The organism is Streptomyces sp. NPDC058683 (genome assembly GCF_042716195.1).
Taxonomy (GTDB): Bacteria; Actinomycetota; Actinomycetes; order Streptomycetales; family Streptomycetaceae; genus Streptomyces.
On the sequence record NZ_JBHXSK010000078.1, the window covers coordinates 1 to 41887 of the forward strand.

Sequence of the window (41887 nt, forward strand, 5' to 3'; positions counted from 1 at the left end):
GTGGTCGCCGGTGACGTCTTCGCCTCCGAGGACCGGCTCGGCACCTGGCGTCATCTGCTGGTGGCGGTCCGCTCACCCGCGCGGATCTTCGTCGCGAAGGCACTGGCCAGCCTCACCGTCATCCTGCTGCTGGTGGCCGGACTGGCCGTCTCCAGCGCGGTCGGCGGACTGGCGGCGGTCGGCAACCAGCCCCTGGTGGGACTGGACGGGCATCTGCTGACGCCCGGGGACGCGGCCGTCCATGTCCTGCTCGCCTGGATCGCGGCCCTCGCACCGACCCTCGCCCTCGCCGCGATCGGACTGCTCGGGTCGGTCGCGCTGGGCCGCTCCCCGATGGGGCTGCTGCTGCCCCCGATCGTCGCGCTCGCGATGTCGGTCGTCCAGATGCTGCCGCTGCCCGTCGCCGTGCGCCTGGCCCTGCCCACCTACGCCTTCATCTCCTGGAACGGCCTGTTCACCAGCCCGGCCCAGCTCGCCCCGCTCCTGACCGCCGTCGCGGTCAGCCTGGTGTGGGCAGTACTTGCGACCGCACTGGCCTATGTGCTGTTCGTGCGGCGCGACTTCACCAACCCGGCCTACGACGGTTCCGGGCGCCGCGCGATCACCCTCGGCGTGCTGCCGCTGGCCGCGCTGACCGCCGTCACCGTCGCAGCGGTCGCCGTGGCCACGCCGTCGACGGGCTCCGGGATCGGGCAGGACAAGGTCCAGCGGTCCCTGGCCACGGTGTTCGCGCATCTCTACCGCCTGCAGACGCAGGAACTTCATCGACCCGCCGTCACCGAGGCCCAGTTGCGGGCCACGGCGGCGTGCACCAAGAGCGACGGCCAGGCCGCCCAGGAGGGCGCGGGGAACGACTGGCGTTGCGTTGTGAGCTGGCATCTGCCCGGAGTCGCGGTCACGGGGACGGCGATCTACCAGCTCGACATCACCTCGGACGGGCGGTTCGTGGCGGACGGCGACGGTCCCAAGGAAGTCAACGGTTACTTCCTGGTGCGGACCCCGACCGGTGACGCCCCGAATCCGCTGTGGCAGTTCGACGGCAACGTCGAACTGCTTGACACCCACTGAAGGGAACAGTTCCGTGCAGGTAACCCGCCAGCGTCGGATCAACGAGAACAGACAGATCAACTTCCTCGGCCGGCGCGTCGGCCGCCGGGCGCTGCTGGTGACGGCCGGTATCACCGTCGCCCTCGGCGTCACGGGCACCGCGGTCGCCTCGACGTACCAGTTCGGTACGCAGCAGGTCGGCCAGACCACCGCCAACGGCCAGGTCGTCTCCGCCGACCAGTACATCAACCCCTACGGCAGCCGTACCGTCATCAACGACGGCAAGATCATGTCGTCGACGGTCAGCCCGGACGGCACCCACCTCGCGGCCTCGGTCACCGACGGTGACGCGGCCCTGGTGATCGTGGACCTGGCCACCGGGCAGGTGAAGCAGAAGGTCGGCACCAACGCGGCGGACGACCTGCGCATCAGCAGCGGCGCGGTCGGCCAGGAGGGCCCCACCTACTCGCCCGACGGCAAGCAGCTGTGGCTGGGCCAGGCGAACGGCTACACGAAGTTCGCCGTCAACGCGGACGGCACCCTCGCGAGCCCCACGGCCGTACCGATCGCGGCCGACGGCTCCAAGCAGGCGCTGGTGGGCGCGGCCGTGTTCTCCGCGGACGGCTCCACCGTGTACTCCGCGGTCAACGGCCAGAACAAGGTGGTCGCGATAGACGCGGCGACCGGCACGGTCAAGCAGACCTGGGCCGTCGGCAACGCCCCGCGCGGTCTCGCCCTGGTCGGCGGCAAGCTCTACGTCAGCAACGAGGGCGGGCGTCCGGCCAAGGCCGGCGACACCACCATCAACTCCTACGGCACCGACGTGGTCGCCAACCCGAAGACCGGCGCCTCCACCACCGGCACGGTCAGCGTCATCGACACCTCCGACCCGGCCGCCGCCGTCGGCACCATCGCCGTCGGCCTGCACCCGACCGCGGTGTACGCGAGCAAGGGCGCGGTGTTCGTCACCAACACCGCCGACAACAACGTGTCGGTCATCGACAGCCGCAAGGACAAGGTCGTCCAGACCATCGCCACCCAGCCGTGGCCCGAGGCGTCCGTCGGCTACGAGCCCAACGCCGTGACGCTCACCGACGACGGCCGGCTCCTTGTCACGCTCGGCCGTGCCAACGCCGTCGCCGTCTACCGCTACACCTCCCCGCAGCAGCCCGCCCGTTACGTCGGTCTGCTCCCGACGGACTACTTCCCGTCGGGGATCACCGCGCTCGGCAAGAAGATCGTCGTCGCCAACACCCGTGGCGTCGACGCCCTGCGACCCGACGCCGCCGGCCACAACACGCACGACACCACGTCGAGCCTCACCCAGTTCACGCTGCCGAGCGACCAGGTCGTCAGGTCCGAGACGGCCAAGGTGTTCAAGCAGAACGGCTGGACGTCCAACTCGGTCAAGACCGCCAAGGGCAACAGCCACAAGAAGGCCGTCCCGGTCCCGAAGCGGATCGGCGACCCGTCGACGATCAAGCACGTCTTCCTGCTCGTCAAGGAGAACCGCACCTACGACCAGGTCTTCGGCGACCTCCCGCAGGGCAACGGAAACTCCGCGCTCACCCAGTTCGGCGCGAACGTGACGCCCAACCAGCACGCGCTGGCCCAGCAGTTCGGGCTGTACGACAACTTCTACGACATCGGCACCAACTCCGCCGAGGGCCACAACTGGCTGATGCAGTCCGACAACCCGGAGTACACCGAGTCGTCGGCCGGCGAGTACACCCGCAGCTACGACACCGAGAACGACGTCCTCGGCCACCAGAAGACCGGGTTCATCTGGACCGGTGCGCAGGCGGCCGGCAAGTCGGTCAAGGACTTCGGCGAGTTCCAGTCGCTGGAGACCAAGCCGGCCGGCGCGAACTGGCAGAACCTGTACTGCGACAGCAAGAACATGGCCGCGACCGGGGCCCAGACCGCCTACCCCATCAAGACGGGCTCGGCGATCCCCTCGCTCAACGACGTGTCGGTGCAGGGCTTCCCGCTGTTCGACCTCGACGTCCCGGACATCTACAAAGAGCAGATCTGGCAGCAGGACTTCGAGAAGAACGGCCCGGCGAACCTGAACATGTTCTGGTTCTCCAACGACCACACCGGCGGCCCGGCCAACGCCGCCGCCGAGGTCGCCGACAACGACCTCGCGGTCGGCCGGATGGTCGACAAGATCACGCACAGCAAGTACTGGAAGGACTCGGCGATCTTCGTCGTCGAGGACGACTCCCAGGCCGGCCTCGACCACGTCGACGGCCACCGCGCCCCGGTCCAGGTCATCAGCCCGTACGCCCAGCACGGCACGGTCGACGACCACTACTACTCGCAGATCACCATGGTCCGCACCATCGAGCAGATCCTCGGGATGCACCCGATGAACCAGCTCGACAGCGCGGCCACCCCGATGTACGGGGCCTTCACCCACAAGGCGGACGACACGCCGTTCACGGCCGTCCCCAACCGGACGTCCCTGACCCTCGGCGTGAACCCCCAGCCGTCCTGCGGCTCGGACACCCCGGCGGCCCAGGACACCAAGGCGGCGGCCGCGCCGACGACGGTCTCGGTGCCGGCGGCCGAGAAGACGCTCGCGGCGCAGTGGAAGACCTGGGCGTCGCACCAGCGGCTGACCGGCCCGAACGCCGTGCCCGACTACGCCAATCCCACCCAGATGAACCGCTACACCTGGTACCAGACCCACAACTGGACCAAGCCGTACCCCGGCGACAAGAAGATCTACACGCCGGACGACGTACCGGGCGCCTACCTCCCGTCCTCGGAGAACGACGGCTGACAGCCCCCGCGGTCATGTGCGGGGCCCCCGGCGGGCCCCGCACGCCCCCTCGCCGGTCCCGTGACGGCTGCCGCGCGCAGGCTGCCGCGCCATGCGCCAAGCTTGCTGCGGAACGTACGCGGAACGTACGACGAGAGGGAGACGTCATGACCGACAAGCCGACCGTGGCCTTGCTGGGCACCGGCATCATGGGCGCCGCGATGGGCCGCAACCTCCTGAAGGCCGGACTCGCCGTCCGCGCGTGGAACCGCACCCGCGCCAAGGCGGAACCCCTCGCCGCCGACGGCGCCCAGGTCACCGACACCCCCACCGAGGCCGTCCAGGGCGCCGACGTCGTTCTGACCATGCTGTACGACGGCGACACCGCCCTGGAGGCCGTCCGCGAGGCCGCCGGCGCGCTGCGGCCGGGGGTCGTCTGGGCGCAGTGCACCACCGCCGGACTCGACCAGATCCCCGAACTGGCCGCCTTCGCCCGCGAGCACGGCCTGGTCTTCTACGACGCCCCGGTCCTCGGCACCCGCCAGCCCGCCGAGGCCGGACAGCTCACCGTCCTGGCAGCCGGTCCCGAAGAGGGCCGGGAGACGGTCGCGCCGGTCTTCGACGCCGTCGGCGCCCGCACGCTGTGGACCGGTGACGACGGCTCCTCGGCCGCCGCGACCCGGCTCAAGCTGGTCGCCAACAGCTGGGTCCTCGCGGCCACCGCGGCGACCGGCGAGGTGGTGGCCCTGGCCCAGGGCCTCGGCGTCGACCCGCACAGCTTCTTCGACCTGATCGCGGGCGGGCCGCTCGACATGGGCTATCTGCGGGCCAAGGCCGGGCTGATCCTGGACGGCGGGCTGACCCCGCCGTCCTTCGCGGTGGACACCGCCGGGAAGGACGCCCGGCTGATCGTCGCCGCCGGCGCGAGCCACGGCGTGCGCCTCGACGTCGCCGAGGCGGCCGCCGAACGCTTCGCCCGCGCCGCCGCCCAGGGCCACGCCGACGAGGACATGGCCGCCGCGTACTTCGCGAGCTTCGACGGCAGGTAGCCGGTCACCCGGAGCCCGCGCCGACGTGACGGCCCGGCCCTGTGAGGAGCACCCTGGAAGCAGCGATTGCGGAGGTGGTCCCCATGATGCAAACCGCTGTGGGATGGCACGTCGAGATGGAGTTCCTGGAGGACGACACGCACACGCGCGCGGTGGCCATGGTGCGCCTGCCCGACGGCACCGAGGTACGGGCGCACGGGCATGCGAGCCGTCATGACTCCGACAGCAATCAGCCCAGAGTCGGTGAGGAGATCGCGGGAGCCCGCGCTTTGAACGAACTGGCCATGCAGCTGCTGAGCAAGGCGCACGGCGAGATCGACGCGGACTCCGGACGGCACTCGCACCCGATCAACGTCTGAGGGGCGCGAGGGGCGCGGGCGGCGTGGGCGTGCGCGGTGTGAGCGCGAGGCGCGGGCCTTAAGCGCGAGGCGCGGGCATGGGCGTGTACGCGGGGCGCTGAGGCGTGTGCGTGGGGCGCTGGCGTGGGCGCTGAGGCGCGTACGTGGGCGCTGGGGCGCGTGCGGCGGCTACGACAGCGCCGTGCGCACCGCCCGCACCAGCGCCTGCGCCCGTGGGTCCGCCGTCACGCTCTTGCGGAAGCCGTTGGTGACATAACCGAAGGCGATGCCCGACTCGGGGTCCGCGAAGCCGAGCGCGCCGCCGCGGCCCGGGTGGCCGAAGGAGGTGGAGGAGAGCAGCGGGGACGCGCTCCCGTGCAGCATGTAGCCGAGCCCGAAGCGGGTGGAGATGACCAGCACCCGGTCCGGCCCCGCCGACTGCTCGGCGCGGGCCAGCTCCACGGTCTCCGGCGTGAACAGCCGCGTGCCGCCGTCGACCTCGCCGATGAGGGAGGCGTAGAAGCGGGCCAGGCCGTCGGCGGTGGCGATCCCGTTGGAGGCGGGGAGAGCGGCCGCGCGGTAGGCGGGGTCGTTCTCGTCCGGAAGCGGGCTGATCGCGCCGAACGCCCGGCGGGTCAGCGACCCGGGGTCGGCGTACGCCTCGGAGACGGCCCGCTTGGGCCGGGTCCGCAGCGCGCCGGCGGTCTCGGGGCCCTCGACGGGCCCGACGCGCCCCACGCGCGCGTGCTCCGTCTCCGGCAGCCCGAGCCACAACTCGGCGCCGACCGGCCCGGCGATCTCCTGCGCGATCCACTCGCCGATCGGCCGCCCGGTCACCCGCCGCACCAGCTCACCGGTCAGCCAGCTGTAGGTCTGTGCGTGATAGCCGTGATCGGTGCCCGGCTCCCACACCGGCGCCTGCGCCGCCACCGCGGCCGCGCCCAGAGCGGGGTCGGCGGCCTCCTCGGGCGTGAGCGGCCGGTTCAGCACCGGCACGCCCGCGCGGTGCGCGAGCAGATGCCGTACCAGCGTGCGCTCCTTGCCGGCCGCCTTGAACTCCGGCCAGAGGTCACCCACCGGGGCGTCCAGGTCCAGCTCCCCGCGCTGCCGCAGAAGCAGCAGCACCGCGGCGGCGACGCCCTTGGTCGCCGAGCGCACGATCTGGGCGGTGCCGTGCTCCCAGGAAGCGTCGCCGGCACCCCCGTCGAAGTCCCGGGCGCCGCCCCACAGGTCGACGACCCGGTGCCCGTCCCGGTACACGGCGACCGCCGCGCCCCGGTCCCCGAGCAGCTCGAAGTTCTTCGCGAACGCGTCCCTGACCGGCTCGAAGCCCTCGGCCACAGTGCCGTTCACGTCCACGTCCGCCACGTCCCTCCTGATCGTCTGCACCCTCGGGGGCAACGCCCTCGCGGGGCCCGCGATTCCTCGGTACCGAGGACCTACGGGCGTGAGCTGCGCCTCAGTGGCGGAGGCGTGCGGTCAGCCGAGCACGATCGTCACGTCGATGTTGTCGCGTGTCGCGTTCGAGTACGGGCACACCTCGTGGGCGGCGTCCACCAGCTTCGCCGCGACGTCCGCGTCCAGGACCGGGAGCGAGACACTGAGCGCGACGGCGAGACCGTAGCCGCGTCGCTTGTTGGGGCCGATACCCACCTTCGCGGCGACCGTGGAGCCGGTCAGGTCGTAGCCCTCGCGGTTGCCGACCAGGATCAGCGCGTTGTGGAAGCAGGAGCTGTAGCCCGCGGCGAACAATTGCTCGGGGTTGGTGCCGTTACCGTCGCCGCCCAGCGCCGGAGGCATCGCGACCTTGAGGTCGATCTGGCCGTCCTGGCTGGTCACATACCCGTCCCGGCCGCCGTGCGCGGTCGCCTCGGCGACATACATGATCTTCGTCGGACGGGTGTCGACGGTGGCGCCTTCGGTCACGGCGGGACCTCCCCCAGGGCGGAAACGATGGTGGGCAACACGGTGGTGTGCAAGTACATCGTGCACAAGGTACCGACCGGTAGGAAGCCCCTGGATTACCAGGGGGTGGAAACCGTGGGTAACGGGGGGCAGGGGGTGGTGAGAGCGGAGGTGGGGCGCGCGATGTTGGGGGCGCGCACGGGGCGCGGGCGCCGCTACGCGGGGCGCGAGGCCGCGCCGCTCGCCCGGTCCGCGAGCACCCGCAACTCCTCGCGCAACCGCGCCACGTCCGCGCCGTCGAGCCCCGTCGTCGTGAGCAGGGCGCCGGGCACGAGCGCCGCGCGCTCCCGCAGTTCCTCCGCGCGCCCGGTGCACGCGACGAACACCGAGCGCTCGTCCCGCTCCGAGCGCTCCCTGCGCACCAGACCCGCCGCCTCCAGCCGCTTCAGCAGCGGCGACATCGTGCCGTAGTCGAGACGGAGCGCGCCGGCCAGTTCCTTCACCGTGGTCTCGCCTCGCTCCCACAGGACGAGCAGCACGAGGTACTGCGGGTAGGTGAGCCCGAGGTCGTCGAGGAGCGGGCGGTAGGCGGCGGTCACGGCGCGCTGCGCGGCGTACAGCGCGAAGCACAGCTGGTCGTCCAGCCGTGGCGTCCCCGTGTCCTCTGGATGCGTCACCCGCCCATTGTCGCGGACGCGGGGACGCGCGGGACGGCCGTCACGGAAACGCGTCAGGCGCCCCCGCGTCCCGCCGTCGCCGCGCGCGGGTCGAAGCCGAACGGCAGTTCCAGCCGGTGGGCGTGCATCAGGGCGTCGTCGGAGAGGAGTTCTCCGGTGGGGCCGTCGGCGGCGATCGTGCCGTCGCTCAGGATCAGGGAGCGCGGGCACAGCTCCAGGGCGTAGGGCAGGTCGTGGGTGACCATGAGGACCGTGACGTCCAGGGAGCGCAGGATGTCGGCGAGTTCGCGGCGGGAGGCCGGGTCGAGGTTGGAGGAGGGTTCGTCGAGGACGAGGATCTCCGGTTCCATGGCGAGGACGGTGGCGACGGCGACCCGGCGGCGCTGGCCGAAGGAGAGGTGGTGCGGTGGGCGTTCGGCGAAGTCGGCCATGCCGACCCGTTCCAGGGCGGTACGCACGCGTGCTTCGAGTTCGGCGCCCTTCAGGCCGGCCGCCGCCGGACCGAACGCCACGTCCTCGCGCACCGTCGGCATGAACAGCTGGTCGTCCGGGTCCTGGAAGACGATGCCGACCCGGCGCCGGATCTCTGCCATGTGCCGCTTGCCGACCGGCAGTCCGGCCACCGTCACCGTGCCGGTGCCGCCGCTCAGGATGCCGTTGAGGTGCAGTACGAGGGTGGTTTTGCCGGCGCCGTTCGGCCCGAGCAGCGCGACGCGCTCGCCGCGCGCGACGGTGAAGTCCACGCCGAACAGGGCCTGGTGCCCGTCGGGGTAGGCGAAGGCGAGGCCGGAGACCTCCAGGGAGGCGGGAGCGGTATTCACAGGGCCCATCCCAACACGCAGACGACAAGGGCGGACAAGGGCAGCGCGAGGGCGTGGGACCACTGCGCCCGGGACGCGGTCACCTCGTCGATGACCGGCATCGAGCCGGCGTACCCCCGGCTCACCATGGCCAGGTGGACGCGCTCCCCGCGCTCGTAGGAGCGGATGAACAACGCGCCGGCGGACTTCGCGAGCACGCCCCAGTGGCGCACACCCCGCGCCTCGAAGCCGCGCGACTCCCGTGCGATCCGCATCCGGCGCATCTCGTCGGTGATGACATCGCCGTAGCGGATCATGAAGGAGGCGATCTGGACCAGCAGCGGGGGGAGCCGGAGCCGCTGGAGCCCGAGGAGCAGTTCGCGCAGCTCCGTGGTGGCCGCCAGGAGGACGGAGGCGGCGACGCCCAGGGTGCCCTTGGCGAGTACGTTCCAGGCGCCCCACAGGCCGTTCACGCTGAGCGAGAGGCCGAGGACGTCCACCCGCTCGCCCTCCGCCACGAACGGCATCAGCACCGCGAAGGCGACGAACGGCACCTCGATCAGCAGCCGGCGCAGCACGAAGGAAGCGGGCACGCGCGCGTGGTGCGCGACGCCCGCGAGGAGCACGGCGTACAGGGCGAACGCCCACATCGCCGTACGCGGAGTCGAGACCACGACGACCACGAAGGCGAAGGCGGCGGCGAGCTTGGTGTGCGGGGGGAGCGCGTGCACGGGGGAGTGCGCGTGCCGGTAGAGCCGGTGGGCGTGTCCTGCACCCATGTCAGAGCGCCCGGGACGGTTCTTCGGCGCCCCGGCGCCTGCGCACCGCCCAGAACACCGTGCTGCCCGCGACGACGGTCACACCGACGCCGATGACGCCCGCGAGACCGCCGGAGAGACGGGCGTCGGAGATGTCCCTGACGCCGTAGTCGGCGAGCGGGGAGTCGGCGGCGGCGTGCTCCTCCGTCTTCACGTCGATGCCCTTGTCGTGGGCGACCTTCTCCAGGCCGTCCGGGTCGGCGGAGGCGTAGAAGCTGACGAACCCGGCGAGGACCAGGGAGGCGGCGAGCCCCGTGATCCACAGCGCGCGCCGCGAGGTGCGCGCTGCCACGGGCGCCGTGGGCGCCGGCTGTGACGGGGGCGCGTCCACCAGCACGCCGTTCACACGCAACTTCAGTCCCTGCCGCAGTTCGCGCGCCCCGTACACCAGGTCAGGGCGTACGGCGATGACGGCGCCGACCGTGAGCGCGGTGATCGCGGCCTCGCCGATGCCGATGAGGACGTGCACACCGATCATGGCCGTGGCCACCTTGCCGATGGACACGTCGGTGGTGCCGCCGATCGCGTAGAGGAGCGTGAAGGCGACGGAGGCGGCCGGGACGGAGAGCAGGGCGGCGACGAAGGAGGCGGCGGTCACCGAACGCCGGGTGCGCGGCAGGACCTTCAGCAGGCCCCGGAAGACGGCGTACGCGACGACGGTCGTCACGATCGCCATGTCGGTGATGTTCACGCCGAGCGCGGTCAGGCCGCCGTCCGCGAACAGGATGCCCTGCATCAGCAGGACCACGGACACGCACAGGACGCCGGTGTAGGGGCCGACGAGTATCGCGGCCAGCGCTCCGCCCAGGAGATGGCCGCTTGTTCCGGCCGCGACGGGGAAGTTGAGCATCTGTACGGCGAAGATGAACGCCGCCACCAGGCCGGCGAGCGGTGCCGTGCGCTCGTCGAGTTCACGGCGGGCGCCGCGCAGGCTCACGGCGAGGGCGCCGGCCGCGACCACCGCGGTGACCGCCGAGGTGGGGGCGTCGATGAATCCGTCAGGTACATGCACCGTTCGATTTTAATATGTTGTTGCGAAGCTTTTGCAAGAGCGAGGGAGTCGTGTATCGCGCCCCGGGACGCATCGGGCGCACCGGGAGCCGCCCGGGAGACGGCTGTCCCCGCAAGCACAATCCGGAATATGTGGGACATTGGAGAAGAAGCGGATGCACAGCTTTCGCAAAGGTAACGGAGCGTAAAGGGCAGTCCGATGTCTGTAGTCGAGCAGTATGCGCGAGCCCACATCGTCACGGACGAGGACGCGCGGGAGGACCCGGGTGCGGTGCCCGTCGTCCTGCGCTACGACCCGGAAGCCGATCCGCGATCGGTGCGTGTCGGCCTGCCCGGGACGGACGAGTGGACGTTCGCGCGAGCGCTGCTGGAGCAGGGACTCAGGGCGCCGGCGGAGTGTGGTGACGTACGGGTGTGGCCGCTGGGGCGGGTGCAGGCCGTGGTGGAGTTCCACTCCGACCACGGCACGTCGGTGGTGCAGTTCGAGTCGAAGGCGCTGCTGCGCTTCCTCCGGCGCACCTACATGGCCACCCCCGTGGCCGGTTAGCGCCGCCTACAGCGACGACCCCAGCTTCAGCAGCGCCGCCACGATCGGCCCGGCCGTGTCGCCGCCGTGGCCGCCCGCCTGGACCACGCCCGCGCCCACCAGATCGCCCTTGTACGCCGTGAACCAGCCGTTCGGCTTCTTCTGCCCGTCGACCTCCGCCGAGCCCGTCTTGGCGCCGTAGTCCGGGCCGAGACCGGCCATCGCCTTGGCGGCCGTACCGTACGCCGCCGTGTACTGCATGACCTCCTTCAGCTCGGACTGGGTCTTCGCGGACATCGTGCGCGAGGCCTTGGCGACGGTCCGGTTGTCGACCGAGGGGGCGACCAGGTACGGCTGGTGGAAGACGCCCGTCTCGACGGTGGACGCCACCGACGCCATGTTCAGCGGGTTCATGCGCACCCCGCCCTGCCCGATCAGCGAGGCGCCCATCTGCGCGCCGCTCTGCACCGGGACCGAGCCGTCGAAGGTCGGGACGCCGATGGCCCAGTTGTTCATGCCGAGGCCGTAGACCTGCTGCGCCTCGGTCGTCAGGTCGCTGTTGGACAGCTTGGGCGCGAAGTTGATGAAGGCGTTGTTGCAGGACGCCCCGAAGGCCAGCTTGAACGTGCCCTTCTTGATCTCGGAGTCGTCGTCGTTGTGGAACGTCCACCCGGCCAGCTTGTACGTCTTGGGGCAGGGATGGGAGGCGTCCGGGGTGATGAGCCCCTTCTCGAACAGCATCGTCGAGGTGACGATCTTCATCGTGGAGCCGGGGGCCAGCGAGCCCTGGAAGGCCACGTTGAAGCCGTGGCTGGAGTTGGCCACGGCGTAGATCTCGCCGGTCGACGGGCGCATCACGACGACCGAGGCGTTCTTCTGCGTGGTGACCTGCTTCTCGGCGGCCGCCTGGAGGGTCGGGCTGAGCGTCGTCCTCACCGTGCCCGGCGTGCCCTTGCTGAGCTCCAGGACGGTCTTGTCGGACAGCTTCGCCTTCTCGGACGCCTTGCCGCGCACCACGCGCAGTTCGACGCCAGCCTTGCCGCCGGCCTTCTTGCCGAACTTCTCCCGCAGCCCGTCCAGGACCGTGCCCAGCGACGGGTACTTGGCGGTGGTGATCTCCCCGCCGTCACGGTCCAGGGCCTTGATGGGCGGGGTGCCGGACTCGCCGGTGGCCAGGGTGTCGCCGTCCGCGAGGTCCGGGTGGACGACCGCGGCGTGCCAGTCGACCACCGGCTTGCCGTCGCCGGCGCGCCGGACGACGCTGAACGAGGAGTCGTACGACAGCGGCTTGCTGACGCCCTTGTACGACACCGTCGCCTTCACGGAGAACGGGACCTTGGCGCCGGTGCGCGTGCCCTCGGTGAGCGTGACGTCCTTGACGTGGGCGTTCTTGGCGTAGCCGGTGAGCAGCGTGATGCAGGCCTTGGCGTCGTCCGTGACGGCGGCGGCCCGCGTGACCTTGCCCTGCTGCCAGGACGTCAGGAAGGTCCGCGCCGTCGTCTGCACCTCGGTCGCCGACAACGGCCCGGTCTTGACGGGCTTGGCGGCCGGCGCCTTCGACGCCGCGTCGGCCGCTCCGCCGCCGTAGAGCGCGTAGACGCCGATGCCGGCGCCGCCGACGACGACGGCGATCATCCCGCCGATGACGGCGGGTCTCCTCTTCTTCCGCCGTTCGACGACGCGCCTTCTCTTGCCCACAGCTCAGTCCCTCCGCGCACTTCCCCAGGGCCCCCGCCGCCCCGTAGCCCTCACGCTCCCCAACGACGGCAACAGCCTAGAGTCCCGGCCTGTGCGAGTGACTTCAGCCACCGATCCGTAGCACTCTTGCGACAATAGGACCGGCGGCGTCGATGCCGTGCCCGCCGTCCTGGGTCATGGCCGCGGCCGCGACGTCATCGCGGTAGCCGGCGAACCAGCTGTTCGACTTGGACTGTCCGTCGACCTCCGCCGAGCCCGTCTTGGCGCCGATGCTGCCGCGCAGCCCGCTCATCACCCCGGCCGCGGTGCCGCTGGTGGCGGTGCGGTTCATCATGGAGCGGAGCTGGCCGACCGTATTGGCCGACAGACCCTTGGCGGTGGCCAGTTCACGGCCGTCCAGTTTCGGTGAAACGAGCACCGGCTGCCGGAAGGTTCCCGTCATCGCGGTCGCCGTCACCGACGCCATGTTCAGCGGGCTCAGCTGCACCTGGCCCTGGCCGATGAGGTTGGCCGCGGTGTCCGGGCCGCCGGAGGCGGGGACACGGCCGTCGAAGCTCGGGATGCCGACCTTCCAGTCGTTGCGTCCGAGCCCGAAGCGGTCCTCGGCCTCCTTGGTGAGCGAGTCGACCTGGACGGAGTCCGCGTACTTCACGAACGCCGTGTTGCAGGACCGCGCGAAGCTGTCCGAGAGGGTGGCCTTCAGATCCGGCTGAAGTCCCTTGAGGTTGCTGAAGGTCTGGCTCTGCCAGGTCGCGGTCGGCGGGCAGGGCGCCGGGCCGTTCATAGTGGTGATCCCGTTGTCGATGAGGGTGGCCGCGCTGATGATCTTCATGGTGGAGCCGGGTGCCAGCTCGCCCAGGAAGGCCGCGTTGAAGCCGTCCTCACGGTGGTTGGCGACCGCGAGCACCTCGCCGGTGCTGGGCTTGACGGCCACCACCGACGACTCGGCGTACTTCGTCACGGCCGACTCGGCGGCGGCCTGCACGCGCGCGTCGAGCGTCGTGGGCAGCTTGCCCGCCTTGCCCGCCGCGAGGGTCAGCAGGGTGGTGTCGGCGGACTCCTGGGACGCGTGCTGGATCACCAGCTCCACGCCCGGGGTGCCGCCCGCCTTGTCGCCGTAACGGCTGCGCAGCTCGTCCAGGATCGGTCCCAGGGACGGGTACTTGTCCTTGCTGAGGACCGTGCCGTTGCGGTCCACGGCCTCGATCGGCGGGCTCGCCGCCTCGCCGGTGGCCAGCGTGTCGCCGCGTCTGAGCTGCGGATGGATCACGGACGGCTGCCAGTCGACGAGCGCGCGGTGCGTGGTCTCGCCGCGCACGACCGTCAACGTGCTCTTGTAGGCGAGTGTTTTCGACTTCCCGTCGTAGGACACCGTCCCCTTCACGCTGAACGGCACGGTGGCTCCGGTCGCCTTGCCGGGCGTGATGTGCACGTCCTTGATGTGCGCGGTGGCGCTGAAGGAGGTGAGCACCGGTTCGGCGTCGGCGGAGTTGTTCGTGTACGACGCCGCGGTCACCGACTCGCCCTTCTCCCAGGCCGCGAAGAACTTCCGCGTGGTGTCCCTGACCTCGCCCGTGGTGGGCGGCCCGGTCCGTACGGCCGGTGTGCCGCCGCCGTCGTCGCGCAACGCCGACAGCACGTTGTAGGCGCCGTATCCGGCTCCGCCCACCATCACGGTGCAGACGCCGCCGACTATGGCCGCCTTGACCCCCTTGCGCATGGCGCGAATCCCCTCCCCGTGCACTTTCGCCGCATTTTGTGAACGCGTTCAAAAGCTTGTTTTGATGCGCACTGTAGGCGGTTGTGAGGGCCCTGTGTCAGATGTTGACTAATTGTTGTCTGAACAGAGATCAGGGATGTGGCTCACACCCAGGTATCGAGCCACATACGTGAACGCCAGGAGTCGATCGGAATCGCCGTGCCGGTGTACAGCGGCCAGAAGTAGATGAAGTTCCAGACGATCAGCAGGACGAGTACGCCGGCACCCGACGCGCCGATCAGCCGGCGGGTGTCGCTGGAGCCCGGCGGGCCGATGATCGCGCCGATCATCATCGCCACCGCGAGACACAGGAACGGCACGAAGACGACGGCGTAGAAGAGGAAGATCGTGCGCTCCTGGTACATGAACCAGGGCAGGTAACCGGCCGCGATGCCACAGGCGATGGCACCCGCCCGCCAGTCACGGCGGAACGCCCACCGCCACAGGACGTACAGGATCGCGAAGCAGGCCGCCCACCACAGCAGCGGCGTGCCGAGCGCCAGCACCTCACGCGCGCACTTCTCCCCGGCGTTCGACGGGCAGCCGTCCGCACCGGGGGAGGGCGACTCGTAGAAGTACGACACCGGGCGGCCCAGCACGATCCAGGACCACGGGTTGGACATGTACGTGTGCGGCGACGACAGCCCGACGTGGAAGAGGTACACCTCGTGCTCGTAGTGCCACAGGCTGCGCAGCCAGTCCGGCAGGAACGTCCAGTCGCCGCCCTTGCCGGCGGTGGCCGCCCAGTTGCGGAAGTAGCCGCCGCTGCCGTCGGTCGGGGACAGGATCCAGCCGATCCAGGAGGCCAGGTAGACGGCGATCGCCACCGGGACCGTCGCCAGGAACGCGATCCCCGTGTCGTACTTCAGGACCGCCTTGTACGGGTGCCGGGCACCGGCCACCTTGCGGGCGCCGACGTCCCACAACAGCGCCATCAGGCAGAACGCGGCCAGGATGTAGAGGCCGTTCCACTTGGTGCCGATCGCCAGGCCCAGCAGCACACCCGCCGCCCAGCGCCAGGGGCGCCAGCCGAAGCGGAAACCGTCGGCCACGCGCGCGTCGGGGCGGATCCGGCCGTCCGCGTCGGGTGGCAGCGCGGCCGAGAGTCTCTCCCGTGACCTGTCCCGGTCGATGATCAGACAGCCGAAGGCGGCCAGCACGAAGAACATCAGCACGCCGTCGAGCAGCGAGGTGCGGCTCATCACGAAGTGCAGCCCGTCCACGGCCATCAGGCCGCCCGCCAGGCAGCCCAGGAAGGTGGACCGGAACATCCGGCGCCCGATCCGGCACAGCAGCAGCACGCTCAGCGTGCCCAGCAGCGCCGTCATGAAGCGCCAGCCGAACGGGTTGAAGCCGAAGATCAGCTCCCCGAGCCCGATGACGTACTTGCCGACCGGCGGGTGCACGACGTACGCCGCGTCCGCCGGGACCGTGACATGGCCGTTCGCCTGCAGGATCAGATCGTTGGCGTTCTTGTCCCAGTTGACCTCGAAACCGCGGTGGACGAGCGCCCACGCGTCCTTCGCGTAGTACGTCTCGTCGAATATCACCGCCTTCGGGCTGCCCAGGTTCCAGAACCGCAGCAGGCCCGCCATCAGCGTCACAAGGAGCGGGCCGCCCCAGCCGGACCAGCGCGTGATCCGCTCGGCGAGCGCCGGGGGCACGCCCAGGCCGAGCCACAGCCGGGAGCTGGGCTCGGCGTACGGCGGGACCAAGCGGTCGACGACATCCGCGCCCGCGCCGGCGCCCACGGCGCTTCTGCCGCCGGTGGTGTGCGCCGTGTGCGCCGGGCTCGCCGTGTAGCCGAATCGGCGCAGCCGCTGCTGCCACGTCGGCTGCTCGTCGAGCGCTGCCTGGCCCTGCCGGGTGTCCGTGGAGGACGCGGTACTGGTCACCGCGCCATCGTAGGGAACCGTTCTGTGTGAGTCCCGTGCAATGGGGCTTAGAGGTGGTTTCCTTTGCGATCGACGGCCGCGGTTCCCGGGAAAGTGCACTGTGGGACGGTGCTGTCGGTGGCTGCTGCGAGGATGGAGGCGTGACTGGAACCCTTGTCCTCGCAGGCACCCCCATCGGCGACGTCGCGGACGCACCGCCCCGGCTCGCGGCGGAGCTGACCGGCGCCGACGTGATCGCGGCCGAGGACACCCGGCGGCTGCGGTGGCTCACTCAGGCGCTCGGTGTGACGACCAAGGGGCGCGTGGTGTCGTACTTCGAGGGCAACGAGGCCGCCCGCACGCCCGAGCTGGTCGAGGAGCTCGTCGGCGGCGCGCGCGTGCTGCTCGTGACCGACGCCGGGATGCCCTCCGTCTCCGACCCCGGCTACCGGCTGGTCGCGGCCGCCGTGGAGAAGGAGATCCGCGTCACCGCGGTCCCGGGGCCGTCCGCGGTGCTCACCGCGCTCGCGCTGTCCGGGCTGCCCGTCGATCGGTTCTGCTTCGAGGGGTTCCTGCCGCGCAAGGCGGGCGAGCGCCGCTCCCGGCTCCAGGAGGCCGCCGAGGAACGCCGCACCCTCGTCTACTTCGAGGCACCGCACCGCCTCGACGACACCCTTGCCGCCATGGCCGAGGTCTTCGGCGCCGAGCGCCGGGCCGCCGTCTGCCGTGAGCTGACCAAGACGTACGAGGAGGTACGGCGCGGTCCGCTGGCCGAGCTCGCGGTGTGGGCGGCCGACGGGGTGCGCGGCGAGATCACCGTCGTCGTCGAGGGCGCCCCCGAGCGCGGGCCCGAGGAACTCGACGCGGCCGAACTCGTACGGCGGGTGCGGGTGCGGGAGGAGGCGGGCGAGCGCCGGAAAGAGGCCATCGCGGCGGTGGCGGTGGACGCGGGGATTCCGAAGCGGGTCGTGTTCGACGCGGTGGTGGCGGCGAAGCGCGCTGACGGGTGAGGGCGGTTGCGGCAGCGCCGTCGTGGTTGCTTTTGTGTAGTTGTGTGCAGGCGGGTGGGGGCTGGTCGAGTAGCTCCCCGCGCCCCTGACGGGGTGCCTTCGGACCCGGGGTTGGGAAGGGGGCGCGCCTTGATCCTCGAGCACGTCGCTCTTGTTCTGAGCATGCGCCCCTGACCTGCGGTGATGCGTCCTCTGAGCGGGGCGCGTCTCCTCTGAGCGCGCGCCCCACGCAACGGTAAAGCAAGGGCGGGAAACGCAAAGCCCAGCCCTATGCGACAAGGCCGATTTGGCAAGCAGACTCCAAATCGCCTCCAACACTCGGCAGGTCCGTCGCATTCGCGCCGGTGAAGGCGTCCACTGGTCAGCAGGGACGCACCCGTCCCTCACCTCCATGGGATTCCGGGGGGAATCCCGACAACCGGGGTGCTTGTCCAGCGGACAAGAGGAGCTGGCATGAGTGAGATCGCAGGGCAGACGGGCCTCCGCGGTGCGGCCACAGCCGTCGTTCACGAGTCGTATTCGTTCGCCTGCATGCGATGCGGGCACGGCTGGGAGCAGTCGTACGAGATAGAGCACCACACGGACGCGGAGAACCACGAGTTCGTCATGTATGTGGCGAACGGCCGGGTCGTCCCGTCCCCGCTGAGCCGGCCCGCGTGCCAGAACTGCGACGGCCATGTCCTGCGGATCATGCGCGCGGGGCAGGTCTCGTCGGTGCACAGCGCGGCCCAGCAGGCGTCCCGGCGGCCGGTGCAGGGCGGCCGGGCCGAGGAGGCCGAGACCGGGCCGGCGGCGGCGACGGAGGCCTCCGCGCAGGTCAAGGCGCACCACCACTGGCACCTGTCCGATCTCCTGCATCCGTTCCAGCGCAAGGCGAGCTGACCCGGGCGCGGGTCCGGTGGGGTGTGCCCCTTTCGTAGGATCGGGGCATGCCTTCGAACGCCTCCGCGAACGTGTCCGCCGCGGCCGACAAGAACGCGGCGCCGCCACTCCCGGAACCCCTCCGGGTGCCGGTCGCCGACTCCCACACCCACCTCGACATGCAGTCCGGCACGGTCGAGGAAGGCCTCGCGAAGGCCGCCTCGGTGGGCGTGACGACCGTCGTCCAGGTCGGCTGCGACCTCAAGGGCTCCCGGTGGGCGGCCGAGACGGCGGCCGCGCACGCGAACGTCCACGCGACGGTCGCCCTGCACCCGAACGAGGCCCCGCGCATCGTCCACGGCGACCCCGACGGCTGGTCCCGGCAAGGTGCCCGCACGGCGGGCGGGGACGCGGCCCTGGACGAGGCGCTCGCCGAGATCGACCGGCTGGCCGGGCTGCCCCAGGTGAAGGGCGTCGGCGAGACCGGCCTCGACTACTTCCGCACCGGGCCCGAGGGCAAGGCCGCCCAGGAGCGTTCCTTCCGCGCCCACATCGAGATCGCCAAGCGGCACGGCAAGACCCTCGTCATCCACGACCGCGACGCCCACGCCGACGTGCTGCGCGTCCTCAAGGAGGAGGGCGCCCCCGGGCGGACGGTGTTCCACTGCTACTCCGGGGACGCCGAGATGGCCGAGGTGTGCGCCCGCGAGGGCTACTTCATGTCCTTCGCCGGCAACGTCACCTTCAAGAACGCCCAGAACCTCCGGGACGCGCTCACCGTCGCCCCGCTGGAGCTGGTCCTCGTGGAGACCGACGCGCCCTTCCTGACCCCGGCTCCGTACCGCGGACGGCCCAACGCCCCGTATCTCATTCCGGTCACGGTGCGCGCGATGGCCGCCGTACGGGGCATCGACGAGGACGCGCTGGCGACGGCCCTGGGCGCGAACACGGCCCGCGCCTTCGACTACTGAGGGTGTATCGATCGTAACTGACGTATAACGCTCGCTCGGGCACGGCTTGGGCCCGATCGCGACCGTGCGTAGTCGTGCCGCTTTGGAGAGTGACCAGTGCTCCGCTAGGTTCTGGGGGCCCGATCCGGACCCGTCTGGCCCTCTGGAGCGTGTCGGCGTGAGCACATCGCAGTACGAGACGTTTGAGGCGTACGACCCCTACGGTGCGCCGGGGGCGCACGGTGGAGGTGGCGCGCACGGGGAACAAGGCGCCTACGACGCGCCTGTGGCGACCGGCGTGCACGACGCCGTGACGCAGGGATACGGCGTGGCCGCCTACGGGGGTGACACGTACCGGCCGGCGTACGAGGTTGCGGCGGAGGCGGAGGCGGGGGCGCGGGTCGCGCCGGTGGGGCACGCGCAGGCGCAGGCGTACGCGGGTGAACCGGGTGAGCCGGTGCTTCCGCGACAGAGCGGGCGCGTGCCGGAGAGCGGGGCGCGTGAACCGGGAGTGGGCGCCGTGACGGGGCGGCGTGCCGCGCGCCGGCGGAAAGCGCGGTACACCCAGCGCCCGGATTCCGCCGTGCGCCGTCTGCTGCCCCAGGCGCTGGTCGTCGCCTTCCTCGCCGGCGGCACCACCGCGTTCCTCGCCAAGGACAAGGCCATCGAGCTGACCGTCGACGGCAGGCCGCGCGTCCTGCACACGTTCGCGGACGACGTGACCGAACTGCTCGCCGACGAAGAGGTGCGGGTGGGCGCCCACGACGTGGTGGCGCCCGCCCCCGGCGCGGAGCTGGCCAGCGGCGACGAGGTCGCGGTGCGCTACGGCCGCCCCGTGCGGCTCACCCTGGACGGCCAGCGGCGCGAGGTGTGGACGACGGCGCGCACGGTCGACGGGGCGCTCAGCCAGCTGGGAGTGCGTGCCGAGGGCGCGTACCTGTCGGCCTCGCGCTCCCAGAGCATCGGACGCGCCGGGCTCGCGCTCGACGTACGCACCGAGCGCGCGGTCACGATCCTGGCGGACGGCCGGACCCGCACCATCCGCACCAACGCCGCGACCGTCCGCGAGGCCGTCGAGGAGGCCGGGGTCACCCTGCGCGGCCAGGACACCACCTCCGTGCCGCAGGCCGGCTTCCCGCGCGACGGGCAGACGGTGACCGTGCTGCGCGTCACGGACGGCAAGGAGGTGCGCGAGGAGACCATCCCCTTCGAGGTGCGGCGGACGGCGGACCCCACGGTGTTCAAGGGCACCGAGGTGGTCGAGCGGGCCGGGCGGCCCGGGCTGCGCCGGGTCACCTACCACCTGCGAACCGTCAACGGGGTCCGGCAGAAGCCACGCCGCGAGACGTCCGAGGTGGTCCGCGAGCCGCGCGTGCAGCTCGTGAAGGTCGGTACCAAACCGCACCCGGACTCCGTGAAGGGCGCCGACGGCCTGAACTGGCACGGTCTCGCCGCCTGCGAGTCCGGCGGCCGCCCGGGCGCGGTGGACGCCTCCGGGACGTACGGCGGGCTGTACCAGTTCGACACTCACACCTGGCACAGCCTCGGCGGCAGCGGGCGCCCGCAGGACGCGTCGGCCGAGGAGCAGACGTTCCGTGCGAAGAAGCTCTACACGAAACGCGGCTCCACCCCCTGGCCGCACTGCGGGGCACGGCTGCACGGGTGACCGGCGGGCGGGATCCCGGCGGCCCGTACCCTTGTCCCGTGAGCAGCCCCCTCCCCGACGCCCTCCTCGGCCCGGCCGACATCCGTGAACTCGCGGCAGCGCTCGGTGTACGCCCCACCAAGCAGCGCGGCCAGAACTTCGTGATCGACGCCAACACGGTCCGCCGTATCGTCCGCACCGCCGAGGTCCGCCCGGACGACGTCGTCGTCGAGGTCGGCCCGGGACTCGGGTCCCTCACCCTCGCGCTCCTCGAGGCCGCCGACCGAGTGACCGCGGTGGAGATCGACGACGTCCTGGCGGGCGCGCTGCCCGCGACGGTCACGGCGCGCATGCCGGCGCGCGCGGACCGGTTCGCGCTGGTCCACTCCGACGCGATGCACGTCACCGAACTGCCCGGGCCCCCGCCCACCGCGCTCGTCGCGAATCTCCCCTACAACGTCGCCGTCCCCGTCCTCCTCCACATGCTCGACACCTTCCCGAGCATCGAGCGGACGCTGGTGATGGTGCAGGCCGAAGTCGCCGACCGGCTCGCCGCCCCGCCCGGTTCGAAGGTCTACGGCGTGCCGTCCGTCAAGGCCAACTGGTACGCCGACGTGAAGCGCGCCGGATCCATCGGGCGCACCGTCTTCTGGCCCGCCCCGAACGTCGACAGCGGGCTCGTCTCCCTCGTCCGGCGCGCGGAGCCGCTGAAGACGACGGCGTCGAAGCGCGAGGTCTTCGCGGTCGTCGACGCGGCGTTCGCACAGCGGCGCAAGACCCTGCGGGCGGCGCTCGCCGGCTGGGCCGGGTCCGCGGCGGCCGCCGAGACGGCCCTCGTCGCCGCCGGGGTCTCGCCGCAGGCACGCGGGGAGTCGCTGACGGTGGAGGAGTTCGCGCGGATCGCCGAGGCCGCGTCCCCGCGGGGGACCGAGCACCAGACGCCCGCCGCGCGGCGGGCCGCGTCCCCGACAGAGGAGTCCGGTAAGTGAGCGTCACGGTACGCGTCCCAGCCAAGGTCAACGTCCAGCTCGCGGTGGGCGCCGCCCGCCCCGACGGCTTCCACGACCTCGCCAACGTCTTCCTCGCCGTCGGCCTGTACGACGAGGTCACGGTCACGCCCGCCGACGAGCTGAGCGTCACCTGCGAGGGCACGGACGCCGATCAGGTACCGCTGGACCGCACCAACCTCGCCGCGCGCGCCGCGCTCGCGCTCGCCGCGCGCCGGGGCATCGACCCGGCCGTGCACATCCACATCGCCAAGGACATCCCGGTCGCCGGCGGCATGGCCGGGGGGAGCGCGGACGGGGCGGGCGCGCTGCTCGCCTGCAACGAGCTCTGGCGCACGGGCGCCTCGCGCGCCGAACTCCTCGCCATCTGCGCCGATCTGGGCAGCGACGTGCCCTTCAGCCTGGTCGGCGGCGCCGCCCTCGGTACCGGGCGCGGCGAACGGCTCACCGCCCTGGAGGTCGGCGGCACCTTCCACTGGGTGTTCGCGATGGCCGGGCGCGGGCTGTCCACCCCGGCCGTCTTCCGCGAGTTCGACCGGCTCGCCGAGGGCCTCGACATCCCCGAGCCCGTCGCCTCCCGCGAGCTCCTGGACGCGCTCGCCAAGGGCGACCCCGACGCGCTAGCCGCCGCCGTCTCCAACGACCTCCAGCCCGCCGCGCTCTCGCTCTTCCCGGAGCTCGCGGAGACGCTCGACGCGGGGCGCACGGCCGGTGCCCTCACGGCGCTGGTCTCCGGCTCCGGGCCCACGACGGCGTTCCTCGTCCGCGACACCGCGTCGGCGGAGAAGGTGTCCGAGACGCTCCTCGCCTCCGGTACCTGCCGCACGGTGCGCACGGCGACGGCGCCCGCGCCGGGCGCGCGAGTGATCACCACGGCGCACGACATCGGCGCGCCCGCCGGGGCGTGACATCAGCGCGCACGCCGGCCCGTGACGTACGTCGTCAACGCCTCCCTGACCCTGCTGATTCAAGGTGGTGGCCCGCTTCAGGGGCCTGGACCCGCAGGTGAATGCGGCTCGCGGCGGGACGGCCTCCCCGCGCGCATTACGCTGGGAGGCTGACCGTCCCCCTGCGCAGGAGTGAAATGGCCGTCAACCTGGTCAATGTCGAGAACGTCAGCAAGGTCTACGGCACCCGTGCCCTGCTGGACGGCGTCTCGCTCGGCGTGTCGGAGGGCGACCGCATCGGCGTGGTGGGCCGCAACGGCGACGGCAAGACCACCCTCATCCGGATGCTCGCCAAGCTGGAGGAGGCCGACACCGGGCGCGTCACGCACTCCGGCGGACTGCGCATCGGCGTCCTCACCCAGCACGACTCCCTCGACCCGGCGGCCACCGTCCGGCACGAGGTCATCGGCGACATGGCCGACCACGAGTGGGCGGGCAACGCGAAGGTCAGGGACGTCCTCACCGGCCTCTTCGGCGGCCTGGACCTGCCGGGGTTCCCCAAGGGCCTGGACACCGTCATCGGTCCGCTGTCCGGCGGTGAGCGGCGCCGTATCGCGCTGGCCAAGCTGCTCATCGAGGAGCAGGACCTGCTCGTCCTCGACGAGCCCACCAACCACCTCGACGTCGAGGGCATCGCCTGGCTGGCCAAGCACCTGCGGGAGCGCCGCTCGGCACTGGTGTGCGTCACCCACGACCGCTGGTTCCTCGACCAGGTCTGCACCCGCATGTGGGACGTGCAGCGCGGCGCCGTCTTCGAGTACGAGGGCGGCTACTCCGACTACGTCTTCGCCCGCGCGGAACGCGAGCGGATCGCGGCCACCGAGGAGACCAAGCGGCAGAACCTGGTCCGCAAGGAGCTCGCCTGGCTGCGCCGGGGCGCTCCCGCCCGTACCTCCAAGCCCCGCTTCCGGGTCGAGGCCGCCAACGAGCTGATCGCCGACGTGCCGCCGCCGCGCGACACCTCCGAGCTGATGAAGTTCGCCTCCTCGCGGCTTGGCAAGACCGTGTTCGACCTGGAGGACGTGACCGTCCAGGCCGGTCCCAAGGTGCTGCTCAAGCACGTCACCTGGCAGCTCGGGCCCGGCGACCGCATCGGCCTGGTCGGTGTCAACGGCGCCGGCAAGACCTCGCTGCTGCGTGCCATGGCCGAGGCCGCGCGCACCGAGGGCGAGGAGCAGCCGGCGGCCGGCCGGATCGCCGTCGGCAGGACCGTCAAGCTCGCCTACCTCTCCCAGGAGGTCGCCGAACTCGACCCGAACCTGCGGGTCCTGGAGGCCGTCCAGCGGGTCCGCGAGCGCGTCGACCTCGGCAAGGGGCGCGAGATGACCGCCGGGCAGCTGTGCGAGACGTTCGGCTTCAACAAGGAGAAGCAGTGGACGCCGGTCGGTGACCTCTCCGGCGGTGAGCGCCGCCGCCTCCAGCTTCTCCGGCTGCTCATGGACGAGCCGAACGTCCTCTTCCTCGACGAGCCCACCAACGACCTCGACATCGAGACCCTCACCCAGCTGGAGGACGTCCTCGACGGCTGGCCCGGCTCGATGATCGTCATCTCCCACGACCGGTTCTTCGTGGAGCGCACCACGGACCGCGTCTTCGCCCTCCTCGGCGACGCCACCCTGCGGATGCTGCCGCGCGGCATCGACGAGTACCTGGAGCGGCGTCAGCGCATGGAGGAGGTCGCCGCCGCCACCGCCGTGGCCCCCAAGGCCCCCACGGCCGAGCGGAGCGCCGCCGACCAGCGTGCCGCCAAGAAGGAACTCCAGAAGATCGAGCGTCAGCTGGACCGCGTCTCCGAGAAGGAGACCAAGCTGCACGACCAGATCGCCGCGGACGCCACGGACTTCGCCAAGGTCGCCGAACTCGACACCCAGCTGCGCGACTTGGCCGGGGAGCGCGAGGAACTGGAGATGCGCTGGCTGGAGCTGGCGGAGGACGCGTAGCACGGCGTGCGCGCGGTGCTGGGCGGCGCGCAACTCGGCGTGCGCGCCCTGCTGGAGGGCGTGTAGTCCGGCGTGTGCGCCGTGCCGGTCGGCGCGCGACCCGCATCGGCGCGCCCGCCCCTCACCCACCGGCGTGAATCGGCCGCGCACGCGCGCCACCGCACGGCGCGCACAACCCCCTTGCGTGCGCCCCGTGAAGGGAGCGTGAAGGCGCGTAACGGAGGCATCACGGGGCGGTTCTTCCTTGGGAACAGGGGTTGCTGAGGGTCCGTGGCCTGTCGGTCCCGAGTGGTAGAAAGGTCCGTCTGAGAGCAGTCTGAGAACGGCCTGAGACCCGTCGGGAGCCTCGGGGCGTGGCTAAAAATCAGTAACGGGGGAAGGGCGCTGATGACTCAGCCACCCAGTCAGCCGCCGCAGCAGGGCGGATTCGGAGCACCGCAGGACCAGCCGCCGCCGGGCGGTGGTTTCGGCGCCCCGCAACAGCCGCCCGCACAGGGCGGTTTCGGCGCGCCCCAGGGCACGCCCCAGGGCGCGCCCCCGCCTCCTGCCCAGCCGCCCCAGCCGGGTTACGGCCATCCGCAGCAGCCGGGACCGTACGCGCAGCCCGGCCCTTACGGCCAGGCCCAGCCGCCCGGCCCCTACGGCGGGCCCCAGCAACCGGGGCCGTACGGGCAGCCGCCCCAGCCGGGTTACGGCTATCCGCCGCAGTACCCGGGCGGACCCGGCGTCGCTCCGCCGCCCGGTGGCGGGGGCCGCGGGCCGTTCAGGGGGAAGCCCGGGCTGATCGTCGCGGCGGCCGTGGCGGGGCTGCTGGTCGTCGGCGGCACCGTGTACGCCGTGACCGGTGGCGGGGACGACGGCAAGAAGCCGGTCGCCCAGCAGTCCGACGACCCCAAGGCCTCCGGCACCGACACCCCGGCCGACCCGGGGGACGGCAGCGGCGACGGCGGCACGGACCCGGAGAACCTCAACGAGGGCCGCAAGTCCGGCGAGGCCAAGGTGCTCTGGTACAAGCCGGCACCCGACGCCCCGGCGTCCGGCGCCGACGCACCCGGCATGTGGATCACCGGGAAGACGGCGGTGAAGGCGGCGTACAAGCAGGTCTTCGCCTACGAAGTGGGCAGTGGGGACCCGGCCTGGGACCCGATCACGTTCCCGCAGAAGATCTGCGCGGTGACCCCGGACCAGTCGGCCGACGGCAAGGTCGTCGTGGCGTACATGAACGGCACCAGCGACCGGGCCAAGTGCAACCGGTTGCAGGAGATCGATCTCGACACGGGCCACAAGGGGTGGACCGCGACCGTCGCCGACGGCGGCCTGTTCGACACCGCGATCAGCATCGAGCTGACGATCAGCGGAAAGACAGTGATGGTGGGCCGTTCCCAGTCGGGCACGGCGTACGACCTCGGCAGCGGCGACAAGCTGTACGACAAGAAGAAGTACGGCGCGTCCTGCTTCCCGACGGCGTTCGCGGGCGGCACGAACCGGCTGGTCGAGGTGGCCTCCTGCGGGGTCGGCGGCAGTAACGAGCACGACGAGATCTCGGAGCTGGAGCCGGCCACCGGCGCGGTCAGGTGGACCCGGCCGCTCAAGAAGGGCTGGACGGTCCAGCGGACCTACTCCGTCGACCCGCTCGTGGTCTACATGACCAACGAGGAGAAGAAGGCCTGGAACATCTCGACCCTGGACGCCAAGGGCACGTTCCGGTCCGAGGTGAAGGTCGACGAGAAGTTCGCCCCCGAGTGCGGCTGGGCGGTCCTCGCCCGTGACCTCCAGGGCTGCCAGGGCGTCGCCGCCGACGCGAACACCCTCTATCTGCCGACGGACACGAACAGCGGCGCCAACGAGATCGTCGCGATCAGCCTCGTCGACGGCAAGGCGAAGTGGCGCACGAAGTCCCCGACGGACGAGTCGATGTACCCGGTCAAGGTCGAGGGCGGCAAACTCGTCGCGTATGTACGGCCGTCGTACGACTCGGGCGGCCAGGTCGTGTCGATCCCGACCGCCGGCTCCGCCCACACCACCACCAAGCTGCTGCAGAACCCGCAGCACACCGCCGACATCGAGGACGGCTTCTACGACGGCGCGGTCGACTGGATCGACGGGCGCTTCTACCTCTCGTCCACGCGGCTGTCCGGCAGCGACGACGCGAAGGAGAAGCTGATGATGGCCTTCGGCAACTGAGCGGCCCCGCCTCACTCCGCCCGGCCCCGCCCAGCAGCCCGCGCCGGCCGCCGGCCCCTCACCTGCCGACCGCCGACCGTCTGCCGCCCCGGCCGCCAGCGCCGGCCCACGCGCCGTCCCCAGTCGGCCCACGCGCCGTCCCGAGCCGTCTCCCGCGCCGTCCCCAGAGGTACCCCGTCATGACCCAGCCGCCTCCGCCACCGCCCGACCAGCCCGCGCAGCAGCCCGGTTTCGGCGCCCCCGCCGGCCCGCCGCAGCCACCCGTACCCCCGGCCCCCCAGCCCGGCTACGGCTACCCCGCCCAGCCCCCGGCCGCGAACCCGTACACCCAGCAGCCCCCCACCCCCACCCCCGCCAACCCCTACGCCCAGCAACCCGGTTACGGCTACCCGGGCGGCCGGCCGAGCAGCCCCACCCCCACCCCCACCTCCGCCCCCACCCCCGGCAGGAACAACGCCACGCTGTTCATCGTCGTCGCCGCGGTCGTCGTGATCGCGCTGATCGTCGGCGGTGGCATCTGGTACTCCAAGTCCTCCGACGCCGACGGCAAGAAGGACGACACCGCCGGCTCCAGCACCGGCGGCGCGGGCGACACCGGCGGCAAGGGAGGAGGCAAGGGCAGCGAGAAGGTGCCCGCGGACCCGGCCTCCAGGGTCCTCTTCCAGGTCCCGCTGCCCACGGCGAACGACACCACGGTCACCGCCGGTTCCTGGCTCACCGACAAGGTGTACGCGAAGACCGGCGTCGCCCGGATCGTCGGCTACGAGCCCGACTCGGGCGCCAGGCTGTGGACCGTCCCGCTGCCCGGCCCGGTCTGCTACGCCACCGGGCACGTCAGTACGGACGGCAGGACGGCCGTCGTCTTCCAGCCGAAAATGCCCCCCAAGGGCTCCACGGCCGGCTGCACCCAGGTCGCCGCGATCGATCTGAACGCCGGTAAAAGGCTGTGGACGAAGACGATCAAGTCCGGTGACGTACCGATCAACTTCAATAACGTGACGGTCGCCCAGCAGACGGTCGCGGTCGGCGGCACCAGTGGCGGTGCCGCCTTCGACCTCGCCTCCGGCACGGTCCGCTGGCAGCCGAAGCCGACCGACACCTGCTACGACGCCGGTTACGGCGGCGGCGCCGAACTGGTCGCGGTCCGCAGGTGCGGCAGCGGCTCCACCGCCCAGCTGCACATCCAGACCATCGACCCGGTCTCCGGCAAGGTGGACTCCGAGTACGAGATGACCTCGGGCATCGCCTACGCCAGCGTCGTGTCGACCGACCCCCTGGTCGTGGCCGCCGACGTCAACGACAGCGCGGGCGACGGCAGCGGCTTCTCGGACGTCTTCTCCATCGACAACAAAACCGGGCAGCTGCGCACCCGTATCTCCACGCCGGGCGGCTCGTACGCGGCCCGCTGCGACGGCATCTACCAGCTGGAGAAGTGCCAGGGAGTGGTGGTCGGCAACGACCGGCTGTACCTGGCGACCGAGGCGCACGACGGCGGCGGGGGCCTGGCGAAGACCAACGAGATCGTCGCCTTCGACCTGGCCACCGGCAAGCAGACCGGCCAGCGCGCCGACGCCGGCGACAACTACACGATCACACCGCTGCGCATGGACGGTCCGAATGTGATCGCGTACAAGGATCCGCCGTACGGCAAGGGCGGTCAGATCGTCAGTATCGACGGCGGTTCGTTCAGCGAGACGAAGCTGCTGGAGAACCCGGCGACCGCGGCGGTCAGGGCCGTGGAGACCGCCATGTCCCCGGCGTACGGGGAGGTCCTCTACTCTCAGGGGCACCTGTACCTGTCCGCGGTGTACGCCCACGCCGCCGGTTCGTCGGTGTCGGCCAAGGAATACCTGGTCACCGCGTTCGGTGCGGGTGGCTGACGGTTCGTCAAGCGGAAGCACGCGTATCACCCGGTCCGTGATTCCGGTCCCGTCCCTGGTCAGGGGCAGGGCCGGGCGCGTACCGCATCACACCCGCTCTTCACCTGCGAATACGAGAAAAGCCAGAGATTCCTCCGATCCGGGGCACTTCTCATCAGTAGGGGCAGCGCAACGTCGAACAAGCGTGTAGCTTCCGGGGGCATGAAGGACGAGGTGCCGGGGGGCCCTCTGTCCACGCGGACCAGTGGGCATCCATAGTGGGGCATCCATTGGGGGGACTGGGGGGTTGCTCTATGGGAGTGCGGCTCATGGTGGTCGACGACCACCGGTTGCTCGCCGAGGCGCTGGCCTCGGCGCTGAAACTGCGCGGCCACCGGGTGCTCGCGGCGGCGGCGCCGGCGGCGGGTGCGGCGGAGCTGGTGATCACGCGCGCGCCCGAGGTGTGCCTGCTGGGCACGGCGGCACCGGCCGAGCCGGGGATCTTCGACCCGGTGGTGAAGATCAAGCGGGAGCGGCCGCAGGTCGCCGTCCTCGTGCTGGGCCCGGTGCCGTCCCCGCGGGGCATCGCTGCGGCCTTCGCGGCGGGCGCCTCCGGGTACGTCCGGCACGACGAGCGGATAGAGGGCGTCGAGCGGGCGATCATGAAGGCGCGGGCCGGGGAGGCCGCCGTCGCCCCTGCGCTGCTCCAGGGCGCGTTCGGCGAACTGCTCAACCCCGCCGCCCAGCCCGACGACGAGGGTCAGCGCCTTCTCCAGATGCTCACCCCCAGGGAGGTCGAGGTCCTGGTCCGGGTGGCCGACGGCGAGGACACCCGCCTGATCGCCGCGGGCATGGGCATCGCCCCGAGCACGGCCCGCACCCATGTCCAGAGGGTGCTGATGAAGCTGGGGGTGGGGTCGAGGCTGGAGGCGGCGGCCCTGGCGGCACGGACAGGGCTCCTGGACCGGGCAGGCCCGCTCAACAATTCGGCAGGGCCGGACATGTAGCCGACGGGACCGCGATCAGTCGTCGGCCTCCGTCGCCGGAGGCACCGGTGGCGGAGTGGGCCGGAGCCACAGCCACACCAGGAAGAACACGCCCAGCAGCAGCATCCCGATCCCGGTCCACAGGTTGATGTTGATCCCCTGTGCCTTGTCGATCTCGGCCTGCGAGTCGGTGATCCCGGTGATCGTGACGATGATCCCGTACAGCACGAACAGGCCGCCGATGATCCGGCGCAGGTCGAAGATGCGCGCGGCGGTCGTGGACCTGCTCTCCAGCTCGGTGACCTCCCGCTGGACGTCCTGCTCGGAGTAGTGGAATCCGGAGTGCCCGGAGTCGTCGGTCATGGTCTCTCCATTCTCCCGCGGCCGGGGTCAGAACGAGAACGGGATGTAGCACAGGGCGGCGAGGACGACCGCACCCCAGCCCAGCAGCGCCGGCCGCCGGTACCAGGCGTCGTCGCCCGCGGCGGGCGCCTCGGTCATGCCGGGGGAGCGCGTGCCGTAGACCAGGCCGGCCAGTTCCGCCTCCGGCTTGGGCGCGGTGAACAGGGAGACGATCACCATCACCACCGCGCCGGCGACGAAGCCGGCGATCGCGGAGACGAAGTTGGCGCCCTGGTCCGTGGGGATGGAGATGATGTCCTTCTTGTAGAGGACGAAGTAGTTGACCATCGCGGTCACCGTCCCCGCGAGCAGCCCCCAGAAGCCGGACTTCGCCGAGGCACGCTTCCAGAACATGCCGACGATGAAGACGACGAACATCGGCACGTTGAAGAAGGAGAACAGCGTCTGGAGGTAGCTCATGATGTTCGAGAACGACGACGCCAGGAACGCCGTACCGACGGACGCGGCCACGCCGATCGCGGTGATGAGGCGGCCGAAGCGCACGTAGTAGCCGTCCTCGCGGCCCCGCACCACGTACTTCGCCCAGATGTCCGTCGTGAACACGGTGTTGAAGGACGACACGTTGGCGGCCATGCCGGCCATGAAGGCCGCGAGCAGACCGGTGACCGCGATGCCGAGGACGCCGTTGGGCAGCAGCTGGGACATCAGGTACGGGATCGCGTCGTTGTACTGGAGACCGGAACCGGACGTGCCGATGTCCGGCACCAGCGCGGCGGCGACCAGGCCCGGGATCATCACCAGGAAGACGATGAAGATCTTCGGGTACGCGGCGATCAGCGGGGTGCGCTGGGCGGCGGAGAGGTTCTTCGCCGACAGGGCGCGCTGGACCTCGGCGAAGTTGGTCGTCCAGTAGCCGAAGGAGAGGACGAAGCCGAGGCCGAGGACGATGGTCAGCCAGTTCGCGCCGAGCGGGTTGACGCTGCCGATGCCGGTGCCGCCCCAGGCGGTGGTGAAGTTGTGGCCGTGGGTGGCGTCGAGCTTGTCGACCAGGCCGTCCCAGCCGCCGGCCTTCTTCAGGCCGAGCACGGACAGCGGGATGAGGGCGGCCAGGATCACGAAGAACTGGAGCACCTCGTTGTAGATGGCCGAGGAGAGGCCGCCGAGGGTGATGTACGCCAGCACGAACGCGCCGGCCACCACGATCGCCACCCACTGCGGCCAGCCCAGCAGTGCCTCCACGACGATCGCGAGGGCGTACAGGTTGACGCCCGCGATGAGGATGGCGGCGAAGGCGAACAGGATCGAACTCAGCAGGTGTGCGGCTCTGTCGAAGCGCAGCAGCAGCATCTCGGGGACCGAGCGGACCTTGCTCCCGTAGTAGAAGGGCATCATCACCAGGCCGAGGAAGACCATGGCCGGAATCGCGCCGATCCAGTACCAGTGCACGGTGTACGCGCCGTACTGCGCGCTGTTGGCGGCCATGCCGAGGATCTCGGTGGCGGCCAGGTTCGCCGAGATGAACGCGAGCCCGGTGATCCACGCGGGCAGCGAGCGCCCGGAGAGGAAGAAGTCGAGGCTGGTCTTCACCGAGCGGCGGGCCGCGAAGCCGATGCCCAGGACGACCACGAAGTAGATCGCGAGGATCGCGTAGTCGAGGCCGTTGGTGGGGAGCCGTAGCTCCTCCGCGAGGTATGTGGGGGATACGGGGGCATTGGTGGGGTTCTGCACCCAGTAATTCAACACTTTCGTTGTCTCACCTTGATTGATTGCGATGTTGACTCACCTGGTGAGTTGTGTTTTGGTGTGTTCGGTTCTGTTTGGTGGTTGGCTGACTCGAACAACGCTCGATTTTCGGGAGTCCGCAGTGAAGAAGACCTCGACCCGGCTGGCCGACGGTCGCGAGCTCATCTACTACGACCTGCGGGACGACACCGTGCGGGACGCGGTGGACCGTCGGCCGCTGGAGCGGACGCACACCACCTCCGAGATCCGCCGTGACCCGCTGCTCGGCGACCAGGTCGCCATCGCCTCGCACCGGCAGGGCCGCACCTACCACCCGCCGGCCGACCAGTGCCCGCTGTGCCCGACCAAGGGCGACCGGCTGAGCGAGATCCCGGACTCGTCGTACGACGTGGTGGTCTTCGAGAACCGTTTCCCCTCGCTGGCCGGCGACTCCGGGCGCTGCGAGGTGGTCTGCTTCACCTCGGACCACGACGCGTCCTTCGCGAGCCTGACCGGCGAGCAGGCGCGTCTCGTCCTCGACGCGTGGACCGACCGGACCTCGGAGCTGTCGCATCTCCCCTCCGTCCAGCAGGTGTTCTGCTTCGAGAACCGCGGCGAGGAGATCGGCGTGACGCTCGGTCACCCGCACGGCCAGATCTACGCCTATCCCTTCACCACCCCGCGCACCGCCCTGATGCTGCGGTCACTCGCCGCGCACAAGGAGGCGACCGGCGGAGAGAACCTCTTCGACGCCGTGCTGGAGCGTGAACTCGCCGACGAGCGGGTCGTTCTTGAGGGTGAACACTGGGCCGCCTTCGTGCCGTACGCGGCACACTGGCCCTACGAGGTCCACCTGTACCCGAAGCGCCGGGTCCCCGACCTGCTCGGACTGGACGAGGCGGCACGCTCAGAGTTCCCCCAGGTTTATCTGGAACTCTTGAGGCGCTTCGACCGTATCTTCGGTGAGGGTGAACCTCCCACGCCCTACATCGCCGCCTGGCACCAGGCGCCGTTCGGGACGCTGGAGGAGTTCGAGGGGGTCACGCGCGACGACTTCGCGCTCCACCTGGAGCTTTTCACCATCCGCCGAACGTCCGGCAAGCTGAAGTTTCTCGCGGGTTCCGAATCCGGCATGAACGTGTTCATCAACGACGTGCCGCCGGAGCGCGCGGCCGAGCGACTGCGAGAGGTAGCGAGTTGATGAAGTACCTGGTGACGGGCGGAGCGGGTTACGTCGGCAGCGTGGTGGCCCAGCACCTGCTGGAGGCGGGCCACGAGGTCACCGTCCTCGACAACCTGTCCACGGGCTTCCGGGAGGCCGTCCCGGCGGGCGCCGCCTTCGTCGAGGGCGACATCCGCGACGCCGCGAAGTGGCTCGACGCCTCCTACGACGCGGTGCTGCACTTCGCCGCGTTCTCCAAGGTCGGCGAGTCGGTCGAGCAGCCCGAGAAGTACTGGGACAACAACGTCGGCGGCACCATGGCGCTGCTCGCCGCGATGCGCGAGGCCGGCGTCCGCAAGCTCGTCTTCTCCTCCACGGCGGCCACCTACGGCGAGCCGGAGCAGGTCCCGATCGTCGAGACCGCCCCGACGAAGCCGACCAGCCCGTACGGTGCCACCAAGCTCGCCGTCGACCACATGATCACCGGCGAGGCCGCCGCCCACGGCCTGGGCGCGGTCTCCCTGCGCTACTTCAACGTGGCCGGCGCCTACGGCATCCAGGGCGAGCGCCACGACCCCGAGTCGCACCTGATCCCGCTGGTCCTCCAGGTCGCCCAGGGCCGCCGCGAGGCCGTCTCGGTCTTCGGCGACGACTACCCGACGTCCGACGGCACCTGCGTCCGCGACTACATCCACGTCGCGGACCTGGCCGACGCCCACCTGCTGGCCCTGACGGCCGCACGGCCCGGCGAGCACCTGATCTGCAACCTCGGCAACGGCGAGGGCTTCTCGGTCCGCGAGGTCATCGAGACCGTCCGCCAGGTCACCGGCCACCCGATCCCCGAGGTCGTGGCCCCGCGCCGGGGCGGCGACCCGGCCGTCCTGGTCGCCTCGGCGGCCACCGCCCGCGAGAAGCTGGGCTGGAACCCGACCCGCGCGGACCTCGCGGGCATCGTCGCGGACGCCTGGGAGTTCGCGCAGCACGTATCGAGGGAGCAGTAGTGGGGGCACAGCAGGTCCGGGACGGTTTCACGGAGCTCTACGGAACCGAGCCCGAAGGGGTCTGGTCGGCGCCGGGCCGGGTCAACCTGATCGGTGAGCACACCGACTACAACGACGGCTTCGTGATGCCGTTCGCGCTGCCGCACGTGACGACGGCCGCGGTCTCGCGCCGCACCGACGGCGTGCTGCGCCTGCACTCCTCGGACATCGAGGGCGGGGTCGTCGAACTCTCCCTCGACGCCCTGGAACCCGGCACCGACCAGGAATGGACGGCGTACCCGGCGGGCGTGGTCTGGGCGCTGCGCGAGGCCGGCCACCCGGTCACCGGCGCCGACGTGCACCTGTCCTCCACGGTCCCCACGGGCGCCGGCCTGTCCTCCTCCGCGGCCCTGGAGGTGGTGATCGCCCTCGCCCTCGACGACCTGCACCAACTGGGCCTGGCCCGCTGGCAGCTGGCCCGCCTGTGCCAGCGCGCGGAGAACATCTACGTCGGGGCGCCGACCGGCATCATGGACCAGACGGCGTCCGCCTGCTGCGAGCACGGCCACGCCCTGTTCCTGGACACCCGCGACCTCTCGCAGAAGCAGATCCCCTTCGACCTCGCGGCCGAGGGCATGCGGCTGCTGGTCGTCGACACCCAGGTCAAGCACGCCCACAGCGGCGGCGAGTACGGCAAGCGCCGGGCCGGCTGCGAGAAGGGCGCGGCCCTGCTGGGCGTGGACGCGCTGCGGGACGTCGCCTACGACGACCTCGACGCGGCGCTCGACCGGCTGGGCGACGAGGAGGAGGTACGGCGCCTGGTCCGGCACGTCGTCACCGAGGACCACCGCGTCGAACGCGTCGTCGCCCTGCTGGAGGCCGGCGACACCCGTGCCATCGGCCCGGTCCTCACCGAGGGCCACGCCTCGCTGCGCGACGACTTCCGGATCTCCTGCCCGGAGCTGGACCTGGTCGTCGACACCGCCCTCGCCACCGGCGCCCTGGGCGCCCGGATGACCGGCGGCGGCTTCGGCGGCTCGGCGATCGTCCTCGCGGAGGCGTCCGACGTCGACACGATCACCAAGGCGGTCGAAGAGGCCTTCGCGGCGGCCGGGTTCAAGGCGCCCCGGACGTTCGAGGCGGTGCCGTCGGCGGGCGCCCGCCGGGAGAGCTGAGGATCAGCCCAGCCGCTTGGTGAGGGTGTACTCCGTGATCCCCGGCGGATAGTCGGGGACCACGCACACCACCTCGTAGCCCTGCTTCCGGTAGAAGTCCGGCGCCTGGAAGTCCCAGGTCTCCAGGCGGGCGGCGGCGCAGGCGCGGTCCTGGTGGGCGATGCGCTCCGCCTCGGACAGCAGCCGGCCGCCCAGCCCCGTGCCGCGATGGCGGGCGTCCACCCACAGATAGGTGACGTGCAGCCAGGTCGCCCAGGTGTGCCCCACCAGACCGCCCGCCAGTTCGCCCGAACCGTCGTCCATCGCCCAGACGTGCAGCGGCACTTGGTGTTCGTCGGGGGTCCCGCGCAGGGCCGCGAGGACCGGGGAGGCCGCGATGTTGGTTTCCCGCAGCCGCGCGTGGAGCAGTTTCCGCCGTTCTTTGTCGACTTCCGTCTCAATACGAAACATGCGGCACACCATAAACGCGTCGGCCGGGCAGTTCTGCAAATTGCCTTCCGCTGCCGCCCCCCTTCCGTACCCTGAGGAGCGGTACCGGTGGGGGCCGGTGCTGATCAGGGGGCGAGACAAGTCGGGTACGACACCCGCGGTGGGGGTAGCAGTTCAGGCACGGCGGCGGCCGTGCGGTTCCGTCCTCCCACGGGTGTCGTGCCCGCGTGACCCGTCGTTCTGAGCATCTTGGGGTATCCCCTGCTCGTGAAGAGCTTGGGGAAGGGGGTTTTGTGGTTCGCATCCGAGTTCTGGTCGTCGACGACCACCGTATCTTCGCCGAGTCGCTCGCCGCGGCTCTGGCGGCCGAGCCCGACGTCGACGTGTCCGCGGCCGGCAGCGGTCCGGCGGCACTGCGCTGCCTGGAGCGCGCGGTCGCCGAGGGCCGCCGCTACGACGTGCTGCTCGTCGATGCCGATCTGGGCGGCCAACTGCCCGGCGGCCGCCCGGCCGTACCGGTGCAGGAGGGCAACGAGGAGGGGCTGGTCGACGGGATATCCCTGGTCACCGGGGTCCGCTCGGCCCACCCCGCCGTCCGTGTCGTCGTGCTCGCCGAGAAGGACGACCCGCGGCGCGCGGCCCTGGCCCTGCAGGCCGGCGCCTGCGGCTGGGTCGCCAAGGACTGCTCGCTGTCCCGGCTGCTGAACGTCATCCGGGGGGTGCTGCGCGACGAGACCCATCTGCCGCCCGCCCTGCTGACCGGGGTCCTGCGGGAGTTGACGGCCGCGCGCAAGCACCGCACCGAGAGCGAACGGCTCGTGGAGTCCCTCACGCCGAGGGAGCGGGAAGTGCTCCGGTGCATGGTGGCGGGCCTGGGGCGCAAGGCGGTCGCCGAGCGCCTGTTCCTGTCCCCGCACACCGTCCGCACCCATATGCAGAACGTGCTCGGCAAACTGGGCGTGCACTCCACGCTGGCCGCCGTCGCGCTCGCGCGCCGGGCCGGAGTGGGGCCGGTCGACCTGGCGCCGGCCGGGCGGATCATGCCGGAGGAGAGCAGCAGCGCCTGACCGGCGCCCCGAAGGGGCGCTGGGGGTACCCCCCGGCCGAAGGCTGGGGGAGGAACTGTGCGACCAGCCGCGACGCCGCCGCAGCCGACCGACGGCCTGCTGCGGCTCTTCCAGCGGAGCGCCTAGCCGGGGATGTTGTCGAACGGGGCGGTCAACTGGCGCAGCAGACCGGCGAGTTCGCCGCGCTGGGCGCGGGAGAGTTCGGCGAGGATCGCCCGTTCCTGGTCGAGGAGTCCGGCCAGGGCCTGGTCCGCGCGGTCCTGGCCCTCCTCGGTCAGCCGCACCAGCACGCCCCGCCGGTCGCTCGGGTCCGGCAGCCGCTCCACCAGGCCCTTCTTGGTCAGCCGGTCGATCCGGTTGGTCATCGTCCCCGACGTCACCAGGGTCTGGGTCAGCAACTGCCCGGGGGAGAGCTGGTACGGCGTCCCCGCGCGCCGGAGCGCCGTCAGCACGTCGAACTCCCAGGGCTCCAGGCTGTGCTCCGCGAAGGCCAGCCGACGCGCCCGGTCCAGGTGCCGGGCCAGTCGGCTCACCCGGCTGAGCACCTCAAGCGGTTCCACGTCGAGGTCCGGGCGCTCCCGGCGCCACGCAGCCACCAGCCGATCGACCTCGTCCTCCATGGCGATCAGTGTAGTGGTTGTGTCGACGTGAAGTCTCTTGATGTCGAGCTTCTTGACATCGAGATATCGAGGCGGGGAAGGTGGAACCCATGACGACTCCCGCCTGGGACCCCGCCCAGTACCTCCGCCACGCCGGCCACCGCGCCCGCCCCTTCGCCGACCTCCTCGCCCGGATCCCCGCACTCCCCGGCGAACCCCCGGCCGTCGCCGATCTCGGCTGCGGCCCCGGCAACATGACCGCCGTGCTCGCCGAACGCTGGCCCACCGCCCGCATCACCGGCTACGACAACTCGCCCGAGATGCTCGACAAGGCACTCGTGGAGTACGCGGGCCCCACGGCCGGCGGCGGCCGCCTGGACTTCTCCCACGCCGACGTCCGTACCTGGGCGCCCGAGCGGCCGTACGACCTGATCGTCAGCAACGCCACGTTCCAGTGGGTCCCCGGGCACGCCGGGCGGTTCGCCGACTGGATCGCCGCCCTCGCCCCCGGCGGCACCTTCGCCTTCCAGGTCCCCGGCAACTTCACCGCCCCCAGCCACCGGCTCATGCGCACCCTCGCCGAGTCCCCCCGCTGGCGGGGCCGCCTCGCCGAGGCCCTCCGCCACGACGACGCCGTCCTCACCCCCGAGGCCTACCTGGAGCGGCTGACCGGGCTCGGCTGCGCCGCCGACGTCTGGGAGACGACGTACATCCATCTGCTGACCGGCGAGGACCCGGTCCTCGACTGGGTGAAGGGCACCGGACTGCGCCCGGTCCTCACCGCCCTCGCCGACGATCCCGGGGCCCGCGACGCCTTCCTCGCCGAGTACCGGGCCGCACTGCGCGAGGCCTACCCGGCCGGCCCGCACGGCACCCCGTTCCCGTTCCGGCGCATCTTCGCCGTCGCCCGCAAGGAGGAGAGCTGATGCTCGCCGCCCTCGACCACGTCCAGCTCGCCGCCCCGCCCGGCTCCGAGGACCGGCTGCGCACGTTCTACGTGGACACCCTCGGCATGACGGAGGTCCCCAAACCGCCCGTGCTCGCGGCGCGCGGCGGCTGCTGGTTCCGGGCCGGCGAGATCCATCTGCACGTGGGGATCGAGCAGGCGTTCCGGCCGGCCAGGCAGGCCCACCCGGGCCTGCTGGTGACGGGCATCGAGACGTACGCGGCCCGGCTCACCGCCCACGGCACGCCCGTCGCCTGGGACGGAGACCTCCCCGGCCACCGCCGCTTCTACTGCGAGGACCCCGTCGGCAACCGTCTGGAGTTCCTGGAACCGGTCCGCTGAGCCGCCGTTTGCCCCGGCCCGGTCACGGTTACCCGGTGGGGCGACAGCCGGCTACGAACCCGTCAGGGGTGATCGACGGTGGCACGAGAGCAGAAGGCCAAGGCCAAGAAGGAACAGCTCAAGGGCAAGGCCATGGAGATCGGCGGGCGCGCGACGGGCGATCGGTCGATGGAGATGGCAGGCCGCGCCGAGAAGGCCAAGGGCGACGCCCGCCAGGCCAAGGAGAAGACCAAGGACATCTTCAAGCACTGAGGAAGACCAAGGACATCTTCAAGCACTGAGGAGGTCTTCCAGGGCCCGGCGGGGCGGTCTCACGCCTTGCGGTGCCCTATCAGCCGCGGCTTCTGCTCCAGGCCGTCCAGGCCGTGCCAGGCCAGATTGACCAGGTGGGCGGCGACCTCCGCCTTCTTCGGACGGCGCACGTCCAGCCACCACTGGCCGGTCAGCGCCACCATGCCCACCAGCGCCTGCGCGTACAGCGGCGCAAGCTTGGGGTCGAAGCCGCGCGACTTGAACTCGCGCCCGAGGATGTCCTCCACCTGGGTGGCGATGTCCGAGATGAGGGACGCGAAGGAACCCGTGGACTGCGGGATGGGGGAGTCCCGGACCAGGATCCGGAACCCGTCCGTGTACTCCTCGATGTAGTCGAGCAGGGCGAACGCGGCCTGCTCGCACAGCTCACGCGGATGCCCGGCGGTGAGGGAGCCGGTCACCATGTCCAGCAACCGGCGCATCTCCCGGTCGACCACCACCGCGTACAGCCCCTCCTTGCCGCCGAAGTGCTCGTACACCACCGGCTTGGAGACCCCGGCCTTCGCCGCGATCTCCTCCACCGAGGTGCCCTCGAATCCCTTCGCGGCGAAGAGGGTGCGACCGATCTCCAGCAGTTGCTGGCGACGCTCCGCACCGGTCATCCGGGTGCGACGTGCCCGCCGCGGCTTTTCGGGACTGGGGGTGCTGGAGTCGGTCGCCACGGCGTCAATCATGCCGCCTCGGCGGTCTCCGCCCCTCGTCGGGAGCCGCCTTCCCCGGTGTCACGGCGCGAATCGATACGTGAGCGTGATGGCCACCGCACGTCGTACGCCCAGCCCAGTTGCTCGCACCAGCGGATGATCCGCGCCGACGAGTCCAGCTGGCCGCGCTCCACCCCGTGCCGGGCCGAGGTCGGGTCGGCGTGGTGCAGGTTGTGCCAGGACTCGCCGCAGGACAGGACCGCCAGCCACCACACGTTGCCCGACCTGTCCCGCGACTTGAACGGCCGCTTCCCCACGGCGTGGCAGATCGAGTTGATCGACCAGGTCACGTGGTGCAGCAGCGCCACCCGGACGAGTGAACCCCAGAAGAACGCGGTGAACGCGCCCCACCAGGACATGGTCACCAGACCGCCGATCAGCGGCGGCAGCGCCAGCGAGAGCACCGTCCAGTAGATGAACTGGCGGGAGATCGCCCGGATCGCCGGGTCCCTGACCAGGTCCGGCGCGTACTTGTCCTGCGGGGTCCGCTCCTCGTCGAACATCCAGGCGATGTGCGCCCACCACAGGCCCTTGAGCAACGCCGGCACGGTCTCCCCGTACCGCCACGGCGAATGCGGGTCGCCCTCCGCGTCGGAGAACTTGTGGTGCTTGCGGTGATCGGCCACCCAGCGCACCAGGGGCCCCTCCACCGCCATCGAGCCCGCGACCGCCAGCGCGATCCTGAGCGGCCGCTTCGCCTTGAAGGAACCGTGGGTGAAATAGCGGTGGTAACCGATCGTCACGCCGTGGCAGCCCAGATAGTAGAAGAACACCAGCAGGCCCAGGTCGAGCCAGCTCACGCCCCCCCACCCCCACGCCAGCGGCACCGCCGCCAGCAGCGCGAGGAACGGCACGACGATGAACAGCAGCAGGGTGAGCTGCTCCAGCGAGCCCTTCCGCTCGCCGCCCAGCGTGGCGGACGAAACCGGAGCGCCGCCCGGCTTGTGGGCGTCTTCGATCACATCGGAACTAGAGGAGGTCATGCGCGTCCCCTGGGGGGTCGAGGGTTGAGACAGGTGCCGATCCGCGGCGACCGGACGGGACGATACGGGTTCTTCCCTACGGTTCCGTAACCTACGGCGACGTAAGTATGGCAGCGGGGCGTCTCACGGCAAGAGCCCCATGGCCTGCGCGTCCTCATGGACACCTATCCTTGGAGTCGGTCGGACAGCGCGGTCCGCTCTGTTTCCTTCCCGGATGTCAGGCCCGTATGCGGACAGGCCCCGCCTGCCGCCCGGGCCGACGGACGGGTCCCCTCCAGACGAGCTTCAACACTGCAAGGAGCCGCACCTGTGAGCAGTGCCGACGACCAGACCACCACGACCAGCAGTGAGCTGCGCGCCGACATCCGCCGGCTGGGTGACCTTCTCGGCGAGACCCTCGTCCGGCAGGAGGGTCCCGAGCTGCTGGACCTCGTCGAGAGGGTCCGCCGTCTCACCCGTGAGGACGGCGAGGCCGCCGCCGAACTGCTGCGTGGCACGGAACTGGAGACCGCCGCCAAGCTGGTCCGCGCCTTCTCCACCTACTTCCACCTCGCCAACGTCACCGAGCAGGTCCACCGCGGCCGCGAGCTGCGGGCCCGCCGTGCCGCCGAGGGCGGTCTCCTCGCCCGCACCGCCGACCGGCTCAAGGACGCCGACGCCGACCACCTGCGCGAGACCGTGCAGAACCTCAACGTCCGTCCGGTGTTCACGGCGCACCCCACCGAGGCCGCGCGCCGCTCGGTCCTGAACAAGCTCCGGCGTATCGCCGCGCTCCTGGACACCCCGGTCATCGAGTCGGACCGCCGCCGCACCGACACCCGCCTCGCCGAGAACATCGACCTGGTCTGGCAGACCGACGAGCTGCGTGTCGTGCGCCCGGAGCCGGCCGACGAGGCCCGCAACGCCATCTACTACCTCGACGAGCTGCACGCCGACGCCGTCGGCGACGTCCTGGAGGACCTCACCGCCGAGCTGGAGCGGGTCGGCGTCAAGCTCCCCGACGACACCCGCCCCCTCACCTTCGGCACCTGGATCGGCGGCGACCGCGACGGCAACCCCAACGTCACCCCCCAGGTCACCTGGGACGTCCTCATCCTCCAGCACGAACACGGCATCAACGACGCCCTGGAGATGATCGACGAACTCCGCGGCTTCCTCTCCAACTCCATCCGCTACACCGGCGCGACCCAGGAACTCCTGGAGTCCCTGCGCGCCGACCTGGAGCTGCTGCCGGAGATCAGCCCCCGCTACAAGCGCCTCAACGCCGAGGAGCCCTACCGCCTCAAGGCCACCTGCATCCGGCAGAAGCTGGTCAACACCAAGCAGCGCCTGGCCACCGACACCCCGCACCAGCCGGGCCGGGACTACCTGGGCACCGCAGAGCTCCTCGCCGACCTGCGGCTGATCCAGGCCTCGCTGCGCGAACACCGCGGCGGCCTGTTCGCCGA

38 protein-coding genes are annotated in these 41887 nt (G+C 71.2%); 23 read left to right on the forward strand and 15 right to left on the reverse strand.

Annotated features, from left to right (window positions below; translation table 11 throughout):
• The 4 genes from ACFWXC_RS48875 to ACFWXC_RS48890 form a co-directional block, all read left to right on the forward strand.
• Positions 1-1068: ABC transporter permease (locus ACFWXC_RS48875; protein ID WP_384490035.1), on the forward strand; the 1068-nt coding region annotated here is incomplete at its 5' end.
• A gap of 13 nt (positions 1069-1081) precedes the next feature.
• Positions 1082-3835 carry an alkaline phosphatase family protein gene (locus ACFWXC_RS48880; protein ID WP_384490037.1) on the forward strand — a complete coding sequence of 918 codons (2754 nt, stop codon included), beginning with the start codon at positions 1082-1084 and terminating at the stop codon, positions 3833-3835.
• Between the two features lie 146 nt (positions 3836-3981).
• Positions 3982-4863, forward strand: coding sequence for an NAD(P)-dependent oxidoreductase (locus tag ACFWXC_RS48885; protein WP_384490039.1), 882 nt, complete (start codon positions 3982-3984; stop codon positions 4861-4863).
• An 83-nt stretch (positions 4864-4946) separates the two neighbouring features.
• Entirely contained in the window at positions 4947-5222 is a 276-nt protein-coding gene (locus ACFWXC_RS48890) for a DUF1876 domain-containing protein (protein WP_384490041.1), read from the forward strand.
• 168 nt (positions 5223-5390) lie between these two features.
• On the opposite strand, the gene ACFWXC_RS48895 is transcribed toward ACFWXC_RS48890, so the two are convergent.
• The 6 genes from ACFWXC_RS48895 to ACFWXC_RS48920 all read right to left on the reverse strand — a co-directional run bounded on the left by ACFWXC_RS48895 (position 5391) and on the right by ACFWXC_RS48920 (position 10413).
• Positions 5391-6560 (reverse strand): serine hydrolase domain-containing protein, encoded by a 1170-nt coding sequence (locus tag ACFWXC_RS48895; RefSeq protein WP_384490102.1) that lies wholly within the window; start codon positions 6558-6560, stop codon positions 5391-5393.
• Positions 6561-6680: 120 nt separating this feature from the next.
• On the reverse strand, positions 6681-7085 hold the full coding sequence (locus tag ACFWXC_RS48900; RefSeq protein WP_384490104.1) for an organic hydroperoxide resistance protein: 405 nt from the start codon (positions 7083-7085) through the stop codon (positions 6681-6683).
• 236 nt (positions 7086-7321) lie between these two features.
• Complete coding sequence (locus ACFWXC_RS48905) at positions 7322-7783, reverse strand: MarR family winged helix-turn-helix transcriptional regulator (protein WP_384490043.1); 462 nt, start codon at positions 7781-7783, stop codon at positions 7322-7324.
• A 53-nt stretch (positions 7784-7836) separates the two neighbouring features.
• Complete coding sequence (locus ACFWXC_RS48910) at positions 7837-8613, reverse strand: energy-coupling factor ABC transporter ATP-binding protein (protein ID WP_384490045.1); 777 nt, start codon at positions 8611-8613, stop codon at positions 7837-7839.
• Entirely contained in the window at positions 8601-9362 is a 762-nt protein-coding gene (gene cbiQ, locus ACFWXC_RS48915; protein ID WP_384490047.1) for a cobalt ECF transporter T component CbiQ, read from the reverse strand. The genes ACFWXC_RS48910 and cbiQ overlap by 13 nt, the downstream gene beginning before the upstream one ends.
• A gap of 1 nt (position 9363) precedes the next feature.
• Positions 9364-10413 (reverse strand): energy-coupling factor ABC transporter permease, encoded by a 1050-nt coding sequence (locus tag ACFWXC_RS48920; RefSeq protein ID WP_384490049.1) that lies wholly within the window; start codon positions 10411-10413, stop codon positions 9364-9366.
• Positions 10414-10611: 198 nt separating this feature from the next.
• Here ACFWXC_RS48920 and ACFWXC_RS48925 point away from each other — a divergent pair, with 198 nt between their 5' ends.
• Positions 10612-10959, forward strand: coding sequence for an SsgA family sporulation/cell division regulator (locus ACFWXC_RS48925; RefSeq protein ID WP_384490051.1), 348 nt, complete (start codon positions 10612-10614; stop codon positions 10957-10959).
• Between the two features lie 6 nt (positions 10960-10965).
• Here the strand turns inward: ACFWXC_RS48925 and ACFWXC_RS48930 are convergent, their stop codons facing one another.
• From ACFWXC_RS48930 to ACFWXC_RS48940, 3 genes are all read right to left on the reverse strand, one after another.
• On the reverse strand, positions 10966-12636 hold the full coding sequence (locus ACFWXC_RS48930; protein ID WP_384490053.1) for a penicillin-binding transpeptidase domain-containing protein: 1671 nt from the start codon (positions 12634-12636) through the stop codon (positions 10966-10968).
• Between the two features lie 103 nt (positions 12637-12739).
• Complete coding sequence (locus ACFWXC_RS48935) at positions 12740-14356, reverse strand: penicillin-binding transpeptidase domain-containing protein (protein WP_384490055.1); 1617 nt, start codon at positions 14354-14356, stop codon at positions 12740-12742.
• Positions 14357-14499: 143 nt separating this feature from the next.
• Positions 14500-16290, reverse strand: a complete 1791-nt coding sequence (locus ACFWXC_RS48940) for a dolichyl-phosphate-mannose--protein mannosyltransferase (protein WP_384490057.1) — start codon at positions 16288-16290, stop codon at positions 14500-14502.
• 140 nt (positions 16291-16430) lie between these two features.
• Between ACFWXC_RS48940 and rsmI the strand changes: the two genes are divergently transcribed.
• The 10 genes from rsmI to ACFWXC_RS48990 all read left to right on the forward strand — a co-directional run bounded on the left by rsmI (position 16431) and on the right by ACFWXC_RS48990 (position 29679).
• Positions 16431-17279 carry a 16S rRNA (cytidine(1402)-2'-O)-methyltransferase gene (gene rsmI, locus ACFWXC_RS48945; RefSeq protein WP_384490059.1) on the forward strand — a complete coding sequence of 283 codons (849 nt, stop codon included), beginning with the start codon at positions 16431-16433 and terminating at the stop codon, positions 17277-17279.
• Between the two features lie 453 nt (positions 17280-17732).
• On the forward strand, positions 17733-18161 hold the full coding sequence (locus ACFWXC_RS48950) for a hypothetical protein (protein ID WP_384490061.1): 429 nt from the start codon (positions 17733-17735) through the stop codon (positions 18159-18161).
• 47 nt (positions 18162-18208) lie between these two features.
• A complete protein-coding gene (locus ACFWXC_RS48955; protein WP_384490063.1) occupies positions 18209-19111 on the forward strand; it encodes a TatD family hydrolase in 903 nt (300 codons plus the stop codon).
• A 157-nt stretch (positions 19112-19268) separates the two neighbouring features.
• Positions 19269-20756: a ubiquitin-like domain-containing protein gene (locus tag ACFWXC_RS48960; RefSeq protein WP_384490065.1), complete on the forward strand. Its 1488-nt coding sequence runs from the start codon at positions 19269-19271 to the stop codon at positions 20754-20756.
• A 38-nt stretch (positions 20757-20794) separates the two neighbouring features.
• Positions 20795-21724, forward strand: a complete 930-nt coding sequence (gene rsmA / locus ACFWXC_RS48965) for a 16S rRNA (adenine(1518)-N(6)/adenine(1519)-N(6))-dimethyltransferase RsmA (RefSeq protein ID WP_384490067.1) — start codon at positions 20795-20797, stop codon at positions 21722-21724.
• Entirely contained in the window at positions 21721-22650 is a 930-nt protein-coding gene (locus ACFWXC_RS48970) for a 4-(cytidine 5'-diphospho)-2-C-methyl-D-erythritol kinase (RefSeq protein WP_384490069.1), read from the forward strand. Before rsmA ends, ACFWXC_RS48970 begins: the two co-directional genes overlap by 4 nt.
• 176 nt (positions 22651-22826) lie before the next feature.
• On the forward strand, positions 22827-24629 hold the full coding sequence (locus ACFWXC_RS48975) for an ABC-F family ATP-binding cassette domain-containing protein (RefSeq protein ID WP_384490071.1): 1803 nt from the start codon (positions 22827-22829) through the stop codon (positions 24627-24629).
• 387 nt (positions 24630-25016) lie between these two features.
• Complete coding sequence (locus ACFWXC_RS48980; protein WP_384490073.1) at positions 25017-26813, forward strand: PQQ-binding-like beta-propeller repeat protein; 1797 nt, start codon at positions 25017-25019, stop codon at positions 26811-26813.
• A 179-nt stretch (positions 26814-26992) separates the two neighbouring features.
• A complete protein-coding gene (locus tag ACFWXC_RS48985; protein ID WP_384490075.1) occupies positions 26993-28693 on the forward strand; it encodes a PQQ-binding-like beta-propeller repeat protein in 1701 nt (566 codons plus the stop codon).
• 293 nt (positions 28694-28986) lie between these two features.
• Positions 28987-29679, forward strand: a complete 693-nt coding sequence (locus ACFWXC_RS48990) for a LuxR C-terminal-related transcriptional regulator (protein WP_384490077.1) — start codon at positions 28987-28989, stop codon at positions 29677-29679.
• A 15-nt stretch (positions 29680-29694) separates the two neighbouring features.
• Here ACFWXC_RS48990 and ACFWXC_RS48995 read toward each other — a convergent pair whose 3' ends face one another.
• Both ACFWXC_RS48995 and ACFWXC_RS49000 read right to left on the reverse strand, forming a co-directional pair.
• Positions 29695-30021, reverse strand: coding sequence for a hypothetical protein (locus ACFWXC_RS48995; RefSeq protein WP_384490079.1), 327 nt, complete (start codon positions 30019-30021; stop codon positions 29695-29697).
• Between the two features lie 27 nt (positions 30022-30048).
• A complete protein-coding gene (locus tag ACFWXC_RS49000) occupies positions 30049-31749 on the reverse strand; it encodes a sodium:solute symporter family protein (protein WP_384490106.1) in 1701 nt (566 codons plus the stop codon).
• Between the two features lie 136 nt (positions 31750-31885).
• Between ACFWXC_RS49000 and galT the strand changes: the two genes are divergently transcribed.
• Genes galT through galK form a run of 3 tightly spaced genes read left to right on the forward strand, consistent with a single transcriptional unit; the run spans position 31886 to position 35060 of the window.
• A complete protein-coding gene (gene galT, locus ACFWXC_RS49005) occupies positions 31886-32944 on the forward strand; it encodes a galactose-1-phosphate uridylyltransferase (protein WP_384490080.1) in 1059 nt (352 codons plus the stop codon).
• A complete protein-coding gene (galE, locus tag ACFWXC_RS49010; RefSeq protein ID WP_384490082.1) occupies positions 32944-33906 on the forward strand; it encodes a UDP-glucose 4-epimerase GalE in 963 nt (320 codons plus the stop codon). Before galT ends, galE begins: the two co-directional genes overlap by 1 nt.
• Positions 33906-35060 (forward strand): galactokinase, encoded by a 1155-nt coding sequence (gene galK, locus ACFWXC_RS49015; protein WP_384490084.1) that lies wholly within the window; start codon positions 33906-33908, stop codon positions 35058-35060. Before galE ends, galK begins: the two co-directional genes overlap by 1 nt.
• Before the next feature lie 3 nt (positions 35061-35063).
• Here galK and ACFWXC_RS49020 read toward each other — a convergent pair whose 3' ends face one another.
• Entirely contained in the window at positions 35064-35522 is a 459-nt protein-coding gene (locus ACFWXC_RS49020; RefSeq protein ID WP_384490086.1) for a GNAT family N-acetyltransferase, read from the reverse strand.
• Positions 35523-35782: 260 nt separating this feature from the next.
• Here ACFWXC_RS49020 and ACFWXC_RS49025 point away from each other — a divergent pair, with 260 nt between their 5' ends.
• Positions 35783-36556 carry a LuxR C-terminal-related transcriptional regulator gene (locus tag ACFWXC_RS49025; protein ID WP_384490088.1) on the forward strand — a complete coding sequence of 258 codons (774 nt, stop codon included), beginning with the start codon at positions 35783-35785 and terminating at the stop codon, positions 36554-36556.
• Between the two features lie 122 nt (positions 36557-36678).
• Here the strand turns inward: ACFWXC_RS49025 and ACFWXC_RS49030 are convergent, their stop codons facing one another.
• Entirely contained in the window at positions 36679-37176 is a 498-nt protein-coding gene (locus ACFWXC_RS49030; protein ID WP_384490090.1) for a MarR family winged helix-turn-helix transcriptional regulator, read from the reverse strand.
• 89 nt (positions 37177-37265) lie between these two features.
• On the opposite strand from ACFWXC_RS49030, the gene ACFWXC_RS49035 reads away from it, so the two are divergent.
• From ACFWXC_RS49035 to ACFWXC_RS49045, 3 genes are all read left to right on the forward strand, one after another.
• Positions 37266-38081, forward strand: coding sequence for a trans-aconitate 2-methyltransferase (locus ACFWXC_RS49035; protein WP_384490092.1), 816 nt, complete (start codon positions 37266-37268; stop codon positions 38079-38081).
• Positions 38081-38443 (forward strand): VOC family protein, encoded by a 363-nt coding sequence (locus ACFWXC_RS49040; RefSeq protein ID WP_384490094.1) that lies wholly within the window; start codon positions 38081-38083, stop codon positions 38441-38443. The genes ACFWXC_RS49035 and ACFWXC_RS49040 overlap by 1 nt, the downstream gene beginning before the upstream one ends.
• Before the next feature lie 78 nt (positions 38444-38521).
• Positions 38522-38695 carry a CsbD family protein gene (locus ACFWXC_RS49045; protein WP_384490096.1) on the forward strand — a complete coding sequence of 58 codons (174 nt, stop codon included), beginning with the start codon at positions 38522-38524 and terminating at the stop codon, positions 38693-38695.
• A gap of 59 nt (positions 38696-38754) precedes the next feature.
• Here ACFWXC_RS49045 and ACFWXC_RS49050 read toward each other — a convergent pair whose 3' ends face one another.
• Complete coding sequence (locus ACFWXC_RS49050; RefSeq protein WP_351706674.1) at positions 38755-39429, reverse strand: TetR/AcrR family transcriptional regulator; 675 nt, start codon at positions 39427-39429, stop codon at positions 38755-38757.
• Positions 39426-40439, reverse strand: a complete 1014-nt coding sequence (locus ACFWXC_RS49055) for an acyl-CoA desaturase (protein WP_384490098.1) — start codon at positions 40437-40439, stop codon at positions 39426-39428. The genes ACFWXC_RS49050 and ACFWXC_RS49055 overlap by 4 nt, the downstream gene beginning before the upstream one ends.
• A gap of 309 nt (positions 40440-40748) precedes the next feature.
• Here ACFWXC_RS49055 and ACFWXC_RS49060 point away from each other — a divergent pair.
• Positions 40749-41887: phosphoenolpyruvate carboxylase (locus ACFWXC_RS49060; protein WP_384490100.1), on the forward strand; the 1139-nt coding region annotated here is incomplete at its 3' end.

Coding starts and splice junctions, on each gene's coding strand:
- ACFWXC_RS48995 (WP_384490079.1), bottom strand. CDS start 30,021: ATGACCGACGACTCCGGGCACTCCGGATTCCACTACTCCGAGCAGGAC.
- ACFWXC_RS49050 (WP_351706674.1), bottom strand. CDS start 39,429: ATGATTGACGCCGTGGCGACCGACTCCAGCACCCCCAGTCCCGAAAAG.
- ACFWXC_RS48985 (WP_384490075.1), top strand. CDS start 26,993: ATGACCCAGCCGCCTCCGCCACCGCCCGACCAGCCCGCGCAGCAGCCC.
- ACFWXC_RS49040 (WP_384490094.1), top strand. CDS start 38,081: ATGCTCGCCGCCCTCGACCACGTCCAGCTCGCCGCCCCGCCCGGCTCC.
- ACFWXC_RS48885 (WP_384490039.1), top strand. CDS start 3,982: ATGACCGACAAGCCGACCGTGGCCTTGCTGGGCACCGGCATCATGGGC.
- ACFWXC_RS48990 (WP_384490077.1), top strand. CDS start 28,987: ATGGGAGTGCGGCTCATGGTGGTCGACGACCACCGGTTGCTCGCCGAG.
- ACFWXC_RS48910 (WP_384490045.1), bottom strand. CDS start 8,613: ATGGGCCCTGTGAATACCGCTCCCGCCTCCCTGGAGGTCTCCGGCCTC.
- ACFWXC_RS49020 (WP_384490086.1), bottom strand. CDS start 35,522: ATGGTGTGCCGCATGTTTCGTATTGAGACGGAAGTCGACAAAGAACGG.
- ACFWXC_RS48935 (WP_384490055.1), bottom strand. CDS start 14,356: ATGCGCAAGGGGGTCAAGGCGGCCATAGTCGGCGGCGTCTGCACCGTG.
- ACFWXC_RS48980 (WP_384490073.1), top strand. CDS start 25,017: ATGACTCAGCCACCCAGTCAGCCGCCGCAGCAGGGCGGATTCGGAGCA.
- ACFWXC_RS48890 (WP_384490041.1), top strand. CDS start 4,947: ATGATGCAAACCGCTGTGGGATGGCACGTCGAGATGGAGTTCCTGGAG.
- ACFWXC_RS48900 (WP_384490104.1), bottom strand. CDS start 7,085: ATGTATGTCGCCGAGGCGACCGCGCACGGCGGCCGGGACGGGTATGTG.
- ACFWXC_RS48925 (WP_384490051.1), top strand. CDS start 10,612: ATGTCTGTAGTCGAGCAGTATGCGCGAGCCCACATCGTCACGGACGAG.
- ACFWXC_RS49035 (WP_384490092.1), top strand. CDS start 37,266: ATGACGACTCCCGCCTGGGACCCCGCCCAGTACCTCCGCCACGCCGGC.
- ACFWXC_RS48975 (WP_384490071.1), top strand. CDS start 22,827: ATGGCCGTCAACCTGGTCAATGTCGAGAACGTCAGCAAGGTCTACGGC.
- ACFWXC_RS49055 (WP_384490098.1), bottom strand. CDS start 40,439: ATGACCTCCTCTAGTTCCGATGTGATCGAAGACGCCCACAAGCCGGGC.
- cbiQ (WP_384490047.1), bottom strand. CDS start 9,362: ATGGGTGCAGGACACGCCCACCGGCTCTACCGGCACGCGCACTCCCCC.
- ACFWXC_RS48955 (WP_384490063.1), top strand. CDS start 18,209: ATGCCTTCGAACGCCTCCGCGAACGTGTCCGCCGCGGCCGACAAGAAC.
- galE (WP_384490082.1), top strand. CDS start 32,944: ATGAAGTACCTGGTGACGGGCGGAGCGGGTTACGTCGGCAGCGTGGTG.
- ACFWXC_RS48950 (WP_384490061.1), top strand. CDS start 17,733: ATGAGTGAGATCGCAGGGCAGACGGGCCTCCGCGGTGCGGCCACAGCC.
- ACFWXC_RS49030 (WP_384490090.1), bottom strand. CDS start 37,176: ATGGAGGACGAGGTCGATCGGCTGGTGGCTGCGTGGCGCCGGGAGCGC.